Annotated in this window: 50 protein-coding genes and 1 pseudogene (1 of these 51 running past the window's edge); 22 read left to right on the forward strand and 29 right to left on the reverse strand. The window is 61.7% G+C overall.

Going from position 1 to position 57,671, the window contains the following annotated elements; genetic code table 11:
- Positions 1-198 precede the first annotated feature (198 nt).
- The 6 genes from CGZ66_RS00005 to CGZ66_RS00030 all read left to right on the forward strand — a co-directional run bounded on the left by CGZ66_RS00005 (position 199) and on the right by CGZ66_RS00030 (position 8,782).
- Positions 199-1,410 (forward strand): HlyD family secretion protein, encoded by a 1,212-nt coding sequence (locus CGZ66_RS00005; RefSeq protein ID WP_245330940.1) that lies wholly within the window; start codon positions 199-201, stop codon positions 1,408-1,410.
- Between the two features lie 69 nt (positions 1,411-1,479).
- Positions 1,480-3,093, forward strand: coding sequence for an MDR family MFS transporter (locus CGZ66_RS00010; RefSeq protein WP_095080271.1), 1,614 nt, complete (start codon positions 1,480-1,482; stop codon positions 3,091-3,093).
- 335 nt (positions 3,094-3,428) lie between these two features.
- Positions 3,429-7,043: a PAS domain-containing protein gene (locus CGZ66_RS00015; protein WP_095080277.1), complete on the forward strand. Its 3,615-nt coding sequence runs from the start codon at positions 3,429-3,431 to the stop codon at positions 7,041-7,043.
- Positions 7,044-7,060: 17 nt separating this feature from the next.
- Entirely contained in the window at positions 7,061-7,702 is a 642-nt protein-coding gene (locus CGZ66_RS00020; protein WP_095081014.1) for a response regulator transcription factor, read from the forward strand.
- A 2-nt stretch (positions 7,703-7,704) separates the two neighbouring features.
- A complete protein-coding gene (locus CGZ66_RS00025; protein WP_206073640.1) occupies positions 7,705-8,094 on the forward strand; it encodes a response regulator in 390 nt (129 codons plus the stop codon).
- Positions 8,084-8,782, forward strand: coding sequence for a response regulator transcription factor (locus tag CGZ66_RS00030; RefSeq protein WP_095080284.1), 699 nt, complete (start codon positions 8,084-8,086; stop codon positions 8,780-8,782). Before CGZ66_RS00025 ends, CGZ66_RS00030 begins: the two co-directional genes overlap by 11 nt.
- 120 nt (positions 8,783-8,902) lie before the next feature.
- Here the strand turns inward: CGZ66_RS00030 and CGZ66_RS00035 are convergent, their stop codons facing one another.
- From CGZ66_RS00035 to CGZ66_RS00060, 6 genes are all read right to left on the reverse strand, one after another.
- Positions 8,903-9,553, reverse strand: coding sequence for an HD domain-containing protein (locus tag CGZ66_RS00035; protein WP_095081016.1), 651 nt, complete (start codon positions 9,551-9,553; stop codon positions 8,903-8,905).
- 59 nt (positions 9,554-9,612) lie between these two features.
- Entirely contained in the window at positions 9,613-10,071 is a 459-nt protein-coding gene (locus CGZ66_RS00040; RefSeq protein ID WP_095080287.1) for a carboxymuconolactone decarboxylase family protein, read from the reverse strand.
- Between the two features lie 88 nt (positions 10,072-10,159).
- Complete coding sequence (locus CGZ66_RS00045) at positions 10,160-10,597, reverse strand: CBS domain-containing protein (RefSeq protein ID WP_095080300.1); 438 nt, start codon at positions 10,595-10,597, stop codon at positions 10,160-10,162.
- Between the two features lie 43 nt (positions 10,598-10,640).
- A complete protein-coding gene (locus CGZ66_RS00050; RefSeq protein WP_095080302.1) occupies positions 10,641-11,057 on the reverse strand; it encodes a cupin domain-containing protein in 417 nt (138 codons plus the stop codon).
- Positions 11,058-11,146: 89 nt separating this feature from the next.
- Positions 11,147-12,130, reverse strand: a complete 984-nt coding sequence (locus tag CGZ66_RS00055; protein ID WP_095080304.1) for an alpha/beta fold hydrolase — start codon at positions 12,128-12,130, stop codon at positions 11,147-11,149.
- Positions 12,131-12,202: 72 nt separating this feature from the next.
- On the reverse strand, positions 12,203-12,961 hold the full coding sequence (locus CGZ66_RS00060; protein ID WP_095080305.1) for an SDR family oxidoreductase: 759 nt from the start codon (positions 12,959-12,961) through the stop codon (positions 12,203-12,205).
- A gap of 417 nt (positions 12,962-13,378) precedes the next feature.
- On the opposite strand from CGZ66_RS00060, the gene CGZ66_RS00065 reads away from it, so the two are divergent.
- Positions 13,379-14,164: a sensor histidine kinase gene (locus CGZ66_RS00065; RefSeq protein ID WP_245330941.1), complete on the forward strand. Its 786-nt coding sequence runs from the start codon at positions 13,379-13,381 to the stop codon at positions 14,162-14,164.
- Between the two features lie 77 nt (positions 14,165-14,241).
- Here the strand turns inward: CGZ66_RS00065 and CGZ66_RS00070 are convergent, their stop codons facing one another.
- The 7 genes from CGZ66_RS00070 to CGZ66_RS00100 form a co-directional block, all read right to left on the reverse strand.
- Positions 14,242-15,318 carry a class I SAM-dependent methyltransferase gene (locus tag CGZ66_RS00070; RefSeq protein WP_095080309.1) on the reverse strand — a complete coding sequence of 359 codons (1,077 nt, stop codon included), beginning with the start codon at positions 15,316-15,318 and terminating at the stop codon, positions 14,242-14,244.
- A gap of 260 nt (positions 15,319-15,578) precedes the next feature.
- Positions 15,579-16,286 (reverse strand): NAD(P)H-dependent oxidoreductase, encoded by a 708-nt coding sequence (locus tag CGZ66_RS00075; protein WP_095080311.1) that lies wholly within the window; start codon positions 16,284-16,286, stop codon positions 15,579-15,581.
- Positions 16,287-16,312: 26 nt separating this feature from the next.
- A complete protein-coding gene (locus CGZ66_RS00080; RefSeq protein ID WP_095081017.1) occupies positions 16,313-16,789 on the reverse strand; it encodes a DoxX family protein in 477 nt (158 codons plus the stop codon).
- Between the two features lie 11 nt (positions 16,790-16,800).
- Positions 16,801-17,586, reverse strand: coding sequence for an HvfC/BufC N-terminal domain-containing protein (locus CGZ66_RS00085; protein ID WP_095080313.1), 786 nt, complete (start codon positions 17,584-17,586; stop codon positions 16,801-16,803).
- Entirely contained in the window at positions 17,573-18,598 is a 1,026-nt protein-coding gene (gene bufB, locus CGZ66_RS00090; protein ID WP_245330942.1) for an MNIO family bufferin maturase, read from the reverse strand. The genes CGZ66_RS00085 and bufB overlap by 14 nt, the downstream gene beginning before the upstream one ends.
- 42 nt (positions 18,599-18,640) lie before the next feature.
- Positions 18,641-18,910 (reverse strand): BufA1 family periplasmic bufferin-type metallophore, encoded by a 270-nt coding sequence (locus CGZ66_RS00095; RefSeq protein WP_095081018.1) that lies wholly within the window; start codon positions 18,908-18,910, stop codon positions 18,641-18,643.
- Between the two features lie 233 nt (positions 18,911-19,143).
- Positions 19,144-19,989: a patatin-like phospholipase family protein gene (locus CGZ66_RS00100; RefSeq protein ID WP_095080318.1), complete on the reverse strand. Its 846-nt coding sequence runs from the start codon at positions 19,987-19,989 to the stop codon at positions 19,144-19,146.
- A gap of 228 nt (positions 19,990-20,217) precedes the next feature.
- Between CGZ66_RS00100 and CGZ66_RS00105 the strand changes: the two genes are divergently transcribed.
- The 5 genes from CGZ66_RS00105 (at position 20,218) to CGZ66_RS00125 (ending at position 24,090) form a co-directional block, all read left to right on the forward strand.
- Positions 20,218-20,487 (forward strand): hypothetical protein, encoded by a 270-nt coding sequence (locus CGZ66_RS00105; RefSeq protein WP_095081019.1) that lies wholly within the window; start codon positions 20,218-20,220, stop codon positions 20,485-20,487.
- A 215-nt stretch (positions 20,488-20,702) separates the two neighbouring features.
- Positions 20,703-21,614, forward strand: coding sequence for a LysR family transcriptional regulator (locus CGZ66_RS00110; RefSeq protein WP_095080320.1), 912 nt, complete (start codon positions 20,703-20,705; stop codon positions 21,612-21,614).
- A gap of 191 nt (positions 21,615-21,805) precedes the next feature.
- Positions 21,806-22,288, forward strand: a complete 483-nt coding sequence (locus CGZ66_RS00115) for a cupin domain-containing protein (protein ID WP_095080322.1) — start codon at positions 21,806-21,808, stop codon at positions 22,286-22,288.
- Positions 22,289-22,380: 92 nt separating this feature from the next.
- Positions 22,381-23,583: an MFS transporter gene (locus CGZ66_RS00120; protein WP_095080324.1), complete on the forward strand. Its 1,203-nt coding sequence runs from the start codon at positions 22,381-22,383 to the stop codon at positions 23,581-23,583.
- Positions 23,584-23,628: 45 nt separating this feature from the next.
- A complete protein-coding gene (locus CGZ66_RS00125; RefSeq protein WP_095080326.1) occupies positions 23,629-24,090 on the forward strand; it encodes a DUF302 domain-containing protein in 462 nt (153 codons plus the stop codon).
- Between the two features lie 64 nt (positions 24,091-24,154).
- On the opposite strand, the gene CGZ66_RS00130 is transcribed toward CGZ66_RS00125, so the two are convergent.
- Positions 24,155-25,066: a LysR family transcriptional regulator gene (locus CGZ66_RS00130; RefSeq protein ID WP_095080328.1), complete on the reverse strand. Its 912-nt coding sequence runs from the start codon at positions 25,064-25,066 to the stop codon at positions 24,155-24,157.
- Positions 25,067-25,342: 276 nt separating this feature from the next.
- Here CGZ66_RS00130 and CGZ66_RS00135 point away from each other — a divergent pair, with 276 nt between their 5' ends.
- The 4 genes from CGZ66_RS00135 (at position 25,343) to CGZ66_RS00150 (ending at position 29,668) form a co-directional block, all read left to right on the forward strand.
- On the forward strand, positions 25,343-26,125 hold the full coding sequence (locus tag CGZ66_RS00135; protein WP_095081021.1) for a 3-hydroxybutyrate dehydrogenase: 783 nt from the start codon (positions 25,343-25,345) through the stop codon (positions 26,123-26,125).
- 26 nt (positions 26,126-26,151) lie between these two features.
- Positions 26,152-27,309: a patatin-like phospholipase family protein gene (locus CGZ66_RS00140; RefSeq protein WP_095080329.1), complete on the forward strand. Its 1,158-nt coding sequence runs from the start codon at positions 26,152-26,154 to the stop codon at positions 27,307-27,309.
- A gap of 34 nt (positions 27,310-27,343) precedes the next feature.
- Positions 27,344-28,738, forward strand: a complete 1,395-nt coding sequence (locus CGZ66_RS00145) for an NAD(P)/FAD-dependent oxidoreductase (RefSeq protein ID WP_245330943.1) — start codon at positions 27,344-27,346, stop codon at positions 28,736-28,738.
- Positions 28,739-28,963: 225 nt separating this feature from the next.
- The gene (locus tag CGZ66_RS00150) at positions 28,964-29,668 is read left to right on the forward strand and encodes a peroxiredoxin-like family protein (protein ID WP_095080331.1); all 705 of its coding nucleotides are present in this window, start codon (positions 28,964-28,966) and stop codon (positions 29,666-29,668) included.
- On the opposite strand, the gene CGZ66_RS00155 is transcribed toward CGZ66_RS00150, so the two are convergent.
- Positions 29,652-30,557 (reverse strand): LysR family transcriptional regulator, encoded by a 906-nt coding sequence (locus CGZ66_RS00155; protein ID WP_095080333.1) that lies wholly within the window; start codon positions 30,555-30,557, stop codon positions 29,652-29,654. The genes CGZ66_RS00150 and CGZ66_RS00155 overlap by 17 nt on opposite strands.
- A gap of 389 nt (positions 30,558-30,946) precedes the next feature.
- A complete protein-coding gene (locus CGZ66_RS40505; protein WP_425352247.1) occupies positions 30,947-31,237 on the reverse strand; it encodes a helix-turn-helix transcriptional regulator in 291 nt (96 codons plus the stop codon).
- A gap of 821 nt (positions 31,238-32,058) precedes the next feature.
- Here CGZ66_RS40505 and CGZ66_RS00165 point away from each other — a divergent pair.
- The 5 genes from CGZ66_RS00165 (at position 32,059) to CGZ66_RS00185 (ending at position 41,010) form a co-directional block, all read left to right on the forward strand.
- Positions 32,059-33,201: a hypothetical protein gene (locus tag CGZ66_RS00165; protein ID WP_095080335.1), complete on the forward strand. Its 1,143-nt coding sequence runs from the start codon at positions 32,059-32,061 to the stop codon at positions 33,199-33,201.
- 54 nt (positions 33,202-33,255) lie between these two features.
- Complete coding sequence (locus CGZ66_RS00170; protein ID WP_095080336.1) at positions 33,256-35,322, forward strand: caspase family protein; 2,067 nt, start codon at positions 33,256-33,258, stop codon at positions 35,320-35,322.
- A 26-nt stretch (positions 35,323-35,348) separates the two neighbouring features.
- Positions 35,349-36,098 (forward strand): lysozyme, encoded by a 750-nt coding sequence (locus CGZ66_RS00175; RefSeq protein WP_095080338.1) that lies wholly within the window; start codon positions 35,349-35,351, stop codon positions 36,096-36,098.
- Between the two features lie 201 nt (positions 36,099-36,299).
- Entirely contained in the window at positions 36,300-39,893 is a 3,594-nt protein-coding gene (locus CGZ66_RS00180; protein WP_095080339.1) for a caspase family protein, read from the forward strand.
- Between the two features lie 157 nt (positions 39,894-40,050).
- Entirely contained in the window at positions 40,051-41,010 is a 960-nt protein-coding gene (locus CGZ66_RS00185; protein WP_095080340.1) for a DMT family transporter, read from the forward strand.
- Positions 41,011-41,133: 123 nt separating this feature from the next.
- Here CGZ66_RS00185 and CGZ66_RS00190 read toward each other — a convergent pair whose 3' ends face one another.
- Positions 41,134-42,900: an adenylate/guanylate cyclase domain-containing protein gene (locus CGZ66_RS00190; protein WP_095080342.1), complete on the reverse strand. Its 1,767-nt coding sequence runs from the start codon at positions 42,898-42,900 to the stop codon at positions 41,134-41,136.
- A 423-nt stretch (positions 42,901-43,323) separates the two neighbouring features.
- Between CGZ66_RS00190 and CGZ66_RS00195 the strand changes: the two genes are divergently transcribed.
- Complete coding sequence (locus tag CGZ66_RS00195; protein WP_095080343.1) at positions 43,324-45,408, forward strand: adenylate/guanylate cyclase domain-containing protein; 2,085 nt, start codon at positions 43,324-43,326, stop codon at positions 45,406-45,408.
- A 336-nt stretch (positions 45,409-45,744) separates the two neighbouring features.
- On the opposite strand, the gene CGZ66_RS00200 is transcribed toward CGZ66_RS00195, so the two are convergent.
- The 12 genes and pseudogenes from CGZ66_RS00200 to CGZ66_RS00260 form a co-directional block, all read right to left on the reverse strand.
- Positions 45,745-46,308: a histidine phosphatase family protein gene (locus CGZ66_RS00200; RefSeq protein WP_167391927.1), complete on the reverse strand. Its 564-nt coding sequence runs from the start codon at positions 46,306-46,308 to the stop codon at positions 45,745-45,747.
- 64 nt (positions 46,309-46,372) lie between these two features.
- Positions 46,373-47,066: pseudogene (locus tag CGZ66_RS00205) on the reverse strand (acetamidase/formamidase family protein); the annotation flags it as partial.
- Positions 47,067-47,260: 194 nt separating this feature from the next.
- Positions 47,261-48,244 carry a beta-ketoacyl-ACP synthase III gene (locus tag CGZ66_RS00210; protein WP_095080346.1) on the reverse strand — a complete coding sequence of 328 codons (984 nt, stop codon included), beginning with the start codon at positions 48,242-48,244 and terminating at the stop codon, positions 47,261-47,263.
- Positions 48,241-49,506, reverse strand: coding sequence for an adenosylmethionine--8-amino-7-oxononanoate transaminase (locus tag CGZ66_RS00215; protein ID WP_095080347.1), 1,266 nt, complete (start codon positions 49,504-49,506; stop codon positions 48,241-48,243). Before CGZ66_RS00215 ends, CGZ66_RS00210 begins: the two co-directional genes overlap by 4 nt.
- Positions 49,506-50,141, reverse strand: coding sequence for a dethiobiotin synthase (gene bioD, locus CGZ66_RS00220; protein WP_095080348.1), 636 nt, complete (start codon positions 50,139-50,141; stop codon positions 49,506-49,508). The genes CGZ66_RS00215 and bioD overlap by 1 nt, the downstream gene beginning before the upstream one ends.
- The gene (locus tag CGZ66_RS00225) at positions 50,138-51,277 is read right to left on the reverse strand and encodes an 8-amino-7-oxononanoate synthase (RefSeq protein ID WP_095080350.1); all 1,140 of its coding nucleotides are present in this window, start codon (positions 51,275-51,277) and stop codon (positions 50,138-50,140) included. The genes bioD and CGZ66_RS00225 overlap by 4 nt, the downstream gene beginning before the upstream one ends.
- Positions 51,274-52,248: a biotin synthase BioB gene (gene bioB / locus CGZ66_RS00230; RefSeq protein WP_095081023.1), complete on the reverse strand. Its 975-nt coding sequence runs from the start codon at positions 52,246-52,248 to the stop codon at positions 51,274-51,276. Before bioB ends, CGZ66_RS00225 begins: the two co-directional genes overlap by 4 nt.
- 123 nt (positions 52,249-52,371) lie before the next feature.
- Positions 52,372-53,226, reverse strand: a complete 855-nt coding sequence (gene nadC, locus CGZ66_RS00235; RefSeq protein WP_095080352.1) for a carboxylating nicotinate-nucleotide diphosphorylase — start codon at positions 53,224-53,226, stop codon at positions 52,372-52,374.
- On the reverse strand, positions 53,226-54,767 hold the full coding sequence (locus CGZ66_RS00240) for an L-aspartate oxidase (RefSeq protein ID WP_095080354.1): 1,542 nt from the start codon (positions 54,765-54,767) through the stop codon (positions 53,226-53,228). The genes nadC and CGZ66_RS00240 overlap by 1 nt, the downstream gene beginning before the upstream one ends.
- Positions 54,764-55,726 (reverse strand): quinolinate synthase NadA, encoded by a 963-nt coding sequence (gene nadA / locus CGZ66_RS00245; RefSeq protein ID WP_095080356.1) that lies wholly within the window; start codon positions 55,724-55,726, stop codon positions 54,764-54,766. Before nadA ends, CGZ66_RS00240 begins: the two co-directional genes overlap by 4 nt.
- 68 nt (positions 55,727-55,794) lie before the next feature.
- The gene (locus tag CGZ66_RS00250; RefSeq protein ID WP_245330944.1) at positions 55,795-56,742 is read right to left on the reverse strand and encodes an NUDIX hydrolase; all 948 of its coding nucleotides are present in this window, start codon (positions 56,740-56,742) and stop codon (positions 55,795-55,797) included.
- A gap of 593 nt (positions 56,743-57,335) precedes the next feature.
- Positions 57,336-57,671, reverse strand: the final stretch of a protein-coding gene (locus CGZ66_RS00260; protein ID WP_143748628.1) for a hypothetical protein. The gene runs 717 nt beyond the window's last position; 336 of the gene's 1,053 nt are visible here — the last part of the coding sequence; its start codon lies off the right edge, out of view — the gene reads right to left on this strand; it ends in the stop codon at positions 57,336-57,338.

The raw sequence follows: 57,671 nt of genomic DNA on the forward strand, positions 1-57,671 counted from the left end.
TCCCCATGTTAGTTGGCGGGCCTGCGCGTTCGTGATTGCGGAAACCGAGTCACTGCTACCGAGGTGTCAGAAATCCTAGACGTTCGGACGAAGCAAGCTAGCCCGACACCTGATCGACCTGCAGCGCCTTTCCACAATAACTTGATCAGGGCCATCCGCGTTTGGAGGCCTACTGTACAAGATCGTCTGGAGGACGAGATGTCCGAGATGCCCGCCACCAAGAGCTTCGCCGACCCAACCGACGAGGCCGCACCAGCTGAGCAACCTGCTTCCCCTGTCGTGTGGCCCGCGCAGTCTCCGTCCGAGCAGCACCGCTTGCTGCCGGTTCCCGCCGCGGTCACCCCTGAGGAGGTCATCGCGCCGGAACCCAAGCGACGCTCCAAGCGCATCGTGGTTGCGCTCGCGCTCATGGCTGGCACGGCGGCAGCCGGCTACTGGGGCTACGATTACTGGACGAACGGTCAATATCTGGAATCGACCGACGACGCCTATGTAAAGGCCGACTCCACGACAGTCGCGCCGAAAATCTCAGGCTACATCGCCGAGGTGCTGGTCCGTGACAACCAAAACGTCACGGCGGGACAGGTTCTCGCGCGCATAGACGACCGCGACTTCCGCGCCGCACTTTCTCAAGCCGAGGCCGAGGTCAAGGCGGCCGAGGCGACCGTGCGCAATCTCGATGCGCAGATCGCGCTGCAGCAATCACTGATCGAGCAGGCAAAGGCGACGGTCGCCGCGACGCAGGCCTCGCTGAGGTTCGCCACGGCCGACGCCGACCGTTACGCCACGCTGGCCAAGAGTGGCACTGGGACAGCCCAGAAGGCCGAGGCCAGCCGCGCCGAGGCGGACCAGTTCACCGCCGGGCTGGCGCGCGACCGAGCTTCGGTCGTGGCGGCTGAGACCAGGATTGATGTTCTCGCCACCGAACGCGACAAGGCGCTTGCGCAGGTGGACCGTGCGGAGGCCGCCGGCGAGCAGGCCAGGCTCAATCTTTCCTATGCGACCATCACTGCGCCGGTCGACGGTACCGTCGGCGCGCGCACGCTTAGAGTTGGCCAGTATGTCGGGGCCGGCACGCAGCTGATGGCGGTGGTGCCGCTGAATGCCGTCTATGTCGTCGCCAACTTCAAGGAGACGCAGCTCACCTACGTACGCGATGGCCAGCCGGTGCGCGTCGCCATTGACGGCTTGCCCGGCGTCGAGCTGACGGGCTACGTCGACAGCCTGTCGCCGGCGAGCGGCCTGGAATTCGCACTGCTGCCGCCCGACAACGCCACAGGCAACTTCACCAAGATCGTGCAACGCATCCCGGTGAAGATTGTGGTCGATGATCACGATCTCACGGGGTTGTTGAGGCCGGGCATGTCGGTCGAGCCGACTATCGATACCAGAGGGACGGCGGGCGGATAATCCCCCGACGCTCTCGACCATCGGCATCGGTTTTTCGGCCATCCTCCCTGCACTTACGGAGTTGCAGCCATGACCGCAATCGTCTCGTCCATCCCCGCTCCGGCCGATACCGCCTGGAACCCGACCGGGGCTGCTGGTGCCGCCACCTCGCCTCGCGTCTGGGTGGCGGTGGTTGGCTCTACACTCGGCGCTTTCATGGCCGTGCTGAACATCCAAATCGTCAACGCCTCGCTTGCCGACATCCAGGGCGCCATCGGCGCCGGCATCGATGACGGTGGCTGGATCTCGACCGCATATCTCATCGCCGAGATTGTTGTGATTCCGCTGACGGGCTGGCTGTCGCAGGTCTTCTCGCTGCGCAACTACCTGATCGCCAACGCGGTGCTGTTCCTTGCCTTTTCGGTCGCCTGTGCATTCGCCGCCAACCTCGGGCAGATGATCGTGTTGCGGGCGATCCAGGGCTTCACCGGCGGCGTGCTGATTCCCATGGCCTTCACCATTATCATCTCGCTGCTGCCCAAGGCCAGGCAGCCGATTGGGTTGGCGCTGTTCGCACTGTCGGCCACCTTCGCGCCGGCGATCGGACCGACCATCGGCGGCTACCTCACCGAGAACTGGGGCTGGCAATACATCTTCTACGTCAATCTGGTGCCCGGCGCGCTGATGATCGGCATGCTGTGGTTCTCGCTCGACCGCACCCCGATGCAGCTTACTCTGCTTGGCAAGGGCGACTGGCGGGGTATCGTGACCATGGCCGTCGGGCTTGCCGCGCTGCAGACGGTGCTCGAGGAAGGCAACCAGGACGACTGGTTCGGCTCGCCTTTCATCCTGCGGCTGGCCATCGTCGCGGCCTTGTCGCTCTCGCTATTCGTCTGGATCGAACTCACTTCGAGCCATCCGCTGCTCAACCTGAGACTGCTCGTGCGTCGCAATTTCGGCTTCGGCATCCTGGCCAATTTCCTGCTGGGAACAGCGCTCTACGGCTCGGTCTTCATCCTGCCAGTCTATCTCTCGCGCATCCAAGGTTACAATGCCGAGCAGATCGGCATGGTGCTCGCATGGACCGGCCTGCCACAGCTCGTGCTAATCCCGCTGGTTCCGAGCCTGATGCAGCGCTTCGACGTGCGCCTTGTGATCGCGGCCGGCTTTGCACTCTTCGCCGCCTCGAACTTCATGAACGTGCACATGACCGCCGGCTACGCCAGCGACCAATTGTTCTGGCCGAACATCGTGCGCGCCATCGGCCAGGCGCTGGTTTTCGCGCCGCTCTCGGCGATCGCCACATCAGGCATCGAGAAGGAGCACGCCGGCTCAGCATCGGCTTTGTTCAACATGACCCGCAACCTAGGCGGCGCCGTCGGCATCGCGCTGCTGCAGACCTTCCTCACCAAGCGCGAGCAGTACCATTCGAACGTGCTGGTGCAGTCGGTCTCGCTGTTTGAAGAGGCAACGCGTTCCCGCGTCGAAAGGCTCACCGCCTACTTCCTGTCGCATGGCGTCAGCGACCACGCGCTCGCCGCGCACAAAGGGGTGATCGCGATTGCACTGAGAGTCCGACAGCAGGCCTACATCATGGCCTTCAGCGACACGTTCTTCCTGCTTGGGATCGCCCTGGTGATCGCGCTCGCGGCCACTCTGCTCCTGAAGAAGCCCAGCCATATCGAAAGCGGCGGCGTGCACTGAACCACGCTGGCCGAACCGACCAATAGGCCGGACACGACTGAGCGGACGCGTAAAGGCATGCACTCTCTTCCGTGAGATGAGCACGGGGCTTCGCGCCCTCGCCAACAGGGAGCGGAGTGCATCCAATCGGGCAGTTTAGGAGGCGTCAACTCAAGAGGTTAGGTGGGGTATGCCATTCAGCTCGTCTCGCCTAATGGATTTCCATAATGTGCGGCTGGGGCGTGGTGGGATTACGGTGGGGCATGAGTTCGCCTGCCCGGATCCAGACACCAAGCACAAGTGCTATACGCAGCACTGACAGTTCCGATGCTTTGCTTGTCCTGGAGGAGCAGCCAATGATGTACATCTGGTCGCATCGCCCTCAATTTTTGCACCTGGGGCTTTTTTTTGCGGCATATGTCCTGGGCTGCGGATTCGCTCAGTTGCTTGCAATCGTGCCTGGAACAGGTATTTCCATCTGGCCCCCGAGCGGGCTTTTCATCGCTACGCTTGTCCTCGCCTCCAGGCCCAGCTGGCCGTGGTGGGTAGCGGCGGGCTGTCTGGCCGAACTGTTCAGCAATTTCCTGTGGTTCCACAGTCCGCTGCCTGCGGCCTTCCTGATCTATGCCGGCAACGCACTTGAAGCGGTGGTCGGGGCATGGCTGGTGAACCTGACCTGCAGGCGGCCGGTCCGGCTGGAAAGCTTGCAGGAAGTTCTCGCGTTCGTGGTATTGGCCGCCGGCATCGCGCCTGTCGCAAGCGCGACGGTCGGAAGTGCCACCCTTGCGTGGTTTGGCATGCAATCGCAAACTTTCACGGCGGCTTGGCCGCTATTCTGGATCGGCGACGCCACAGGGGTCCTGATCGTCGCGCCCCTGGCGCTGGTCGTGTTCCAGAACTGGCGTGACGTGACTCAGCTCTCGAAAGCGCGTTGGTTGGAAGTCTGCATCCTGGGGCTGATCTTTCTTGGCGTTGCAACCCTTTCACTCAGCGGTTACCTGCCCTTCGCCTACATAATCATGCCGCCTCTGCTCTGGGCCGCAGTGCGCTTCGAGTTCAAAGGCGCCGCCGTCGCCTTGATCCTCCTCGCGCTGATCACGGCGGTATTCACGATATCCGGTGCCAGCCAATTTGCAGGCGATCCCGAATCTCTGAAGCAAAAGCAGATCATGCTGCAGTTGTTTCTGGCCATTTCGGCATTCTCGGCGCTCATCGTTGCCGCCATATCTCAGCAGCACCAGATGGCGCTGCGTACATTGCGCCAAAGCGAGCGCCAACTTCAGCGGATGATCGATGCACTCCCGGTCCGCGTGTGGAGCGCTACGTCAACGGGCCAGGCTTTGTACTTCAACAAGCGTTACCAGGACCATTTCCGCGCCGTTATCCCGACCTTTGATGCTTCCCAGTCCCCACGTATCGAGACATTGGTGCAGGAACTGACTCATCCGGAGGACGCTCCCGAGGTGCAGCGGACGCTGTGGAACTGCTTCGCAACCGGCAACGCCTCCACGATGCGGTTTCGTTGGCGTGAGAAGGATGGCGACTACCGGTGGGCGGAATGCCGGGTAGAACCTCGGTGTGACGAGGACGGAGCGGTTGCCGAATGGTACGGCGTTTCCCTCGACATCGACGACGAGGTGCGCGCGCAGGCGGCGTTGCGTGAGCGTGAGCGTGAGCTGTCACTGCTGGTCGACATGGTCCCGGTTAACATTGGTCGTATGGCGCCTGACGGCGAGCCGACCTTCTTCAGCAAGCGTACGCTGGAATCTATCGGCCTTGATGACGTTGCGGCTTTGGATAAGCCAGGAATGAGCCGCGTGGCGGCGATGATAGGGGCAACCGTCCATCCGGAGGATGGACCCCGTATGAGGGAGGTACTTGGCCGCGCCCTCGCAACCGGCGAACCCTACACCATGAAGTATCGCCGACGCCGCGCAGACGGCGTGTATCGCTGGATGGAGGGCCGCGCGGAGCCGCTGCGGAATCAAGCAGGAACGATCGTGCAATGGTACGTGGCTGCCATGGACATCGACGATGAGGTGCGCGCGCAGGAGGCATTGCGCGACCGGGAGCGGGAACTCGCGCAACTCGTGGATATGGTTCCGAGCCTGCTTTGGCGGCTGAGTTCGGAGGGCGAGCCGACCTTCTTCAACAAGCGGTTAAAGAATTTTCTAGGTCTGGACATAGGGGATGCAGGCAAGCCTGGCATGATCCGGCTGGCGGCTGTCATAGAGACGGCCGTTCATCCCGATGATGCTGCAGGCCTGACGGAAGCGCTCAACCATTGCTTCGTCACCGGCGAGCGATTCTTCAGGAAGTATCGCCTGCGGCGCGCGGATGGCGTCTACCGCTGGGTGGAGGGTAGCGCGGAGCCGCTACGAGATGAGGGCGGACGTATCCTGGAATGGTACGGGCTCACGCATGACGTCCACGATCAGCTGCTTGTCGAGGAGGCGCTTCGCCGGAGCGAGCGACAGCTGCAGCAGCTCATCGACACCGTGCCAGTGCAGATGTGGTGCGTCTCGCCGAGCGGGGAGCCAGCCTACATCAACAAAACCATGGTGGATTATATAGGTCTGAAGCTGGAAGATTTTGATGCTGAGGGCGGATTGCCAAGTGCAATTGAAACGATCGTCCATCCGGATGACAAGGCCGCGTTGCTGGGCGCCTTGACCCATTCCTTCAGCACGGGCGAACCGTTCGAGCTGAAGTTTCGCAACCGCCGATGGGATGGCTCATACCGATGGACGGAGGGGCACGCGGATCCACTCCGCGACGAGAACGGTCGCATTATCCGGTGGTACGGCGCCAACGTTGATATCCATGATCATGTGACATCTCAGGAGGCATTGCTCGAGAGAGAACGCTTCCTCTGGCAGCTCGTCGAAACGCTGCCGGCGATGATTGATTGCGCCGCGCCGGATGGCGAACCGGTTTATCGCAGCCAGCAACTCCGCGAGTTTCTCGGATACGATCTTGAAGAATTGGACGGGACAGGAATGACCCGGCTGGCCGGCACGCTCGACGCCGGCGTTCATCCCGACGATGTGGCGGGGGTCAAGGAGAGATACGCCCATTCGCTAGCCACTGGCGAGCCGTATGCGCGGAGGCATCGTCTGCGGCGTTTCGACGGCGAATATCGCTGGGTCGAGACGCGCGCCGCGCCGATGCGCAACGCCGAAGGCGCCATTGTGCAGTGGAACGTGATCTGCCTGGACATCGACAGCGAGGTGCGGGTGCAGGAACAACTGCGCCTCGCCCAGGAGAACCTTGCGCGTCAGACCCAAGCGGCCAGCCTGGCCGAGCTCTCCGCGTCGATCGCGCACGAGGTGAACCAGCCCTTGGCGGCCGTTATGGCAAACTCGCACGCATGCCAGCGTTGGCTCACGGCTGACCCCCCGAATATCGAGCGCGCGCAGAAAACGGTGGAGCGCGTCATCCGGGACGCGAACGCAGCGGCGGATGTCGTCAGCCACATCCGCGCCTTGTTCAAACAATCCGTAAAAACTCAGAGGACCGACACAGCGCTGTCTAGCGTCATTGCCGAGGCGCTGGATCTCATGGCGGAGGAGGCGGGGCGGCATCGTGTCCGCATCAATACCGACGTCGAACGCGATCTTCCGCTTCTGGTGCTCGATCGCGTCCAGATCCAGCAGGTCCTGGTCAATCTCATGCGCAACGGTATGGACGCGATGGACTCTGTTGCGGGCGACAGAGTCCTTGGCGTGCGCGTGCGCCGACTGGGCGGTCTGGTCCAGACCGAGATCAGTGATCGAGGGCACGGCGTCGAGTTTCCGGAGAGAATATTCGAGCCGTTCTTCACGACGAAAGGGCACGGGATGGGTATGGGGCTGGCGATCTGCCGTTCGATTGTCGAGTCCCACGCTGGCCGACTGTGGGTGGAGACGAACAAACCGCAGGGAACAACGTTCCTCTTCACGTTGCCGATTACAGCGGAAGCGGCGCGATGACGACCGAAGACCATGCCATGACGACCGAAGACCATATTGTCTACATCGTCGATGACGATGAACGCATTCGCGAGGCGCTCAGCGAACTCCTGGAGTCGCACGACATACACGCTATCGCGTTCGCATCGGCCGGTGATTATGTCGGCGTCGACAAGCCGGACGTGCCGGCCTGCCTCATCCTCGATGTCGAATTGCCGGATATTAACGGCCTCGAGCTGCAGAGGCAGATCGCCGAGGGGGATCATCCGCCGATCGTTTTCATAACAGGGCACGGCGACATCCCGTCATCCGTGCGCGCGATCAAGCGCGGCGCCGTGGACTTCCTGACCAAGCCTTTCAGTGATGCGGACCTCATGGCCGCAATCCATGCGGCGATTGCCCAGGATCAGGCAAATAGGTCAGAGCGCGCCGAGCTTGGCGTGCTGAGGCAACGCTATCTCGACCTGACGCCGCGCGAACGCGACGTGCTGCCGCTGGTGGTGAGTGGCTTGCTCAATAAGCAGGCCGCCGCCGAACTGGGGATCAGGGAGGTCACGCTGGAAATCCATAGAAGGAACGTCATGCAGAAAATGGTGGCGGCGTCGCTCGCCGATCTCGTGCGTATCGCGGAGCGATTGGAAATACCGATCACCCACTCGCGCCGGGCGGGAAGGAGCTGAGCGTGAGCAACGTCAGGCCCGTTGTGGCGGTTGTCGACGACGATCCACGGCTGATCGAGTCGCTGGAGGAGCTTCTGGAGTCCGCCGGCTATGTGCCCCGCAGCTTCTCATCGGCGCAACAGTTGCTTGTCAGCGGTCTGTCGGGCCTGGACGTGCTCATCACCGACATCGGGATGCCTGGCATGGACGGCTTTGAACTTCGTGACCTCGTGAAGAAGGCGCGTCCGGAGCTGCCGGTGTTCCTGATCACAGGCCGCCACGAGATAGCCGATCAGGACCGCGCGCAGGGCATCAGCGGATTTTTCCGCAAGCCCTTCGATGGCCAAGCCCTGCTTGCGGTGGTCGGCGAAGCCTTGCGCAATCAAGAAATGGAGGACGATCATGACAGGTGAGCAGCCGCTTGCGCGGAGATCGGCACCGCTATCACAGCAACGGGACACGGAGCAGCCGCTCGTCATCATTGTCGATGACGATGCCTCTGTTCGTGAGGGGCTGTCCGAGTTGATCCTGTCGGCGGGCTTGCAGTCGATCTGCTTTGCATCAACCCGCGAATTCCTCGACGCCGACGTATTGGACGGCCCCGGATGCTTGATCCTCGACGTGCGCATGCCAGGAGCGAGCGGGCTCGACCTGCAGCATCGTCTGGCCCAAAGCGGCAACCCCAAGCCAATCATCTTTCTGACCGGGCATGGCGATATTCCAATGACTGTCCAGGCGATGAAGGCCGGCGCCGTCGACTTTCTCACCAAGCCGGCACGCGACCAAACCCTGCTTGACGCGGTGATTGCGGGGATTGCGATGGACGCAGCTCGGCGGGCGGATGCAGTCGTCGTCAAGCGCAATGTCGAACGCCACGAGACGCTGACGCCACGCGAACGTCAGGTCTTGCGCGAAGTCGCGCATGGACGGGTCAACAAACAGATCGCATTCGACCTCGGAATCAGCGAGATCACCGTCAAGCTCCACCGCGGCAATGTGATGCGCAAGATGGAGGTCGCGTCCATCGGCGAACTGATCCGGGCATGGGAAACATTGCCGGCTACGATACGCGATACCAGCGCGGCCAGGCCTTCGGCTTGATCCCACGCTCATGCGTGTGATGACCAAGCGCGGAAGAGGGACCCGTCGCCGGCGCAGAGCCGGAAGCCGCATTCGTCGGGCAGGGCGAACCAAAAGCGGCCGCTCTGAGATACGAGGGCCTTATTCCTCAAAGGGCGCGTTCGCCACGGCATCGACGGAAGAGGGCGCCCGGTATCCCGGCACGAAGCGTTCGCCAAAGTCCCGGGCGAAGTTGTCGTAGGTGGTTTCCGGGTGCGTCTGGGCGATATGACAGATGCACCGCGTCATGCGCCGCTTCATCTCGAGCCGCGGGAACTCACCTACGATCCGGGAGATTTCCGCCGCAGGGATGGTCTCGTACTTGAGTCCAACAACATCCAGGCAGATGCCGGCAGTACAAAGGGCTACCTCCGCCTCCTTGTAAAGGCCGATCGACGGGGTCGAGTTGAGGGCCACGCTGTCCCAGATGAGCTGTGCCCGGCGCTCGTCGACACCGCCTTGTCGCGAGAAGGTCCTGGCCAGATCCGCACCTTCGACTTCGAAACGGCGCGGACCGTCAAAACGCTCGTTGAGCGTGATGTCATGCAACAAGGTTCCGACCGCGACGACTTCCGCGTCGTGGTCGATGTTGCTGAGTTGTCCAAGCCGTGCCGCAAACAACCAGGAGCGGACGACGTGATTGAAGAGATAGGGCTCGCATTCTCTGCGCGCATATTCGAGAGCCTGCTGCACGAGTGGGGTATCGGGTACCGAGACCCCTGCAAGTATCCGGCTGGTGGTGGTTCCGTTCATCTCGAATTGTCTCCTCAAGGTATTGCGACCGGTTTCGCCGGCCCGCGTCGGCATCGGTTTCAAGCTGCGGCCCGCATGCGATCCGCGGGATGCTGCAGGCGAAAGCCGATCGCCAGCCTGTTCCAGCCGTTGATCGTAGCGACGCCGATCGACAGCGCGACGAGTTCATCTTCCGAGAAGGCCTTCCGGGCTTCCTCGTAGACAGCGTCGGGCGCATGGGTTTCAGATATCCGGGTGAGGGCTTCCGCCCAGGCAAGAGCGGCCCGTTCGCGTTCCGTGTAGAGGGCAGACTCACGCCAAGCGTCGAGCAGCAGCAGCCGGTCGTCGGCCTCGCCCAGCTTGATGGCGTCTTGCCGATGCATGTGCAGGCAATGCGCGCAGCCGTTCATTTGCGACACCCGCAACTTCACGAGTTCGAGCAGCTTTGGGTCGAAGCTGTTGGCAAGCCAGCTCTCGACGGCGACGAGACCCTCGATGCCGCCGTTCTTGCGGGCCAGGAAATTCAGACGCTTGGTCATGTGAGACTCCATAATGTCGGTTGATGGGTTGAGTTTCTCGCGGGGGCGCCGACGCTGTTTCGTCGGCGCCGACTGCTGACGATCGCGGTTAGCGATAGCCGACACCGGCGACGTAGTTGGAGAGGATCTGATCCTGGATCTCTTCCTGTTCGAACAGAGCTTTCATCGCGTCGCGTATGTCGAGAACACCGATAGGCCGGGCGCCTGCGTCGACCACGGGCATGTTCTGCAGGTTGGTGGCAGCCATTGTCTGCCACACCTCATGCAGATCATCCTCCGGCGTGCACGAAACGATCTGTCTGCTCATCAGGGCTGAAACTGGCGGCACTGACGTCGCCGAACTGACGAGATGGCGGACGAGGTCAGATTTGCTCAGCACGCCTTCGGCGCCGCCGTTGCCATTGCAGACCACGACAAGACCGATGCCGGGCCTGGAAAGCGAAAGGGCGGCCGCTTGCACCGTGGCATTGACGTCGATCACGGCAAGGCGCGGCGACGTCAAGGCATGCAGTTTGTCGATAAGCATTGCAGCCGTCCTCCATGTTCAAACCGATCCGGGATGCTCGACCTCAGTCGTCGTTGTATGTGGTCAGCTCCGTTTCACTGGTGTCGACGACGAAAACAGCCAGAAGCTTGGCGGGTTCGGTCGCACTGGCATTTTCGCTGACGCCGTGACGGTCGCCCGGAAATTCGGAGAAGCTTTCGCCGGCGCGATATGTCGTGACCGGCCCGTCATTGACCTGGCTGCGGATTGCGCCTTCGAGAACCGTCGCAAAGATGAACGCGGATTTTGGATGCGTATGTCCAGCAGAAGTGCCGCCCGGTTCGTATTCGACGAGCACGGCGCGCATGCTCTTGCCCGGCACGTTCGGCAGCGTGTGGTCGTAGATCAGCGTGGCCTTGTCGCCATGGGAATCATGGGCGAGCGCCGGGACCGTGACGAGACTGGTTGTGATAGCGGCGGTGCAGAGGATTGTTCTGATCATTGTCGTGACTCCGGTTGGGTGTGTGATGGGGGATCGCCGGCCGGGGAGGGACGACCGGCGATCGGGCTCGCGCCAGGTACGGCGCTAGTCTATGAGCTAATGAATGCCATCAGCTCGGCGTTGACCTGGTCCTGATGCGTGGCGGTGATGCCGTGCGGCGCGCCCGGATAGTAGATGTCCCTGGCACCCTTGATCAGCTTTGCCGACTTCCGCGCCGAGTCCTTAACCGGCACGATCTGATCGTCTTCCCCGTGCAGGACCAGCGTCGGGACATCGAATTTCTTGAGGTCCTCGGTGAAGTCCGTCTCTGAGAATGCCTTGACGCTCTCATAGGCGTTCTTTGCGCCGGCCTGCATGCTCCACAACCAGAACTGGTCCAACGTGCCCTGCGAGACCTTGGCGCCTGGCCGGTTGGCGCCGTAGAAGGCGAGCGCCAGGTCCTTGTAGTATTGCGACCGATCGCCCGCGACGCCGGCACGGATGCCGTCAAAGACTTCCATCGGCAGGCCTTCAGGGTTGGCCTCGGTCTTCAGCATGATCGGCGGAACGGCAGCAATGAGAACCGCCTTGGCGACCCGGCCGGTTCCGTGCCGACCGATGTAGCGGGCGACCTCGCCGCCGCCAGTGGAGTGACCCACTAGCGTGGCGTCCTTGAGGTCTAGTGTTTCGATGACGGAAGCGAGATCATCGGCATAGCCGTTCATGTCGTTGCCGGAGGAAGCCTGGCTCGACCGGCCGTGCCCGCGCCGGTCGTGTGCGACAACGCGGAACCCGTTCTGCGCGAGGAAGAGCATCTGGCCATCCCAGGCGTCGGCATTCAGCGGCCAGCCGTGAGAGAAGGTGACGACCGGGCCTGTGCCCCAGTCCTTATAGTAGATTTCCGTGCCGTCCTTGGTGGTGATCGTGCTCATGGTCGTTGATCCTTTGGTTGAGGTGGAAGAGGGAAGGTTTCGCTTCCCTTCCGCCTGTGCGGTCGCGGCCCGTGACAGGCCGACCGCAACCGTTGCGGCAAGGGCGCCTAACAACACATCGCGGCGCGATGCTTGGGTGTGGGAAGGAAGGTGCTCTTTCATTGTTTGCTCCTTCGTGTTTCAAGCTCGAGGCCCGCGCGACATCCGGCGACGCGCGGCCACGGGTGGAGCCGCTCAATGCGGCTGAGGCGAGGCGTGGTTGAACCAGTCTTCGAAGCGCTTGGCGCCGATCCGCGGGTGATCGCCGGGGACGAGCGACCGGTCGTCCAGCTCCGTGCCGAAATAGAGGGCGTCAGGATCCGCATTCACCTTGCGCGGATCGTTCGTCGCCTTCAGAAACTGCGCGACTAGGTCGCTCATGCGAACCGGCGCGGGGCCGGCGATCTCGATCACGCCGTTGACAGGCGGCGAAAGCGCCACATCGGTCATGATGTCGGCGACGTCGTCAGAAGCGATCGGCTGAAAATAGGCAGACGGAACCGTTGCAATATTTCCCACCGTTCCCGACTGCGCGATGCCGCCCAGGAACTCGAAAAACTGCGTCGAGTGAACAATGGTGTAGGGGATGCCGGAGCCCCGGATCAGCTTTTCCTGAGCCATTTTGGCGCGCATATATCCGCTCTTGGGCAGACGCTCGGCCCCCACGATCGAAAGCGCGATGTGGTGTTTCACGCCAGCCCGCTTTTCCGCGGCGAGCAGGTTTCGGCCGGACGTCTCGAAGAACTCCAGGACAGCCTTGTCCTCGAAGGATGGGGAATTCGCCAGATCGATGACGACCTGCGCTCCCGTAAGCGCTTCGGTCAATCCTTCGCCTGTGATCGTATTGACACCCGAGTTTGGCGACGCAGCGAGCACTTCATGGCCCTTCTTGCGCAGCCTCTCGACCGTCTTCGAGCCGATGAGGCCGGTTCCGCCTATCACGACGATTTTCATGGTCGAACCTCCTTGTTCGCATTCTAGGGATTGGGTTGTCTGCTTGAGCGGCCTTCCAGCCGGCACATCACGCTGCCTTCGCGGCAAACAATGCGACGGAGACGCCGGCCAAACTATCGAACGGAAGCATCTGTCGTTTGATGCGAAGGTCTAGTACCGATGCTTTCAGAGACGGGGGGATTCTAGTCAGTATGGGACGAGGGGCAGTGCCAGTGCATTGGTCGAACGGACCATCGGCGTAGCTGGTCGATCCTCCCGCACACATCGAGCCGCCTCCCGGGGAGCTTGCGGTAGGCCATCCTATCCGGCTGCGCGCGTCGTCCTGATCCTCGACCCAATCGACCGTGGGTGCCTGCCCACATAATGTTTTCGGCACGACCACAGCAGTTTCGCGCCCGGGGATTGGAGGGACGTCAATTGTCACGCGCAGAAGCAAGACCAGGCACGATTGGCGACAATGGCTTTGATAGGAAGGCCGAAGTTGCGCTGCACGCCAGCCGTACGGAGCAGCCGACCGCCGGCATCGTTCATGACCTGGGCAATCTCATTCAGGTCGCATCATCAGCGCTGAACCGCGTCGCGCGGGACCCAAGCGTCTCAATGGCTCCAGCCCTTGAGCCCGTGATCGCCAGTGCCAGGACGGCGCTGCAACGCGCTGGCGCGCTCGTCCGAGATACAATGGGCAGAGCCTTGGAGGCTCCCAAAGAAATCGAACACACGGACTTGAGCAGCTGCCTGGCTGAGGTCGAAACTCTCATCCGAAGCGCATGGGAGCTGCAGATCCGGCTCGAGGTCCGTGTCGGATCCGATTTGCCTCCCGCGATATGCGATCGTTTGGGCCTGCAGAACGCGGTCCTGAATCTCGTGTTCAATGCGCGCGACGCGATGCCCGAGGGCGGCTCGATCTCGATAGACGCCGCATTGGCGGATAAAGGCCATGGCGCCCTTGTCGAGCTCCGCGTCGCAGACACCGGTATCGGCATGACCCAGGAAACCATGGCTCGCGCCTTTGATCCTTTCTTCACCACGAAGTGCCAAGGCCTGGGCGGTATCGGCTTGCCGATGGTGAAGCATTTCGCCGAGCAGTACGACGGCAGTGTCGAAATCGACAGCGCGCTCGGGTCAGGCACAACCGTAATCTTGCGGTTGCCCGCGGCGCCGGCGCGAGCGGACGGCCGGCCACAGCTGCAACCGAATAGCTGAGGATCCTCACATGAACCCAGCGGTCACCGAAAATGCCTCGCAACATCGCTCCGAGCTGCCGATTGCCGATGGCATGCTTAGCGGCGTGCCTCGAGGACCATATTGAACGGTGTCTCGGTGGCGCGGCGGAACCGCTTGAACCCGCCGCCAGATACGACCTTGCGCAGCCTTGCCTCGCCGGCCTGTGCGCCGAGCCCCAGCCCAACCTCCTGCGACAGCGAGGCAGGCGTGCAGATGAAGGTCGAGGCGGCGTAGTAGATGCGGCCGACCGGATTGAGGTTCGCCGAAAGCTGGTCGTTGGCGAAGGGCTCGACGATCATCCAGGTGCCGTCCGGCTTCAGTGCCTTGTGCACATGTTTGGCCGCGCCTTCCGGATCGCCCATGTCGTGCAGGCAGTCGAAGAAGGCGACAAGATCATAGGTGCCGGGGAAATCCTTGGCCGGCGCCACCTCGAAGCTGGTGTTGCCGGCAACACCGGCCTCCTTCGCCGCGGCCCGGGCGCGCTCGATCGACGGGGCGTGATAGTCGAAGCCGGTGAAGCGCGAGTTCGGGAAGGCCTTGGCCATCAGCACGGTCGAGGCGCCGTGGCCGCATCCGACATCGGCGACGTCTATGCCGCGCTCCAGCTTCTCGACGACACCGTCGAGCGCCGGCAGCCAGGAGCCGATCAGATTGGCGTTGTAGCCCGGCCGGAAGAAACGTTCGGTGCCGCGGAACAGGCAAGCGCTGTGATCGTGCCAGCCGAGCCCCTTGCCGGAGCGGAAGGCCTGCCTGACCTTCTCCTCATCCAGCCACAGCGTCGAGACCACCTCGAACGCGCCGGCCATGAAGGCCGGGCTGTCCTCGTTGACGAAGACCTGCTCCTGCTCGGGGCTGAGGTAGAAGCTGTCGCCGGCCTCGTCATATTCGACATAGCCGGCTGCCGCCTGCGCCGAGAGCCATTCGCGGACCAGCCGTTCCTGCGTGCCGGTCCTTTTGGCGAGCTGGCCGGAGGTCATCTTGCCGCCCTCGCTCATGGCCGAGAACAGGCCAAGCCTGTCTCCCAGCAGTACCGCCGCTCCGGTGGTGATGGCGCCGAGATCGCCGACCATCTTTCCCAGCAGAGCTTCCAGTTTTTCCTGATTGGGCTGATTGTCCTTGTTGCGCTCCAGCATCGGCTTTCTCCTCCAACTCGATCCCAAACGCTTGCCACGGGCGACAAGCCTGCTCCCGTCACCAGGATGGCCTCGCCGTAACAGTCCATTGTTCGCCCCGTGGCGACCAACTGTTACAACTTCACAGCAACGTGATCGCTGCCTGAAAATTCTCAGCGAGAGCAGGACCTCAAATCGTCGGTGCATCAGAGCAAACCTGCTAGCCCAGGAACCGCGGTCGGCGTGTGGCGTCCGGACCAGTAAGCTGAACAGTGCTTCTCTCACGCCGATTTCAAGACATGGGCGTCGTCGAAGTCCGCGAGCTTCGGATAAGCGATAGTGGGGGCATGCGCGAGGCTGAGGACGCGTTCACGGTAACGATCGAGGCAGGCCCGGCGTTCGCCGTCGCTGACGCGCGCTGGTGTGTGCACAAGGCACGGCTCGATCACCGTGAAGCCGACAAAGTAGAGCATGCCGTGGTTGATCGGGAACAGGATTGCGTCGATCGGGCCGTTCAGTCCTCGGCTCGAATAGATCGGCGGCGGTCCGCCGATTGTGACGGAACACATCGCGCGCTTTCCCGCGAAGACGCCGCGATCATACCATTTGCCGCCACCATAGATCTTGCCACCCGACGCGAACACTCGGTCAACCCAGCCCTTGAGGATCGCCGGCAGCCCGAACCACCAGAGCGGAAACTGCAGGATCAAGACGTCGCACCAGAAAAGCTTGTCCATCTCCGCCTGGATGTCTGGAGCAAATCCGTCGTGGGCGGCCGCATTCGCCTCCTCAGCCTGCTGGCGGTAGTAGGTCGCGTCGCGCACGGTCGTGAAGTTGCGGCGATCTGATACTGGATTGAAGCCCATGGCGTAGAGATCGGAAACAACGACCTCGTGTCCCGCCGCAGACAACGCCCCCTGCGCCGCGCTGGTCAGGGCGCCATTGAAGCTGTTGGGCTCGGGGTGGGCGTGAACGATGAAGACGCGCACCGTGCTGTTCCCACTCGATCGAAATGTTAATTTTTCGATGCCGAAAAGGTCCGCTCGGCGATATGGTCAAGCGAGAAGACGCCAGCCCCGCGCGTCAGCACAAGCAGCAGCAGCGACGCCCACAGCAGGTGCTCTGCCCAGTTTTCCGGATAAACGAAGATCTGGATGACAGACACGACGCCGAGCAGCATCAGCGCTGCAAGGCGCGAAAACAGCCCGAGGAAAATCAACACCGAGCCCGTGAGTTCTGCGGCCGTCGCGAGCGGCGCCGCGATCGACGGATCGATGAACGGCAGATTGTATTCATTGGCAAACAGCTGCAGCGTGACCGGCCAGGATGCCAGTTTCGACTGCGCAGATTGCCAGAAGACATGTCCGACCGCGACGCGGGCCGCGAGCTGGATCAGCGAAAATGGAATGCGTTCGGGCAGCTTGATGATGCGCCGGCAGACGCCGACCAAGCCGCTCGGGCCGGTCGAGGGATGATCTGAAATTGCGGTCATGACTGTCTCCATCAGTTTGAGAGGGAATGCATGGTGATGCGCACGTTTGTGACGAGCCCGTCAGCGAACAGGCGCACGAGCGCGCGCACGGGTTCGAAGTTCGGTTCGAGCGCAAGCGCGCGGCTTGCACCATGCTCGAGGCCGAGGCCGTGCTTGAGAGAATGCCGGAAGGCGAAGTCTGCTCGGTCGAGGAGAATTAGGCGGACGCTGTTCCCGGTCCGCCACAACGCCACGCGTTCCGGACGTCTCGCCCAGGTGCAATGCCGATCGACTGTTGTGCCCCGCTGGTGCGCCGTCCACACCGACAGAATCGACCAGTGTGAAACGATCAGCCTGAGCGATGGCTGCAGCAGGATATCGGGTGAAGGTCCCAGGTCGATTTTGTCATAGTCGGCAAGGCTGCGGGCTGGCAGCGAAGCCGTATCGAGTGCCTCGGCGATGGCCCATTCGAGCCGCGCCGTTTCAGCGACGATCGGCATGTCGGACAGCGTGTCGATCGTCTTCAGGAAGCGCGGGAAGCCGGCGCCGTAGCGCGACAGCCGCGTCTCCACCGGCGGATGGCGTCGGATGAATTCGCTCGCCACGAAACGGAAGAAGCGTTCGTCGACCATGCGCACGGTGACGGGAAAGACCGCCATCAACACCGCAGTGAGCGAACTGCGCGTGTTGTTCTGGTAGATGCGCAGGCGGGCCAATGGATCGGCCTTGCCGGCGGTCAGCATTTTCGCGGAGACCATTGGTTCGATGGCAAGCACCGAGCGCGCCATGGTGGTCTGCAGGTTTTCAAGCGGCAACATCGTATCCTCCTTCCATTGGCGTCAACGCTACCGGTATGGTTGCTCCGGCTTTTGCGGCAGCGAATGCTGCCAGCACTGGCATGCTGGTCCCCCCGCTTTCGAAGCGCGTGAGGGACATCGGTCGGGGTTTGGCTGTTTCAGCGTGTCTCGCAGCCTGCTTGCGGTTGAACATGATCGAAGCGGTGAGCATGTCGGCCCACATGGCTTCGCCAAGCAACACGTCGAGAACCGGAACGTCGGTATCCCATTCGATCAGGGTGGGGCGGGGTCCGAGCCAGCTAATGGCGTGCTGATAGAGAGACCAGACGACCGGCGGGACCCGCGAGCCGTGATCGTCGATGAGCACTGTGTCGGCTCCGACCTGATTGGTCGCATGGCCGGCAAGATGGATTTCGCCGATCGCTTCAGCCGGCAGCGCATCGATGAAGGCTTTGGCGTCATATTGCAAATTGTGTGCCGAGACCTGGACGTTGTTGACGTCCAGCAGCAGACCGCAACCGGTCCGCGCCACGAGTTCGGCCAGGAATTCAGCCTCGTTCATAGAGGAGTCGGCAAAGGCGACATAGGCGGACAGATTTTCGATCAGCACCTGACGCTTCAGCGTATCCTGGACGGTCGCGACATTGCGCGCCACGATCGCCAGCGCCTCTTCATCATAGCGTAGCGGCAGCAGATCGTTGAGATAGGCGCCGTCGGCGACGCTCCAGGCGAGGTGCTCGGAAACAAGATCGGGCTGGAAGCGCTCGCAGACCTTGCGCAACCGCTCGAGATGATGGCGATCCAATCCTCGCGCGCTGCCCAGCGACAGGCCGACACCATGCACCGACAACGGATAGGTCTGGCGCAACTGTTCCAGCGCCTCGACGCCGGCGCCGTCTCCCATGTAGTTCTCGGCATGAACCTCGAGCCAGCCTGCGGAAGGCCTTCGGGTCAGCATCTCGCCGATATGAGGGGAACGAAGACCGATGCCCGCGGTTGCGGGGATCGCGAGAGCTTGAAACACACGGGACATCGGTCTGCTCCTTTCAAGAGGTTGGCTTGGAGTCTGGATGGTTCAGGCTTTCGGCTTGTCGCTGCCGCCGGCAATCTTGGCGCAGCTGCCGGCGGGCACGTAGAGCCATGAATCCGGCTGGTTGTCGGCGGTGGCCGTGCCGGCGCAGGAATGCGTCGCGGTCTGACAGTCGTTCTGGCCGGCCTTGACGACGCCGTAGCATTTCTCAAAGGCGAAGCCGGGCTTGGCAGCGGGGCCGCTATAGGCCGCCGTCGCGGCGAGCGAAGTGGCGGCAGCGAGGGCCGATCCGATGAGGGTCTTGGTGTTGATCACAGTCGTGTCTCCTGGTTGCGTTTCGAGGGAAAGACTGGCCTTGCGGCCTGTCTGCAAGCAGTGTCCCCGATCAGGCCGCTGAGCTGAAATGCTGTCTCGGCATGGATTTGATACGCGGCCACTATGTTGAGAGGCCGCACGCAAAAAGCCCTCCGGCGGGGGCACCGGAGGGCTTGGCACCTGCATTCGGGAGCCGAAACAGGCGCGGCCAGGCGGGAGGGAGGCGCCTAGATCTATTGAGTTCCGCGGTCGAAGGCCGGGGGGTCCTCCGCCACGGAATGCTCTGCCAAAAGCCAGTCCCCGGCACGTTCGCGTCCTCGGTCACGCATGTCGGTCAGTTCACCCCAGTCGGTCCAGGGCCTTGTGAACAGTGCTGCGCCGGCGCGGTATTGGCTGTCGAAGATGACGTGGGTTGCGGCGGGCTTCATCGCACAATGGCTGGCGGCGAGGCGGCGACCCGCGCATGGCGTCATGAACAGTGCCGGCTTGCCGGTGACCACCAGCTGATGTCCGGTATCTAACGGCAGGGCCGGCGAAGCCGAAAGGCCACCGTCGCCCCAATAGGTGTCGCCGTCGATCTCGACGGCCGGGAAGAGGAACGGGATCGTGGCGGCCGCCAGGATCGCGTCGATCGACAACTGATCGCCGGCGAAAATCTTCACCGTATCGGTGCGGGCATTGGAGGCCAGGATGCTCAACTGCAGCGGGCGGTCCTTGTTGCGGATTACCGCAATATCGATCGATTGTTCCAGGATCGATCTCAGGGGGCTTGCGGCATCGGCGGCAAAAATCGATGCGTGGCTGACGCGTCGCCAGAAGTTGGTGAGCGCCGTCCGCGCGCCGCGCCGGCCGCCCAATGCCAGACCATAGGCCAGGACCGCGGCCTCCATTGCACCGAAGCCGGACGCGGTGATGTTGCCGATGGAAAGGCTGGGGTCGTCAAGCAAGCGGTCGAGGACGCCCCAAACGAAGGCGCCGTGCGCGTCGCTTGCCAGGACAATGTCCACGACCCCCCGGTCATCGACTGCAGGTCTTGCAATGACAGCTTGGTCGGTTTCGGTTCCGGTCTGGATATGCATGTTTCAGTCTCCATCCCAAAACGCCAGACTGGGCGTTTGATGGAAAGACTGCCGCAACTCCTTCCGCTTGCGAAATGCCAAGGTGGCATGAACTCCATAGGCAGATTGCATTGGTTGCCATCACGCGCGCGTCGCAACATTTAGTCGGCAAGCGAAGATTCCGGGATTTTGCCCTGGACCAGCATCGAGACGGCCGCCGGAGAGCGTTCAGCGCACAAGGAGCAAGTCATGAGAATACGCATCGCGTACCTAGGGGCGATTGCCCTCGCTCCTATTGCCGGAGCGACTTCGGCTGACGCCTTCAGCGACCTGTCGGCCACCTTTCACACAGACGCCGCGATGAAGACGATGAAATCGGATGCCGACTTCAAAGCAGCCTGGGACGCTATGTCGACGGACAGGCAGGATGCCATGAAGAAGGAATGCAACGACGCAGCGCCGAGCAAGCCTCATGCAGAATTCTGCGTGAAGATGCATCTGCTCGGCGGCAACAGTTGAACATCACGCCGCTTCCAGATCAGACCCGAGCGCGATGGCGTTCAAGTTGTTCGCCATCGTCTCCTATGTCCCAGCAAAGCTACAAAGGCGCCAACCTGCGTCAGCCCATGACGATATGCTATGAACTTCATAGCGGCGGTGCATTGGAACGAGGATGTCGTTTGCGGCAAGGTTTGGTTTAGCAAAAAAGACCATACGCAACGGGGACAATCGGCATGGACATTCATCACATCCGCTATTTCCTTGCCGTGTGCGAGACACGAAACTTCACGCGGGGCGGTGAAAAGTGCAACGTTACCCAGCCGGCGTTGTCACGCGCCATCCAGCAGCTGGAAGACGAGGTCGGCGGCCTGCTGTTTCGCCGCGAGCGAAACCTGACTCACCTGACCGACCTGGGCGCGCTGCTGCGCCCCCGGTTTCAACAGATCCTCGACGAACTGACCGGAGTGCGACAGGAGGCGTCGAGATTCTTGTGCCTGGAAAATGCCAACCTCAAGGTCGGCGTCATGTGCACCATCGGTCCGCGCCGCTTCACCGGCCTGTTGGCCGATTTCAACAGGCGCCAGCAGGGCATTCAGCTGCAGCTGGTGGAAGGTGTGCCGACCTCACTTTCGCAACTGCTCGAGTCCGGAGAAATCGACGTCGCCATCATGGCGTCCAGCAACAGTTTTCCGGAACGGTTCGATGTCACGCCGCTCTATCGCGAGCGCTTCGTCCTGGCCTTTCCAAACGGCCATCGGTTGGCCCGCAACGACAATGTCGCCATCTCCGAACTCGACGGCGAGAATTATCTGCGGCGACTGAACTGCGAGTATCGCGATCACCTCGCCGGCCTGTGCAATGACCGTGGCGTGAAGCTCAGGATCTCCTATGCGAGCGAACGCGAGGACTGGATCCAGAACATGGTTTCAGGCGGCCTCGGGATCTGCTTCATCCCGGAGTTCAGCGCGGTGATCCCTGGCTTGCAGGTCAGGCCGGTCATCGACCCCGAGGTCTGGCGGGAAGTGTCTCTGGTGGTCGTGGCGGGGCGCAGGTTTTCACCGGCGGCATCGGCCTTCGTCAACAGCGTCAAGGCGCATGGCTGGCCTGAGAGCGCCCTCGCTCAAACGATCCGCACCGCTGCCTGAAGCAAATCAAATAATTCCAGCGCCGCACGACAGGACCTGTCGTGCGCCTTTCGTTCGCCGTGATGTCCGACCATAGTTTTCGGGTATCGAATTGAGAGCCAGTCAGCATTTCTCTTTGTTCGCCGCACCCATCACTCTCCATTCCATGCCCCGCCTCCCGCGTTTGGGCACCGACAAAGGAGAAATACTAGATGGCTACCAAGAAACTCAACTTTGCGTTGGCAATCGGCTTGCTGTCCGCAGCCGCTGCATTTTCCGCTGCGCCGGCCTTCGCCGGGGACTGCCCTGCCGGCCAGGCCGCCACGACCGACATCCAGGAACACCCCAGCAAGCCGGTCGGCGTGACCGACACGGTTCTCTCGGCGATCGATCTCAGCAGCAAGGGCGAAGCGTGGAAAGGCAATATGCTGCGCCTGCGCAAGCTCGTCGTTCAGCCGGGCGGTGTCGTGCCGTGGCATGAGCACAATGTCCGCCCCGCCAACATTCTGATCGTCGAAGGCTCGATCACCGAATATCGCAGCACCTGCAAGGTCGGCATCGAACATCCGGCTGGCGACGTGACAGCCGAATTCGGCCAGCTCGCCCATTGGTGGAAGAACAACGGCAAGGTTCCCGCCGTGCTCTATTCCGCCGACGTCCTGCCTCCTGCGATGCACGACGACCACATGATGTGAGCCGCCCATCGCGGTGAACAGATCCCGGAATTAGCAACCAAAGCGCGTCCTCAGGCGGTCCGCCCGGGGACGTGCGGCCACGGAGTCCTGTCATGACTACCACTGAACAAACCGAACCGACGCGGCTCCGCAGGGTTGCCGCAGACAGCTGGCGCTTCGGCCTGATTGCCCTGATCGCGTTTCTCACGCTTGTCGATCTGTTCGCCACTCAGGCCATCCTGCCTTCGCTGGTGATAAAATTCGGCGTCAGCCGCGCGACAATGGGTTTTGCCGTCAACGCCAGCACGTTCGGCATGGCTGTGGCCGGGATCGCCGTGGCGCTTTTCGGCAGAAACCTCGATCGGCGCAACGGCATCTGGATCAGCCTTGCGGTGCTGGCAATCCCGACGACATTGCTTTCGCAGACCGACAGTATCGTGGTCTTCGCCATGCTGCGTGTCGTCCAGGGCTTGTGCATGTCGACGGCGTTCACGCTGACGATGGCCTACCTCGCGGAACACTTTTCATCGAGGCAGACGACCAGTGCACTTGCTGCCTATGTGACCGGCAATGTCGCCAGCAATTTTTTCGGACGGCTGATGTCGGCCGCCGTGGCCGGCACGTTTGGCATCTCCACCAACTTCCTGACTTTCGCCGCGCTCAATCTGATTGGCGCGGCCCTTGTCTGGCTCACCCTGCAAAAGACATCGGCAATGATGCGCGCTGACGCCAAGAACGAGCCTGCCCGCACCGCATGGAAGGGCCCGTTGATGAACGTCGAGTTGCGTGCCTGCTTCACCATCGGCTTCCTGATCCTCTTTGTCTTCATAGGCACCTTCACCTATGTGAACTTCCAGCTCGTCGCCGCGCCGCTGTCGCTGTCGCCCATGGCGTTGGGGCTGGTTTATTTCGTCTTCCTGCCCTCGATGCTGACGACACCACTCGCAGGGCGGGTTGCTGCCGGGCTCGGGCCAAGGATCGGGATCGGCGCAACGCTTGCATTGGCCATCCTGGGTTTGCTTCTGCTTCTGGCAAGCAGCCTGCCGGTGGTCCTTTCAGGAATGGCGCTGGTCGCCATCGGCACCTTCCTGGCGCAGGCAATCGCCACCGGGCATGTCAGCCGGACCGCGTCGCGCGACCGCGCCGCCGCGAGCGGCATCTACCTCGCCTCCTACTATGCGGGCGGGCTCATCGGCAGCTTCGTCATCGGACAGGTCTACGACCGGATTGGCTGGACCGCATGCGTGGCTGTGCTGGCCGCAGTCATCGCTTGCGCCATCGCGGTGGCGCGCGTGCTGCAAACGCCAAAGACCTGAGACTTCAAAGACCAAAACCAGGCAATCCAACCAAAGGAGACTGACATGAAAAGCTATGTGAAGACCATGATAGGCGCCGCCATGATGATGGCCGTCGTCGCCCCTGCTGCCGCTTCGGACGGTGTCGTCACCGTGAAGAGCGACTATTCCGTCGCCGAAACCGTCGCCCGCATCAAGAAGGATGTTCTCAAAAAGGGCATCAAGTTCTTCGGCGTCATCGACCAGGCAAGGCTTGGCAAGAATGCCGGCAACGACGTCAAGCCGTCGCGGCTGGTGATGTTCGGCAATCCGGCTCTCGGCACGACCTTCATCACCTCCAATCCCGAGGCCGGTCTCGACTGGCCCGTTCGCGTCCTGGTCTACCAGACCGCGGACGGAACGGTTTACGCCGCCTACAGCGATTTCGACTGGATCGCCAAGCGGCATGGCATCACCGACCGCGAGGCGCAGTTCAAGATGGCGACCGAAGTCATCCAGTCCGTGACCTCGACGATCAAGAAGAACTGAGTACGGATGATGTGAAGGAGATCCGTCGCCGGGCATGCGAGGCAGCCTGCTGCTCGCGACGAGGTTATTCAGCGGCGGACAACGCCTTTGCCCGCTCGCCGAACCACCGCTTCTGCGTGGCCTCACGCACCAGCGCGCCAACTGCCGGCGAATGCCTGCGGCCACGCACGGTGACGAGATTGACCTCGCGCCAGAATTCCGGCTCGGTGATCGGCAAGGGCACCACGCCCGGGTGCTTGGCGGTGTGTTCGGGCATGAAACCGAAGCCAAGCCCGGCAGCGATCATTGCCAGTGTCCAATCGTCACGATCGCTCCAGTAGACAGGGCTGACGGTGACGCCCTGTTCGGAGAGAATGGCATCGGCATAGCCGGCAAACTCGCAATTGTTGCGGTGGATATAGCTTTCATTGCTCATATCCTTCACCCGCACGCTGCGCTGGTTGGCGAGGCGATGGTTCAGATGGACGGCCATCACCATCTGCTCCTGAAAGAGTGGTAGCGAGTGCACGTCCTCGTCGGGCACGTTCGAAGGCAAGGCGTAGATGGCGGCCTCGAGATCGCCTTCGAGCAGCCGTCGCCGCAAGCTCTTGGCGTCTGAATCGCAAAGGTGAAGCTCCACGCCGGGGTGATGCGACCGGACGGCAGCGATGAGCTCAATGATTTCGTCTGGCGCAATCGTGCTCATGATGCCGACCTTGAGCGGCGTCTTCTTCAGATGCACATATTGCTCGGCAATCTGCTTTGCCTGGCGGGAGTTCTCGAAGACACCCTCGAGATAGGTCTCCACCATGCGACCGAGCTCGGTGAGATGGGTGAAGCGGCGCTCGCGGTGGAAAAGCGCCCCGCCGAATTCATCCTCGAGCAGCTTGATTGCGCGCGACAGCGCCGGCTGCGTGACGTTGCACTGCTCGGCAGCCCTGGTGAAATTCAGCTCCTTGGCAACGGCCAAGAAATATCTGACCTGGCTGATCTCCACGGCAACTCCCCTCGGCGGGCGGGCATATGCCGCACGACCCGTGTTGCGGCGCGATCTTACTAGCTGCCCCTACGTCAAACAACCCGGCCTGGAGATCTACATCGTCGCGGCAGCGATCAGACCGTCGGCTATCGAATCCATGTCTCAACGGCATTTCCGTCGCCTGCCGCTGCTGGCCATACTTGATCCAGAATTTCAAACCGGGGCGCGTGCAGGCCCGTTGCCCGCAGCCATTGCTCGATGGTTTTGCTGCGGCTCCAACAGAAGGAAACGACGATGCTCAGAGGAAAGACGGCGCTGATTACAGGCTCGACCAGCGGCATCGGCCAAGGCATTGCCGAAGCCTTCGCTGCCAAGGGGTGCAACATCGTTCTCAATGGCTTCGGCGATGCGGATGAGATCGAACGCTTGCGGGCGAAGCTGGTCGCCGACCACAAGGTCACCGTTCGTTACGACAATGCGGACATGAGCAAGGGGGGCGCAATCACCGCCATGATGGACAAGGCCATCGCGGAGTTCGGGGCGATCGACATCCTGGTCAACAATGCCGGCATCCAGCATGTGGCGCCGATCGACGACTTCCCGATCGAGAAATGGGAGGCGGTCGTGGCGATCGATCTGATGTCGTCATTCTACACGATCCGGCGCGCCCTGCAGGCGATGAAGGAGCGCAAATGGGGTCGCATCATCAACGTTGCGTCCGCCCACGCGCTTGTCGCTTCGCCATACAAATCCGCCTATGTCGCCGCCAAACACGGCGTCGCCGGCCTGACCAAGACGGTAGCGCTGGAAGTGGCCGAGCAGGGCATCACGGTCAATGCGGTTTGCCCCGGCTACGTGCTCACGCCACTGGTCGAAAAGCAGATACCGGACACGGCCAAGGCGCGCGGGATCACCGAACAGCAAGTCATCAAGGATGTGCTTTTGGCCGCACAGCCGACCAAGCAGTTCGTAACGGTCGAGCAGGTTGCGTCGCTCTGTCTTTTCTTGGCCTCCGACGATGCGGCCTCGATCACCGGCGCGATCTTGCCGATCGAAGGCGGCTGGACCGCCCACTGAAACCGGCAACGAGGAGCGCAAAGGCCATGAACAAGATCACCCGGAACCCCTCAACGTCGGAACCCGTGCCGGAGGCCGTTCGTATGGCTGACGGTTCGGTCAAGCGACAGACCGTATTGGTGCTGCAGGGCGGCGGCGCTCTCGGCGCCTATCAGGCCGGCGTCTACCAGGCGCTCGTCGAGGGCGGGGTCGAACCCGATTGGGTCATAGGCACCTCGATCGGCGCCATCAACGCGGCGCTGATCGCCGGAAACGAACCGCAAGACCGCCTGCCGAGGCTGCGCGAGTTCTGGGACGGCGTCAGCCGCAGCAGCCCGCTCGACGAGTTTTTCCGGATGATGGCTCCAAGCAACATCTTTGCCAACATGGGCACGGTGATGCGCGGCATACCGGGCTTCTTCGAACCGAACCCAAGCGCCATGTTCGGGGTCAATCGCGAAGTGGGTGTGGAGAATGCCTCCTACTACACCACCGATCCTCTCAAGCGGACGCTGGACAATCTGATCGACTTCGATTGTCTCAACCGCCGCCATACGCGGCTGACGGTCGGCGCGGTCAACGTCAACACCAGCGAGCTCAAGTATTTTGACAGCAGCCAGATGCCGTTGTCGGTGGCGCACATCATGGCGTCGGGCGCCCTGCCGCCGGCCTTTCCGGCAGTCTGCATCGATGGCGAGCCCTATTGGGATGGCGGCATCTATTCGAACACGCCCATCGAAGTCGTGCTGGACGAGCGTCCGCGACGCGACGCGCTGATCTTCGCCGTCAACATGTGGCAGCCGCGCGCGACGGAGCCTAAATCGATCTGGCAGGTGATGGGACGGCAGAAGGATCTCCAATACGCCAGCCGCGGCAGAAGCCACGTTGCCCGCCAGGAGCAACTGCATCGCCTGCGCCACGTCGTGCGCGAAATGGGAAAGCTGGTCCCCGAGGAGCGGCGCGACGATCCGATGTTCAAGGAACTGGCCTCCTATGGCTGCCCTTCGGTGATGCATCTCGTTCGGCTGCTTTCGCCACGCCTGGACGGCGAGGACCACACCAAGGACATCGACTTCACGCGCTCAGGCATCTGCACGCGCTGGCAGGCCGGATACGAACATGGCCAGCGCGTCCTCTCGGAAAAGCCGTGGCAGTGCGAGGTCGACATGCTGCAGGGCATCGTGATCCACGAATCGCAGGAATGACGGACCAACGCCTCGGAAACGATGGAGAATACCGATGCAGATCATCACCCCCGGCATGCGGCTGATCCCCGAGGCGGTGCTTGCCAACAATGCCGCCCATTTCCGTACCATTCCGGAGACGCCTTCCCATGCGGATACGTCGCTGCATCGCGTGGTTATCGTCGGCGGCGGTGCGGGCGGACTGGAGCTGGCGACGCGTCTTGGTCGCAAGTTCGGCAAGCGGCGGCTTTCCGTCACGCTGGTCGACCGCAACCGCACCCATATCTGGAAGCCCCTGCTGCATGAAGTGGCATCCGGCGCGCTGAATGCGTCGCACGATGCTGTCGAATACATCGCCCATGCCAGCCGGCACGGCTACCGATATCGCATCGGCGAGGTCGTTGGCATCGACCGTGCCAAACGCCAGGTCTTTGTCGCTCCCAGCTTTGATGACGATGGCAGGCAGATCATCCCGCCGCGTCTGCTGGGCTATGACACGCTGGTGCTGGCCGTCGGCAGCGTCAGCAACGATTTCGGCACGCCGGGCGCCGCGCGTCACGCCATTTCGCTGGATACCGCGGAGCAGGCTGTCCGTTTCAACAAGCGCATGATAGACGCGTGCCTGCGCGCCAACGCGCAATATGAGCAGCTTTCGCCCAGTCAGCTTCATTGTGTCATCGTCGGCGCCGGGGCCACCGGCGTGGAACTTGCCGCGGAACTGCACAAGTCGATGCGGGAGATTGCATCGCACAATCTCGACAACATCGATTTCGAGAGATTGATCCGCATCACCATCGTCGAAGCCGGGCCGCGGATCCTTCCGGCCCTGCCGGAGCACATCGCACGAGCTTCGGCACGTCTGCTGGTCAAGCTCGGCGTGCAGATACGGTGCGGCATCAGGGTCAGCGAGGTGACGGAGGACGGCGTCAGGCTCGGTGAAAAACTTTTCGTGCCGGCCGAACTCGTGGTCTGGGCAGCCGGGATCAAGGCGCCGGACTTCCTGAAAGGGCTAGACGGTCTCGACACCGATCGCATCAACCGGCTGATGGTGCACGAGACCTTGCGCGCTTTCGGAGACGAGAACGTGTTCGCGATTGGAGACTGCGCGAGCTGCGTCCTGCCGGGTCATGAAGACACCCTGCCGCCGCGGGCCCAGACAGCCCACCAGCAGGCCGATCATATGGTGAAAGTCATTTCAGCGCGTCTCGCTGGACAGGCTGCGCCGGCATTCCGTTACCGCGACTACGGTTCGCTCGTCTCGCTGGCCGACTACGGTGCGTTCGGCAGCCTGATCGGCGGACTCAGAATCGAAGGTCTGCTCGCCCGGCTGATGTATCGCTCTCTCCACAAGCTGCATCTCAAGGCGGTGCATGGCCTTGTGAAGACCGCCCTAGACTCGATTGGCGAGATGTTTGCGAGGCGCACCCGGCCTCGCATCAAGCTCCATTGAACACGTGCAGGTGGCGACTTGGAAAAGTATGGTGTCGTGATCCCGGCCTTCTCGTCGGATACCAGGAAACGATGTCACACTGTAACGAATTGAGGACGAGCCACGAACAGAATGCGAACTCAACATGCCTCGATGCATCTTGGGCATCGAAACGATGCAAGGCAAGCATGACCCCGCCCGAGGAGCTCCAATGATAGGGTGCACGCAATCCACGAAAGTGCAGAAATGGCCGCCAACGACCAGGCAATGACATTTGAACAGTCCGTCCAGGCTGCCATTGAACTTGATGCGTCCCTGAACGAACGGCTGGCGGTGATTGCTGCGGCGGTGCGCCGCTTGGACGCGAATTTCGCCGATGCAGTGGACCGCTTGGTGGGACGCTTGGAGAAACAAGGGGCGGGCGCGATGGCGCCGGTGCCGGGTGATGTCATGCCGGCGTTCCTGCTGCCTGACGATGAGGGCAAGCTGGTCAGTCTGGCCGACGTGCTGCAAAGGGGGCCAGCGGTGATCACCTTTCAGCGCGGGCATTGGTGCCCCTATTGCCGTTTGAACGCGATTGGCATCGTCGAAGCCCAGCCCGAGATTGCCACCCTGGGCGGCCAGATCGTGGTGATCGTGCCCGAGCGGCGCAAATTCGCGAAGGCGATGAAGACTGCCGTCGGCGCGACGTTTCCCTTCCTGACCGACATGGACAATGGCTACGCCCTGTCTCTCAATCTTGCGATCTGGGTCGGGGCGGAGATGGAGCGGCTGATGGGGCTAGGCCTCGATCTCCCCAACTATCAGGGCAACAGCAGCTGGTTCCTGCCAATCCCTGCAACCTTCATCATTGGAACCGACGGGATCATCACCGATCGCTTCGTCGATCCCGACTACCGTCGGCGGATGGACATCGACGATCTGATCGCGGCGCTCAGGCGGGCTCGCTGACGCCAAAAGATGACCAGTCGGTCGACCGCAACAGGTTGAGCAGCGTCGTGGCCACGGGTGAGCGATGTCGGCCGGCAACCGCGTAAACGGCGACGACCCGGGAGATATCGACGTCTCGCAGCTTGAGCCTGCGGATATTTGGCGTCCGTGGTGCCGTCACGGAGACGAAGCCCACCCCGGCGTTGGCCTCCAGCAATGCCAGCAGGTCGTGGTCGGTCTCGACTTCATGCGCGGTGCGAGGCGTCAGGCCTTTCGCGGAAAGGCAGCGGGACAGTTCCTCGCTGGTTTCCCAATCGATCCGGCTGAGCACAGGTTCCGCCGCCAGTTGGCTCAGCGCGACATCGGCCTCGTTGCGGCGGGCAAGTGGGTGATCGGAGTTCACGACGAGCTCTATGCCCTCCTGGAAGAGCGGCCAGGTGTCGAGCCGATCCCAGGCCTGCCCCAACGGACCGGCAACGGCTAGCTCAACCTCACCGTTCTTGAGAGCCTCAACGACAGCGCTCGGCGAGCCCCGGTTGATCTTGAGATGGACTCCGGGATAGGCGCGAAAAAGCTCCGTAAACGGCGATACCAGCAGCGCAATGTTGACGCTGTTGGAAATGGTGACGTTAAGAGGCGCCACGTCGCTGCTTTGCACAGCCTTGGCGAGTGATTTTGCGGAAGTGGCAGCGTCGTAGCACTGTTGCAACAGAGGCAGCATACGCCTGCCGAGTTCGGTCAGGTGAGATTGCTGGCGCTCGCGCCGGAGAAGCTCGCCCCCCAACTCCTCTTCGAGCGTCTTGATCGCTCGAGTCAGCGCGGGTTGGGTAACGTTGCACTCTTCGGCTGCTCTGGTGAAATTAAGCGTGCTGGACAGGGCTAGGAAATAGCGGACTTGCTGCATCTCCATGAATCTTCGCCCCCTCAGCGAAATGATCTATCAGCGACTGCGCATGTTTGCAGGCTAGCGCATTGCAGCCGTTCCGGCAAAGTGTGGCAACGTCGCTAGGCGGGACGCTATGCAGCATGGCTAGTCAATGTTTGCTGTGGGCCGGATCAAGTCGATCATCGCGATGGGTTGAAAGTAGCGCTCCCGGCTCGATGTCATGCGTCAGCGCAGGAACGATTTCGTTTTCGACATCATGCGTCGTCAGCGCCTTCGTGAACTCCGCGAGCATCGGATCGGTGCGACATGAGAATCCTCCTGTTGGGGTTGTTAGCGAGGAACGTCGGGTTGCCTCTCGATCCTTCCCTCAGGTGAAATGCGCGATCACTTTGAGGGAACAGAGGCGGTTCGAGCTAGGTGGCTTGTCGTCGTGATGAGTGGACCATCGCGCCCGTGCCGACGCGATGGTCCTCCGTTTCAGATCGACCTGTCGTCGGTTCGCTTAACCGGGCGACTCTTGCGCCGATGGACGTCAGCCCCGGCGCGATCTTCGCGCGACCCTCGATATAAGCTTGGCGGCGCTGCTCCAGCCATGCTTCGACCTCTTCAAGGTCCCAGGCGACGCATCGCGGCGTGAGATTGAAGCGGCGAGGGAATTCACCGCGCTTCTCCATCGCGTAAATGGTGCTTTCGGCGAGCCGCAACTCGTGCCGCCTTATCGTTCGCGGCAGGCCTGTCAGGACGGTTGCGGGACCCGAATATCCAACTGGATCTTTGTCACCGTCATCGTGATAGGGCATCATCAGGACGCGTATGCGGCTTCCGGCCGCACCATCAGCCGGGCCTTCTGACCGCGATCGAAGGCCTGCATGGTCTTGACGCCCTTGACGATCGAGCCATCTGCCAGGCGGACTGTTGCCGCGTCGCCTGACGTCTCAAAGTGCTCGACGGCCAGGTCTGCTTTGCGCCTGATCTCGGCCGCTAGATCGGCTTTGGCGTTTCATGAAAGCCGACGTCGCAGTTAACCTTCCGCCTGCGCAATCAATGGACCGACGTTTTGGTCGTCATTCCGGGTTCTCGTCCGGGTGACCGAGCTCGCAGAACCAGGAGAGCGCCTGTCGGCGGCGGACCGCGAGCGCATCGTCGGATGTCCTTGCCCGACGTCATCGTCCTCGTCTTCCACATCCAGCCTTTGGCCTAACAGATCCGATTGGGCAAAAGCGCAGTTCCCTGAAAAAGGATCACTTCAAGCGGCGCCTCAGATTTTTTCGGCACCAATGCCTTGACCTCGCAGGCATGGATGCCTGCACGTCCGTCAGTGCGTTTCGTGGTAGGGGCTCAATTTCACATAGCGATACATGGACGGCGCGGCTTCGCCATTCATCTTTTGGAACGCAGATTTCGACGGCAACCCGCCTATCCTTAGTGCGGATAGGCAAACAGAAATCGCTTCATCTAGTATGCGTTCCCCTTCCTAATTATAGAAAGGGAGAGTACGCTTTAAGAAGCCATCCGGGGGGGTGAAATGCGCTTCAGGCAACTGATTGCAGCTCTTGTTCTAGTACTTTCCCAACCTTTTGGCGCACTGGCCGATGAGTTTACCGCCGTAACGCACCCGAGCTTCTCAGCCGTAGAGCCGCGGCTGGTTTATGGGCTGATCACCTACGATTTTGCGTTTACTGGAAAGGACGGCGCTGCAAGAAGCCAATCGGCGTCGGCGTTCCTGCAATCGTTGATAAAATCGAGGTTCAAGAACAAGTCGGGAAACTACATCGTAAGTCTCGATGTGGCGATTGGCGACAAGATCATTGCCACCGAGCCGATCATGTCGGCAACATGGGAAGAGAGCAAATTCCTCTTCGTCACGACATCCGAGAAGTCGAACATCGTCATCAACAGGAACGGTATCCTCATCGACGACATCGTCGTGGATTCTGAGACAAATACAATCTCGTTCTCGATGAAGGTCAGATATAGCTCCAATACGTCGGTGGACATGTCGTTGCTGACCGAGTTGTCGCAACTGTCAAGAACCGCCTCTCTGGCCGGTTTGTCGCCGGGTGTTCAGGCGGTTTCGGACGCCTATGCTCCGTTCGCGACCATCCTCAGCAAGCTCCTGAGCAAATACACCGACGTGTCGATCGTCGACAACACAACGGGCGCGTTCACGTTGCTGGATGACGGATTTCCCAATCAGCTGCGGTACAACGGGACCAACTTCAAGGTTAACATCTACCTGAAGACGCTGAACTCGCAACTGCCGACGAACTTTTCGCCTGAAGGGTTCAAGATTTCCAATTTCGGCCTGCCGCTGACCGAGGTGAAGAGCGGTGTTGGGGCAGCACGGGCACCGGTGATCGATCTGATATCGGCAGGAGCCGACAAGGTTGCCGGATTTGTCAAGGCGATCACGGACGGCGCGCCGCTTGGATCCCCCAAGCCCGTATCCGAAACGGAAATCCACGACAGTTGCGTCGCCCTCAAGAACAAACTCAACAAATTCGTCACCTCAAGGGATGCGGCATTGGTGTACTGGTCCTTCCTTCGAAGCTTCCATGCGGCGCTGGTGCAATACAAGGATGGCGTCAGCTGCGGCAGGGGCGATTTGGTTGAAGACCTGAGCGCACTGAATTTGCCGCTCAGCGCAAGTGACTGGCCGGCACAATAGGCTTCGAATAACGGGCTGCCTTGCCCAGGTCTTTGTGGTCTCTGGAGCGAAACGATGTTCACAGTAGGCAAGCGGCATTGCCGGGCGCTTTTGGTGGCTTTGCTTCTCTTGGTGTGTCCTCGCGTCGTATTCGCCGAGGAACCGGGTGTGTTCGCGCTCCTTGTTGGCATAAACAGCTACGCAAAGACGCCCGGCTCCGCCTACAACGCATCGGACCTTCATGGAACCGCAAACGACGTTGCCCTGGTGAAGGACCTGCTGACCGGCACCTACGGCGTTCCCGACGACGGCGATCATTACCGGGTTTTGCTGGACGCCCAGGCGACCCACGCCGGCATTCGAGAGGCATTTGCGGATCAACTGATCGAGAAAGCAAAAGCGCATCCGGATGCGACGTTCCTGTTTTATTTCAGCGGTCACGGCTCCCTGGCCATCGATGACAATGGCGACGAGGGCGATGGCTATGATGAGACCATCGTTGCACAGGACAGCCGTGGTCCGGGCGGCACCGACATACGCGACGATGAAATCGAGGCCTGGCTGACCCAGCTCAAGCAATACTCCCATAACATCGTGCTGATCTTTGACAGCTGCCACTCAGGCACGATTTCAAAAGAGCCCACGCTTGCTGCCCGAATGGCGCCGCTGGACGGTAGGCTGCTGAAGGATGCGCCTGTTGAGCGTCACGGCAAGGATGCGTCGATCGCGGATTCAGGCCGCTCATACTCGATCGTCGAAGGGTCCCGGGCCGATGAAGTGTCCAACGAGGATCTTGTCGCTACCGCATCGGGTTCGCAGTATCATGGGCTGCTGACCTACTATCTGGTCCAGACGCTCAAGCGATCTCCACAGCTGACCTATCGCGAGGCAGTGATGCAAGCCGAGAGGTATGTCCAAAAACGTGCGCCATCCCAGCATCCACAGGCGGAAGGAGACTTCGACAGGGTGGTTTTGGGCGGAATAGGAACCCGCCAGCCCCCCTTCATTTCGGTCACGAGTGTGACGCAGGACCAGATTTCGGTCGCAGTTGGCCAGGCACAGGGGATTCAACCAGGAGCAATCATGGCCGTGTATTCCAGCAAGGCAACCAAGCTGGTCGGTGAGGACAGCAAGATCGCGAACGCGGTCGTGATTTCGTCCGACATCGCGACTTCGGTTGCCAAACTGGTCAAAGCCCCGAACGAGCCTGTGACCACTGCGTCGAAAGTTCGAATCGTCTCGCCCTATTCCGTTGAGCAAAAGATTGCGGTGGCTATTGCCGATCCACCTCCAGAGCTGGGCATCGCTGCGGCGGTCCTGCCGATAAAGGCAGCGCTCGCTGATCGACTTCGCGACAATGCGCTGGTGCGGCCAGTGCAGGATCTAGGCCAGGCGACGATGGTGATCGCCATGGGGTGCCTGAACGGTGGCAAGCTTATTCCGATGGAGGAACGCAAAACGCTCAGCCCCGACTGCGACAAGGTCTACTACATCACACCGCGAGACCAGGTTGGGGCCATGCATGGCTACACGGTTTCGGCAAAGGACGACGGTGCCGCCGTCGATGGCATTACGGGTGCTCTCGAGAAGATAGCCCGACAGGAAAACCTGCGCGGGCTGACGAACAGCGTTTCCCCGCTGGCAGGTGCGGTCAGGGTTTCTCTTGTCCGTGTGACAGTTAAGACCGAGAACGGCAAGACAAGCGTGGAGGGCGAGGCTCCGGTGGTGTCATCGGGCATAGAGCCGATGAAGCAGGGAGAATATTTTCGCTTCAGCCTCACAAATACAGGATCACAAGATCTCTACTATTCAATTATCGGATTGGGGAGCAGCGGATCTGTGTATGTCTTGGGAGATGGTGGATCAGGGGACAAATTGCAGGCTGGCGTCACGATCAGCACAAAACCGCCACTGAAGGTCGGGCCGCCCGCCGGCCTTGAATCCTATCTGGTGCTTGCGACGACTTCGCCGGTCAACGTCCATTTCCTCGAGCAGCAGGGCATAGAACCCAGAGATGCCGGCCCGCTTGGCTGGCTTCTCGCTGGGCTCTCTAATCCTGGTTTCAGGGACTCCGCCCAGGTTCCGGATATTGATCTGAATTCCTGGGCAACCATGCGGATGGATATTGAAATTCAACCTTAACGCGGCAAGTCGGAGAAGGACAGACAATGACAGTTTTCAAGAAAGCACGATCGGACGGGCAAGGGTTCAAGCGTAAGCCTTGGTCGCAGGCTGTTCTTCTGGCGTTATGCGTGGCAACAGTCTCGATCGCGCACGTCCAAGCCGGTCAGGCGGTGAAAACCCTCAAGGACAAGCATGCGCCGGGCATCCTCCTGGAAGACACTAAGGATGTACTGCCGCAGGGTGTGGAATTGCGCAAGGTATACCGGCTCGGCATTGAATTGACCAAGAAATGGGAAGGGTGGGTCCCCAAGCGCTATAATGATGCCGTTGGTTACTGCACCGTCGGCTACGGCCATCTCCTGAAGAAGAAGAACTGCGACGGTACGGGCAACGAAGTGGAGTTCCTGAAAGGCATCTCGAAAAAGCGCGGTGAAGAGCTGCTTATCGAGGACATGTCGAAGGCCCAGATCACTGTGCAGCTGGCCGTGCCAAAAGATATCGACGACGGCGCCTATGCCGCGCTTGTCGATTTTACCTTCAATGTTGGCGGCAACAACTTCAAGACCTCGACCCTTCTCGCGGTCGTCAAGAAAAAGCAGTTTGATCGGGTCCCCGAACAGCTCCTCAGATGGACACGTGCGGCAGGCGTCGAACTGGTAGGATTGAAGAACCGCCGCAAAGACGAGATTAAGGTGTTCTTTGATGGAAAGCCGGTTCCGAAGCCGGCGCCCATACCGGGTGAGGATCTGTCGCCTCTCAATATCGATGTTGTTGCCGAAAAGACGGCAAACTAGGATGCATCATTCCACATCCGTGCCGACTCTGGAGGCAGTAGCGCGCAACGGGTTATAGCGAGAGCATCGTCGGCGCCCCTACGCTGCGACGCGTCGCGCGGCGTAGGGCGTGTCGATCTTCGAAGGCAAGCGACGACTGCCCCGACCCAGTTGCAAAGAGAGTTCGCGGCAAGCCGCGACAGCTTTCTATGAGGGCTGCGCATGAGACCACACCGGGTATTTTTCGAGGTCCTGTACTTTTTCCTGATTTGTTCGGTGTTGTGCGGCGCCGCCTTTGCACAGGACATTGGTAGTCGCGGCCCAGACAATTTCGCTGCCCTGGTGCCCAACCTGCGGCCGCAGGAGGCTTCGTTCGTGACGTTCTCACCCAATGGCAAGCTGCTGGCCACAGGTGGCGGGTATGGTGAGCCGGCAGCAAGGCTCTGGGACGCGGACACCGGACGTTTTTTGCGCGTTATTGACGGCAGCAACAGCAGCGCTTCGATCAGAGTGCACGTGAGTGCTTTTGGCTTCTCCGACGACGGGCTGACCGCTGTGACAGGAGACGATGAGGGGCGGCTTCTGTTGTGGGACCTGAAGGGCGGTCGAGTGCTGCAGGAATACGCGACGCAACACCAGGCGATCTATTCGATTGCGATCTCGACTGATGGAAAAGAGGTGGCCCTCGTCGAGGAGGGCGGCATTGAGATATTTGACATTGCGGTCGCAAAGCCGATCTTTTACCGCAAGACGCCCGACATAAGTTACGGCAAGATCGAACGCCATGGAACTGGATGGGCGGCCATATCATGGAGCCCCGGCAGGGTCCTGTTCCTTGACCCCAGGCGCGGCAACGACACAGAGGTTGATCTGGGGGATGACACCACCAGCGTGTCGTTCTCGGACAGTGTCGGCAAGATACTGGTAACCACGTCCCAGGACGTGTCGATCAGGGACCAGAGCAACCACGTCCTGGCCAGAGTTCCGGTTCGAAAGAACGTGCCGACGGAATCCGCAATGTCTTCCGATGGGCACTACGTAGCCCTCGGATACCGCATGGGCCTTGTTGAATTCCTGGACGCGAGCACGCTTAGGCTTCTGCGCACCGTTCCCGTCGACGGCGACCTCGATTCACTCAATTTCTCGCCTGCGCAACCATCGCTTCTGGCGGTCGGGCTGCGATCGAACGGCTCTCCGATTTTTTTGCTGAGCGCCGGTTCCGACAAGGGCGACGAGATCGTCGGCGCATCGATCGATCCAATTGGGTCTGCGGCGTTCCGGCCCTCCAGAAACCACCTGATACTCGCTCCCGTGGCAGGCCCGGTTGCGCTATGGCGCGACGACGATGGCCGAGGCGTGTTCGAGAACCTGGGCAATGGGCCGATATATTCGGGATCCATCGCCTTGTCCTCGGACGGTCAACTCCTGGTTGTCGATTCAAAAAGCGATACGCGTCTCTGGAGCGTCGACTCAAAAATTGGTTCACGCCTTCAAAAAGGTAATCTGGACCATCACGGTGGATGCAACGGGGCTCAAGTGTTCCTTCCCAAGACCCATCAACTGGTGACGACCGACAGCGCGGGGCGCGTGTTGATATGGGATCTGGACTCTCGTGCTCGGCTTATGCTGGACGAGAGTGCCGCCGACAGACGCCGTTGTATCGCCGTCTCCACCGACGGAGCCATGATCGCAGTCTCGGACGAAACCAAGGCAACGATCTCGCTCTGGGATGCAGGAAACCGAAAGCGGATCAGAAATCTCGCTGGCTTGTCGACCAACATCGGAGGCGTGGCGTTTTCACCGGATGGTTCGAAGATTGCGGTGGTCAGTCCTGCAGAAGGTTTCAGCCTGTTGGACATACGCACGGGGGAGAAGCTCAAGAGCGTGGATATCCCGTTGCTGGGATTGACGTTTCTGCCGGACGGCAGGCGACTTGCATTCGGCAAGGATGACGGCGAGATCGCAATTTTCGACTATGTCGCCGGCAAGGTCGAGCGATCCTTCTTTGGCCACGTCGCGAGGATTTCTTCACTGAACGTGTCCGGCGACGGAACGCTGCTGGTTTCGGCAAGTGACGATGGCTCCGCGAAAATATGGGACATTCCAAGCGGCAAGCTGATGCAGACGATCGTCTTTGGCCGTGAGGGTACCTGCCGGAGCGACGTGGAGGGCAGCCACGCTGGCAATGGGCAGGCGGATCGTTCGGTCCCGACATCTTGTTGGATGAGCTTTGACGCTGACGGGCGATTTGATTCATCGGCCCTGGAGTCCATGCCGCTGGTCAGCTGGGTGGTCAGCGATGATCCCTTCAAGGCCCTTCTGCCCGAGATATTCATGCGGGATTATTACGAGCCGAACCTGCTTGGCCGGCTGCTGGCGTGCCATGGGGCTGAGGCGAGCGGAAAGAATGCGAACGCGTGCGCCGACGCGTTCAAGCCGGTACGGCCGCTGGCCTCGCTGAATCGGATCCAGCCGGATGTACGGATTGTGAGTGTGAAGGCGGGGCCGACACCTGATGTTGCCCTGGTGGAGGTTGAGGCATCGGGCAAGGAAGATGCCTCACAGCCGAATGGCAAGACGAGCACCGGGATTTACGACCTACGGCTGTTCCGTGAAGGGCAACTGGTGGGCCAGTGGCCCGAGCCGAAGGACGATGCGGCGGTGGTCGGCGACGATCTTGATGCGTGGCGCAGCGCTTCGCGCGTGGCGATGACGCCGGGAAAGATCCTGGCGAGGCACGTCTTCCCGGTCCGGCTTGCAGGCGGTGACAAGGGCAAGAAGGTGACGTTCACGGCCTATGGGTTCAACGAGGACCGGGTGAAGAGCGCGACAGCTACCGACGACAGCTACACGGTGCCGCAGGACATAGCCGTTCCGGCGAAGCCGCGGGCCTATGTGGTGACGGTCGGAGTGAACGAGTACGAGAACGAAGCACTGCGGCTGAACTTCGCCGTGGCCGACGCCAGGGCGATCGAGACGGCGCTGCGGGGAATCAAGGGCTACGACGTGGTGCCGGTGCTGCTGACCACCGACTACGCGCGCACGGAAGGGGATAAACAGATCCCCGCGGTCGACCACGCCAGCAAGGCCGACATCCAGGCGGTGCTGTATCTTCTGGCGGGCAAGGGGGAGGTGGAACGGTCGCGGCTGCGGCAGGAGATCGGCCCGGTCATCGACCATCTGGCGAAGGCGACGCCGGACGATGTTGTGATCCTTGCCTTCTCCGGTCATGGCCACAACGAGCAGGGCCGCTTCTACATCCTGCCGTCGGATTCGGGCAACGACCTGACGAAGCTGGACAGAATGATCTCGAGCGAGGAACTGACGGCGTGGCTGCGCGATGTCGATGCCGGCGAGATGGTGATGATCGTCGACGCCTGTCACTCCGCGGCGGGGGTGCCGGAAGGCTTCAAGCCTGGTCCGATGGGCGATCACGGGCTTGGTCAACTGGCCTATGACAAGGGCATGCGCATCCTTGCGGCCACCCAGGCCGACGACGTTGCCCTGGAGAGCGGCTCTCTCGGCCAGGGGCTGCTGACCTACGCGCTCAAGGAGGGGCTGACGGCCGGCACCGGCGCGCACACGCTTGCCGACACAGACGGTGACGGCGCCGTCACCATGAAGGAATGGCTGACCTATGCCGAGACCCGGGTCCCCGGCCTGTATCAGGATGTGCTCGCCGGCAAGATCGAGAAGACCAAGGACTCCAGCCCCGATGCCAATCTTCTCGAAGACACCACCCGACACGCCCAGACGCCGGCACTGTTTGATTTTGTGAGAGCGACCGCGCAAGACCCTGTGATTGCAGCCCGCTGAGGATGGTGCGGGAAAGAGCCTCTACGCTCCCTCGAAAGACATATGGCGGCCGAGCGCAGATTCCCTTTCGACCCCATCATTTCAAAACGAATGCACGACCCAACGACGCAGGCTATATTGCCCCACGGGCCGACGTCATCGAAGGGGAGAGCATGACATGCAGGCAATGCCGATAGCGCATCAAGCCGCGCAACCCGTGGTCGGGCCCGTATCCTCCTTGACCGGCTATCCGACCGCCGTCCTGTGCTGGCTGCTTTCGGCTGGGGTCTATATCGCGGCCAAATGGGTGGCGCCTGAAATGCCGCCCTGGGGCCTCTGCTTCTGGCGGCTGACGCTCGCTTGCGCAATCCTGCTGCCGATTGTGCACCATCATCACGACGCGATGATCGGGCTTTTGCGAACTCGCGCCGTGGAGGTCGTCGCCGTGGGCGCGATCGGCCTCACGCTGTGCCAGGGTATGATCTACCATGGCCTCAACGACACCGACGCCACCACGGCCGGCATTATCATGGCGCTGTCGCCTGTCATGACCATGGTGCTCGCCCGTTTCGTGCTTGGCGAGCCGCTCGGCCTGTGGAAGTCGCTTGGCGCGCTGGTTGCGCTCTCCGGGATGATTTTCATCGTTGCCCACGGGAACCTGACGGCGCTGCTGCAACTCAAGTTCAACGCCGGCGAACTGTGGATCGTCGGCAGCGCGTTCTGCTGGGGCCTGTACACCGTGCTTTTGCGCCGTGCCAAATTCGGCATCGAACTCCTGCCGATGGTCGTGCTGCTGCTCGGCGCCGGTGCGCTGGTCGCATTGCCTTTCCATTTTTGGGAATTGTTCAACGACGAACGCTCCGCCTTGGACGTCCACAGCATTCTCGCGCTCGCCTATCTGGCAGGTCCGGGCGGCGCCTTGATGTACTATCTCTACAACAAAAGCGTGGAAACGCTCGGCGCAAGCCGGGCGAGCATGTTGCTCTATCTGCAGACGGTGTTCGTCGCCATACTCGCCTATCTGCTGCTCGGCGAGGACTTGCACGATTACGATCTGGTCGGTGCGGCCCTCATCGTCGCCGGCATCGTACTCGCCACCGTGGTCAAACCCAGGCCGGCTCAACCACGCGTGGCGTAGAAATCTTGCGCGTGACGGCGAGGAACTGGCCTGGAGCTTGTAGAAAGAAGCGTCGCAACTGTTTGGTTCTTTCGACATAGATTAATTGCCAGGTCCTTGGAAAACAGCCCCTTGCTATGCCGCCTAATCTGGCAGGCCCGCCAGACGCCAGCCATCAACAAACGGCTGCGCAGTGCTCATGCTCCTAAAGGGCAAGTTCGCTGCCAACTCGCCGATCGCCCAATCTGGATTGCCAGCTAGAAAAAGACCGGCTTCCTCCTGTGCCTCAGGCAGGCGGCCGGCAAGGGCAAGCGCGGCAATCAGGTGCTCCCTCGAACCGGTCCCGTAGGTTTCTTCCCGGCTCAAGGACACAACCGCTTCTTCGTAGTGACCGATGGAAATCTGCGCCATTCCCACGATCCAGAAATACCAACCGGGTGGATGAGGATTTAAACGGAGCGCCTCTGCACAAGCTATCAGCGCCGCTTGCGGCTTGCCCAGGTAGATTTGAAGCTCACCAATCCATGCAACCGCATCTGCATTGTTGGGATTTATCCGAATGGCAGCATCGAACTGAGATTTTGCTTCATCCCAATTGCGCTCAAAAAGCTGAACGCAGCCCAGGATCCTGCGAGCGTTGGAATCGCCGGGATCGATTTCCACGGCTCGTTGCGCATGCATCAAAGCATTTCCGCGGTTGGGTATCTGTGGTTCTCCCCAATCAACCCAGCCAAATAGCAGTGCAAGCGCAAGATTGCTGTGCGCTTCGCAATAGTTTGGATCGAGTGCAACGGCACGTTCCAAAGCTGAACGCGCCTCGCTGTTGTCTGATCTGGAAATACTCCATTTGCCTCGCGACCTGACACAAAGATCATAGGCTTCTAGATTTGACGGTCGGGAATGGGCAACAATATTCTTGTCACCAAGCTTGCCAGAAATCGCTTCAACGACGCGTCGCGTGACCTCGTCCTGAACGTCGAAGATGTCGGCGATATCGCGGTCGAAGCGCTCGGCCCACACGTGATTGCCGCCTTCGGCCGCATTGATTAGCTGCACATTGACACGCAACCGCTTGTTGGATCGCCGTGCGCTGCCCTCAAGAATATATTTGACGCCCAGATCGCGAGCGATCTGACGGACGTCGGTGGGCTTGCCCTTGTAGGCGAAGGTGGAGTTGCGGGCGATGACGAAGAAGCCGGACACGTTCGACAAATCGGTGATGATGTCCTCCGTCAGCCCGTCGGTGAAGAATTCCTGTTCGGCGTCGCCACTCATGTTGACGAAGGGCAGCACGGCAATCGAAGGCTTGTCGGGCAGCGCGAGCGGGTGCGAAGACTTCTCCGGCACGAGGGCGTCCGCCGGTGCCGCGGGCTTGGCCTTGGCGGGAACGCCGACCTGCAGCGAATAGACCCGGATCGGCTCGGCGATGTTCTTGAGTTGCACCGCGCCGCGATCGTAGATCGCGATATCGAGCCTTGACTTCACTTGCCAATAGGCTTGCTCGGAAAGACAGATATTGCCGGGTTCGCAGATGCCTTCAAGGCGCGCGGCGATATTGACGCCATCGCCCATCAGGTCGCCATCGCGTTCTTGCACGACGTCGCCCAAGTGAATGCCGATCCGGAACTCGATGCGGCGATCATCCGGAACCCCGGCATTGCGCTCAAGCATGGCGTTCTGCACTTCGATCGCGCAGCGCACTGCTTCCACCACGCTGCTGAACTCGACGAGGCTCCCGTCGCCTGTGCGCTTGACGACGCGACCACGATGAACAGCGATGGTGGGATCGGTGAGATCGCTGCGCAGCGCCCGCAACCGTGCCAAGATGCGATCTTCATCTGCGCCGGCTAACCGGCTGTAGCCGACCACATCCGAGACCAGGATCGCTGCAATTTTGCGGGCCTCACTCATGTCGTGCTCCCTCCATCCAGTCTGGCACTACTGCCGAGCCAAAGGAAGATAGCCCGCGGCATTGGTCGGATGGTCCGCGTGACCGTTTGCTCGCCGGGGTGGCACGGCGCACGGTGCGGCGCTATGCAGTTGGTGAGTATAATTGCTAAACCCAGCGATAGAACGAGGGGACGGTGTCGGTGCGACCGCGACGCTTCTGCGCCGTGCGGTGCCACGGGCAAATCGACAACGCATTCCCGCACACGTCTCGCAGTAAAGTTGGTATGCATACGCGAGGGAGAGGGTAACAGATGAAACACAATCTTGGCTTGCCGTCCGACTCGACGCCGACGCTCCTATTCCCGAAGACGTGATGCAAAAGCAATGTCAGATCTCATGTCTTCTCAAGATGTGACCCGCTCATCCCGCCCCGCGGGCTGGGGCTTGGCCGCAAAGCTGTTTACAACCCTCGTCCTTCTTGGCGCGACCGCGGTCCTGGTGACCGGGGTGCTCGGTTACATCCGCGCCCGCGACGCCCTCGAAAAAGCAGTCTTCGACCAACTCACGGCCGCCCGTCAGACCAAGGCGCGCCAGGTTGAAACCTACTTCCGCACAATCCAGGCGGAGCTGCGCCTGCTTGCCACTTCCAAGATGGTGGTCGATGCGACACGCGAGTTCCGGATCGCGGTCGACCAACTCGACCGGGCAGGCGCGCCGCCTGACCTGCGGCAGAAGGTCGGCGTTTGGTACGCTGAGAACTTCATCCCCGGAATGACGCGCACCCTAGGCAGGGAACCAGCCCTGTCGGACTACCTGCCGGTCGGTGGTGCCCCCTACTATCTGCAGTATCACTACATTGTGGAGAATCCCAACCCGCCGGAGCGGCGCAAGCTTCTCGACGACGCCGGCGACGGAAGCGAATACACCAGGCTGCATGCCATATATCATCCGTTGATGCGCGCTGCGGCGACCACGGTCGGCTTTTTCGATCTCATGATTGCCGATCCCAAATCAGGTCGCCTGATCTATACGGTCGAGAAGGAGGTGGATTTCACCACGTCCCTTCAATTGGGTCCGTACCGTCGCACCAACGTCGCGGCCGCCGTCGCCCGCTGCTCGCAGATCGCAGATCCGTCAGCCATCTGCCTCGAAGATTTCTCCTTTTATGCGCCATCTGGCGGCGCACCGATCGCCTTCATGGTAGCACCGGTGATTGCCCAGGGCGTCGTCATCGGCGCGCTGGTCGCGCAACTGTCGAATGATGAGATCGACAACGTTGTCACTGGTAACCGCCGCTGGCGGCAGGAAGGGTTCGGCGACACGGGTGAGGCCTATCTCGTCGGACCCGATTATCTGGCGCGCTCAGGCTCGCGGGCGTTCTACGAGAACCGGGAAAACTACTTCGCCGACCTCAAATTCGCCGGCGCTTCGGACGAGGAGATCGCCGCCATTCAGCGCTACGGGACACCAGTGCTGCATCAGCGCGCCGACACCAAGGCCACCCGTGCCGCGCTCGCCGGTGTCGAGGGCACGGGCGAGATCATCGGATACCGTGGCGTCCCGACGCTCGCTTCATGGGGACCGCTCGCGATTTCCGGTGTCAAGTGGGCTCTCGTCGCAAAGATCGACAGCGCCGAGGCCTTCGCACCGATCGCGGAACTCCGCCGGGATCTGCTGCTTGTCGGGGGACTGGCGCTGCTCGTGGTGGCCGCCATCGCCGCCTGGCTTTCGCGCGCGCTGCTCGGACCGCTCCGCGATCTCACTGCCGGGGTGAAACGCTTCTCTGCTGGCGACTATGCGACCAGCGTGCCGGTCCGCACGCGCGACGAGATTGGCGAACTCTGCTCGGCCTTCAATGGCATGGTTGAGGATCTGCACCAGAAGAATCTCGTGATAGAGAACAAGAACCGCGAGAACGAGCAGCTGCTGCTCAACGTCCTGCCGGCACCGATCGCCAATCGGCTGCGCGCTGGCGAGGAGAGGATCGCCGACGGCTTCGCCGAGGTCACGGTCGCCTTCGCAGACCTGGTCGGGTTCACGGCACTGACATCGGAAATGCCGCCGCACGATGTCGTGATGTTTCTCAACGGACTCTTCACGCGCTTCGACGTTGCCGCCAATGATCTCGGCATCGAAAAGATCAAGACGGTGGGCGACTCCTATATGGCGGTGTGCGGCCTACCCGCACCGGTAGCCAACCACGCCGAGCGCATGGTCCGCATGGCCATCCGCATGGTCCACATTACCCGCGAGCACGCGATGGAACACAACGTCTCGATGAAGCTCAGGGTTGGCGTCAACAGCGGGCCAGTGGTCGCCGGCGTCATTGGGAAGAGTAAGTACATCTATGATTTATGGGGTGACACAGTGAACTTGGCGAGCCGCATGGAGTCTGCCGGAGTTCCCGACTCTGTTCAGGTGACGCGCCCCGTCTACGAACGGCTCAAGGACCAATTCGTCTTCGAGCCGCGCGGCGCTATCGAAGTCAAAGGCAAGGGAAAAGTGGAAGCCTGGGTATTGAGATTTTAGGCGCTGGGGGCACCTCCGATGCCGGCTTGCCCTCCACCTATACGCCGTCAATGGATTTCGCCGCGGGCGCGACTGGCCGCCTTCATGCGGTTCGAAGGTCTCGACGAAGCGCATCGGGCCGAAAAGATCGACGCCCTCTATGTGCTCTTCTGATGCCCCGCATGCGGATATCGCACCGCCTTCGCGGATCGTTCAGAACAGATACGACGCCGGGACAGACCAGGTCCCGTCTCCGCGGGCCTTGTATTGCTCGACGAGACAAACGGAGCGCTGGCCACGAAACACGACATATGAAGCGATGAGTCCAAATTATCGGGTTCCGGTTCAAATGAGGGGTCAACCGCACGTGCGAAGGACCCAGCGCGTACCGTCCGAATAGAGACCAATCAAGGAAATTGGCGGGGTATCGATTCGCCAGTATGAAGTTAGCGGTGCCCCCAATATGTGGATCATGGCTGTCCGCACCACCGCCGGGTGAGTAACCGCTATCAGTTGTCCGCCTGCCGACAGCATTGAATCGAGGAACCCTGCAGTTCGGGTGGCCACTTCCGTCAGCGCTTCACCGCCTCCGGGACTATAGGCGGGATCGGCTCGCCATGCGGCAAGCGAACCGGGCTGCGCGGCTTCAATCTCATCTGGCGTCTTGCCCTCCCAGACGCCGTAGTTCTGGTCTCGCAAGCCATCGTGAACCGTTGCGCGGAGACCCATGAGATGGGCTGTTTGCTGGGCGCGTCGCGATGAAGCCACCAACGCGCGGTTCGTGTTCGAAAGCTGCCGACCAAAAGCGCGAGCGAGCTCAACCGAGCGCTTTTCCAGTGTCTCGTCAAACAGCGGGAACCCCGCTTTGCGCATTCTCTGCGTGATGCCGCTGCAAACCAGCGTCAGGCGTGTCGCTCTCATACCGCGCGTCCGCATTTCGGTTCGATGATAGCTGTCTTCGCGGCCAAAGCCTGCAGCAACCAACCTAACAGGTAATAATCGTTTTCCTTACAGCCGCCGCGACGGAATATTTCGGGTCGACAAAATTGCCCAGCCGCACGATGCCGCATTGGCTCAGCAGCATGTAGGCGTCCCATTTGTCGAAGCCGAACTCAGCGACCATCCAGCGGATCAGTTCGCGGTAAGCGATGCGTGTTGCATCCTCAAGGGGTCTGGCGCTGCCGATCGCCATAATGAGATCGGCGGTCTCGAGCCGAGGCCAATCGATTGTCCAGCCCTTGATCAGGTCGACACGGATGGTGACGGTCGCCGAATACTCGACCGCCACGCCGCAACCTCGCCGTCGCCTTGGCAGGCATGCGCATCACCTATGAACACGCGAGCGCCGGGCGAGCGAACGGGCAGGTACGTCACGCTGCCAGGCCCCATGTCCGGCAGGTCCATGTTGCCGCCGTGGTTGTCGGGCGTCAGCGAGTTGATGGAATCGATCTCTGGTGAGCAGCTCAGCGTCCCGATATGAGGCTTGTAAGGGAGCGTGCCCGATCGCTCCAGTAAACATGCTCCTCGTCGAGGTTGATCTTGCGGACCACCTCGGGCAGCGGCTCGTTGAGCATGGCCGTGTACGTCGTACCGGTCAGGGCACCGAACTCCTCGATCATGCAGCACGTGCCGCGTGGGTTCTGGCCACGTGGCACCGTCGACTCTATATAGACCGCAACGGCTACGGGTTGGGAAAACCGAGCGGCACCCCATTCCCGAGGACGTCTGAACACCGAAACCTGAACGCGGCAGCCAGTCGAGCGCTCGCTGCCGGCCAACGCGAGGTATTGTCCGCTTCGCACTCGCCATGACCCAAATGCCTTTGTCCTATCCACCAATCATGATCAGTCGGTTCGCGCTGTCGGTGGCTCAGCTAGATTCCGACGACCAGTGCACCGCCGCTGAGACCCGCACCCGCTGCCGCAAGGAGAATTTTCTCGCCCGCCCGGAATGGCTCGGTCAGATGGGCGAGCGACAGTGAGAGCGGGATCGTCGCGGCGGAAGAGTTGCCGTAGTCGGCGATTGTCTTGACGATTGCTTCATCTGCAATGCCGAGGCTCCTCCCGACCGCATCGAAGATGCGGGCATTGGCCTGGTGCGGCACGAACCGATCGATGTCCTGCGGCTGCGTTCGGGCTGAGGCGAGCGCGTCCTTTGAACATGCAGTCATCAGGTCCACGGCCCTGGCGAACACTTCGCGGCCGTCGGTCATCGTCATTCGGGTTTGCCCGAGATCCAGGCCACTTTGGAACGGGACGTTGCTTCCGCCCGCCGGGATCTGGATCAGCCCGTAGCGTGAGCCGTCGGAATCCACCGAGGCACCGAGAATGCCCCGATCAGGGTCCTCCCACGGACCGATCACCAGGGCGCCGGCGGCATCGGCGAAAAGGACCGAGCTTGCGCGCTCGGCCGGATTGATGCGACGGCTGAGGATGTTGGCGGCAATAACAAGGGTCGCCTTGCCATGCAGGCGGGTGAAGCCGTCCGCGAACATCAGGGCATAGATAAAGCCGGCGCAGGCGCCGGTCAGATCGATCGCACCCGCGCGTGTCAGTCCCAGCCGATGGGCGACCAGGGGTGCGCTCGGCGGCAGGAGGTGATCAGGCGTCGAGGTGGCGAGCAACAGCAGGCCGATGTCGCTTCGGTCAATAGCGGCGTTCGCCAGCGCCATCTCGCCAGCCTGCGTGGCAAGGCCGGACAGCGTATCTTCATCTGTCGCCCAGAAGCGCGAACGAATTCCGGTGCGCTGCTCGATCCAGCCTGGCTCGAGCCCGAGACGATCTTCGATCTCCGGATTCTCGACCTTGCGCGCCGGCGCATGATGGCCGAACCCGAGAATGCGCGACGACCTGCTCATGGCCCCGAACCGAAGCGTTCGCTGGCCTCCTCGATGGCGTCATAGAGACCGTCCAGTTCCTCGCTGGTGATGCAATAGGGCGGCAGAAGATAGAGGACATTGCCAAGCGGACGCACGAGCAGGCCGCGCTCGAGGAAAAAAGCCCGCAGTTTTGGCCCGATTTCGGCCAGATAGCCAGCGGAGCCGGTGCGCAGATCGAGAGCCGTGATCGTCCCGGTCGCCCGGCTGTCGGTGAAGCGAGGGTTATCGCGAAAGCGTTGAAGCCCGGCGGCCTGCTTTGCACTCAGGGCCGTGACCCGCTCGGCTACCGGCTCGTCGCGCCAGATCTCGACATTGGCAAGTGCGGCCGCGCAGGCAATCGGATTGGCGGTGTAGGAACTCGAGTGGAAAAAGGTCTTCTTGCGGTCGTCGGAAAAATGAGCCCGGAAGATGGCCTCGGTGGCAAGCGTCGCCGCCAGCGGGATGGCGCCTCCGGTCAAGCCCTTCGAGGTGCACAGGATGTCCGGAGAGATGGATGCCTGCTCGCAGGCGAACATGGTTCCGGTGCGGCCCCAGCCGGTCATCACCTCGTCGGCGATCAGCAGCGTGCCCGAAGCTTCGGCGATCTTCTTCAGTTCGGTCAGAACCGAGGCCGGATACATCAGCATACCGCCGGCGCCAAGCACCAACGGCTCGACGATCAGCGCGGCGGCGTGCCGGTCGCGGCTGACGGCCTCGAACCGATCAAGCGTCTCCTGCTCTCGCCCGACGGCCGGGAAGGGGATGGTGTCGACCTCGAACAGCAACGGCTCGTAGGCAGCGTTGAACACACCGCGGGCGCCGACGCTCATCGTGCCGATGGTGTCGCCATGATAGCTGTGCTCCATGACCACGATGCGCGAGCGCGGCGCGCCGATGTTGCGGAAATAGCCGAGCGCCATCTTCAGCGCGACCTCGACAGAGGTCGAGCCGCTGTCGGAGTAGAACACCCAGTCAAGGCCGGCCGGAGCGAGGCCGACAAGCGCCCTGGCCAGGCGTTCGGCCGGCTCGTGGGTGAAGCCGGCGAAGATGATCTGGTCGAGGCTCGCCGCGGTCGTCTCGATGGCCTTCATGATGTGGGGATGGCGGTGGCCGTGGGTGACGACCCACCAGGAGGAAATGGCATCCAGGATGCGCGTGCCGTCGGCCTTGTGGAGGTAGGCGCCGTCCGTCCGGACGATTTCAGGGATCGTCGGTTCGAGCGCGTGCTGTGTGAACGGATGCCAGACTTGAGATTGCGACATCACTCGCCTCCGGCGATCAAAGCAAGGTCGAAGCCGGCAACCATGGCATCTCTCAGTGTTTCACTCGTCAGAGGATCGATGTGCGGCAGTCTGCCAAGCTGGCGCACACCGCTGAACTCCACGATTGTTCTTTGCGTATCGGCCACCTCATCACCGATGAAGGCAATGCCGATGAGCGGGATGGAACGGGCCCTGAGCGCCTCGATCGACAGCAGGGTGTGGTTGATCGTGCCGAGCGTGGTACGGGCGCACAGGATGACCGGCATCCGCCATTGCGCGAATATGTCAATGAACCTTGTCTGTCGGTTGAGTGGCACCATCAGCCCGCCAGCGCCTTCGATGACAAGCGGACCCGGCAACGCTGGAAGCGAGAGCTTTGCCGCCTCGATCGCAACGCCGTCGATTTCCGCTGAACGATGCGGCGACAGCGGCGTTCTCAGACGGTAAACTTCCGGCAGGACGCGCCCGGCCGGCAAACCGGAAAGCCGGGCAACGACCTCACTGTCAGTCTCGTCGTCGAGTCCCGATTGCACCGGCTTCCAGTAGAAGCCGTCGAGCTGGCCGGCGAGCCCGGCCGAAAACACCGTCTTGCCGATGCCGGTATCCGTTCCGGTGATGACGATGCGCTTGGTCATGCCGAGGCCAACACCTCGACGAGCGCCTCGACCATGGCCGAAATGTCGGCTTCGTCGACGTTGAGCGTCAGCGAAATGCGCAGACGCGACGTGCCCTCGGGTACGGTCGGCGGACGAATGCCGCGTATGTCAAAGCCGCGTGCCTGGAGCGCTGTCGCCACCGCCATGGTGCGCCTGACGTCGCCGATGACAAAGGGCTGGATCTGCGAGCCGCTGGGTGCGACGCCGCAGCGCCCGGCCAATTGGCCACCCGCGAAGGCAACGCGCTCCTGCAACTGGACACGGCGCATCGGCTCATCGGACAGCATGGCAATCGCTTCGCGCGCCGCGACCGCCATCAGCGGCGACGGTGCGGTGGCGTAGATGAATGGCCGGCACCGGTTGACGAGATAGTCGCACAGCGTTCGTGGAGCGGTGACAAGCGCGCCCGACGCTCCGAGCGCCTTGCCGCAAGTGTGGAGTGCGATGATGTTGTCGCGGCCCTCGAAACCGGCGGCAAGGCCGCGGCCCTCCGGTCCCCAAACGCCGGTGGCATGCGCCTCGTCGACGACGATGAAGGCCTCGTGCCGATCGGCAAGCGCGACCAGGCTTTCCAGCGGCGCGCGGTCGCCATCCATGCTGTAGAGGCTTTCGACCACGATCCAGACGCGCCCGGTGCCGCCTTCGGCGCGCCAGCGCGTGATCGCATCCTCGATAGCATCGACGTCGTTGTGTGCGGCGAGCTTGAACTCAGCGCGGCCAGCGCGAGCCCCCTCATGCATGCTGGCATGGGCGAGTTCGTCGAGGACCAAAAGGTCGCCCTTCTGCGGCAGCGCGGTCAGGAGAGCGAAATTGGCGATGTAGCCGCTACCGAAGAACAGCGCGCGTTCAGCTCCGAAGAACACCGCCGCGGCCGCCTCCAGAGCCTCATGCTCCGGCGCGTTGCCGCGCAACAGCCGCGACCCGGTGGCGCCGACCGGCGTGCCCTGCGCGATCGCAGCCGCAACCGCGTCGCCTAGTCTTCTCGAAGCGGCAAGCCCGAGATAGTCGTTCGACGAGAAGTCGAGGCCGGCGCGCGGCGACAGCGTCCGCAGCCGGTCCTTGCGCGCCAGCCCCTGCAAGGTCGCGTCGTAGCGGGCAAGCGGTACCCCGCTCATTGCGTCTCGAGGTCCATCGGCTCGATGCCGAGACGCCGGAATAGAAGGCTGTCCTTGTCCTCACCGGGATTGTCCGCCGTCAGCAGCGTGTCGCCGACGAAGATCGAGTTGGCGCCGGCAAAGAAGCACAGCGCCTGCATCTCGTCGGTCATGGCGGTGCGGCCGGCCGAAAGCCGGACATGCGATTTCGGCATCATGATGCGCGCCAGTGCGATCACGCGCACGAATTCGATCGGCTCGATCGGCCTGGCGTCGGCAAGCGGGGTGCCGGCGATCGGGATCAGCATGTTGATCGGAACGCTTTGCGGATGTTCCGGCAGATTGGCCAGCGTCACCAGCATGTCGATCCGGTCCACCGGCTCTTCACCCATGCCGACAATACCGCCGCAGCAGACCTTGATGCCGGATTGGCGAACCTGTTCGAGCGTATCGAGCCGGTCGGCAAAGCTGCGCGTGCTGATGATCTCGCTGTAGTAGCGTTCCGACGTATCTATGTTGTGGTTGTAGTAGTCGAGACCAGCCTGTTTCAGACGAGTTGTCTGCTCGAGATCGAGCATGCCGAGTGTCATGCAGGTTTCCATGCCGAGCGCCTTGACCCCTTCGATCATAGCCACCACCGCATCCATGTCGCGCGCCTTGGGGTTTCGCCACGCGGCACCCATGCAATAGCGGGTGGCGCCGGCGTGGCGCGCCTTGGTTGCCTCGGCGATGACGCGCCTGACCTCCATCAGCTTCGACGCCTTCAGGCCGGTTTCGTGATGCGCCGACTGACTGCAATAGCCGCAATCCTCCGGGCATCCGCCTGTCTTGATGCTGAGAAGCCGGCTGAGCTGCACCTTGTTCGGATCGAAATTCTGACGGTGAACGGTCTGCGCTTGAAACAGCAGATCATTGAAAGGGGCATCATGCAGCGCCCGAGCCTCTTCAAGGGTCCACGTCCGGTCGCCGTCGAAGGATCGAGCCTCAGGCATGGTCTTTTCCGAAATCGCTGTATGCATTTCCATGCTGTTCCTTGCGTTGTGCGACACAGGCGCCTTTGAAATGGCGGACACGGTCGAAAGAAGCTGGGTAGGCTGGATGGTCAGCCCCGACGGTTAAGGCTCACGATAGTCGAGACCGATATCGAGGATCGGCGCGCTGTGAGTCAACCAGCCGATGGAAATCAAATCGATACCGGTTGCGGCAACGGCTGGCGCAATCGCGGCGGTGATCCTGCCCGACGCCTCGGTTGTGGCCCGGCCGGCAACCATGGCTACCGCCTGGCGAAGCTCGTCGACCGACATATTGTCGAGCAGCACGGCGTCGGGGGCCAGAGCAAGCACCTCTTCCAGCTGGGCCAGCGTATCGACCTCGACTTCGATCTTGACGAGATGGCCGGCGCTGCTTCGCGCCCGCTGGAGTGCCGTACGAATTCCACCGGCCATGGCAATGTGATTGTCCTTGATCAGGATCGCGTCGTCGAGGCCGAAGCGGTGATTGGAGCCGCCACCGGCGCGCACGGCATATTTTTCGACAGCCCGCAAGCCGGGGGTCGTCTTGCGCGTGCAGACGATCTTTGCGCCGTGGCCGCGAACCGCGGCGACGACCGACGCCGTCGCCGTGGCGATGCCACTCAAATGGCACAGGAAATTGAGCGCCGTCCGCTCCGCCGTGAGTATGGCCCGGGCCGGACCGCTCACCGATGCAATGGTCTCTCCCGGCGATACTTTACTACCGTCAGCCTGATGCACGGTCATTTCGACATTCTGGTCGATAAGCCGGAAGGCGAGCATCGCCAGATCGAGCCCAGCGACAGTTCCAGCCTGGCGTGCCGAAAGGACGGTCGTTGCCCAAAGGTCCTTCGGCACGATGGCATCGGTGGTCACGTCGCCGGCCCTGCCGAGGTCTTCGAGCAGAGCTGCACGCACAAGGGGTTCGAGCATGATTGCGGGAAGTGGTGAGAGGTTCATCACGCGACGCTTTCCAGCATTGGGGAGGATTCGAATTCCAGCGCTGCGGCAATGGCTGCGTCGAGCGTCATCTGGGAGCGGCGGGCCATGGCAACATCGTGGGGGAAGTCCGTCCGGAAATGAGCGCCGCGGCTTTCCCGGCGCAGCAAGGCGGCAACTGTGATCATCAGCCCGACGGCGGCGGGATCCGACGCCGTTTCGTGTCGCTGCGACAGCGCCAGCAGGGTCCGGGCAGCCTGCTTCAACCCCTTGCCGTCCCGCGTGACGCCGAGGGCATGTGACAGGAGGGGGCGCACAGGCCCTGGATCTGGCGCGGGCAGGTCAGAGGCCATCGCTGGCTTTCCGCGGTGCTCAGGCGAAGCGGCTACACTCTCGGCAACCCAGCGCGCGCAAACGATGGCTTCGGTCAGCGAGTTGCTGGCAAGCCGGTTGGCCCCGTGCAGGCCGGTCGAGGCAACCTCTCCGCAAGCCCAAAGTCCCGGAATTGATGTGCGCCCGGCCAGATCCACGGCGACACCACCCATGTGATAGTGTTGGGCCGGCCGGATAGGGATGAGATCCCGCGCCGCATCGATACCGGCCTTGCCGCAGGCCGAAGCGATCGTTGGAAATTGCCGTGCGAACATCGCGCCTGGCTTTTCGCGCGCATCGAGGAAGACGCGATGGCCGTCGGCAAGATGCCGCCAGACGGCGCGCGCAACGATGTCGCGCGGTGCGAGTTCCGCCCCGGGCACGCCATCGAGGAAACGCCGGCCTGTCTCGTCAACGATTGTCGCGCCTTCGCCGCGAACCGCCTCGCTGATCAGCGGCATCGGACGGCAGGGCCCGTCAAGCGCGGTCGGGTGGAACTGGATGAACTCGAGGTCGGCAAAAATTGCACCGGCGCGTGCGGCGAGTGCCAGGCCTTGTCCGCAACTGCCGAGCGGGTTTGTCGTGTCGTGGAACAGGCCGCCGATTCCGCCTGTGGCGAGAACGACCCGTCCTGTGGCGACGAACACCGGGCCTGTCGAACAACTTGCCAGCACGCCGGCGATCCTGCCATCCTCCACGACCAGCCGGCGCGCTTCGATGCCCTCGACGACCACAATCGACGGCGTGGAGCGCACGGCGGCGACAAGGGCGCGCATAATCTCGCGACCGCTGCCGTCACCCCCGGCATGAACGATGCGCCGCCGGCCATGCGCGGCCTCCAGCCCGAGACGTAGCGCGCCTTCGGGTGTCCGATCGAAGCGAACTCCAAGGCGCGACAGATCCTCGATCGCGGCGGGCGCCGCGTACACGATGCGCCTTGCTGCTTCCGCATCGCAAAGGCCGTCGCCTGCGGCGAGCGTATCGGCAAGATGGAGCGCCGGTTTATCATCGTCGCCCAGGCTGGCGGCAAGTCCACCCTGTGCCCACGCACTCGACGCATCCGCGCCAAGCGGCGATCTCGACAGCAGAAGCACCTGCTCCGGCGCCATGTGCAACGCGGTCATCAATCCGGCTATGCCGCCGCCGATGATGACCGGCCGGTTGGCGAGATTGCGGACGTCCATGCTCATACCGCCAGCATCCGCTCGACGGCCAGACGCGCGCGCCAGGCGATCTCGGGCTCGATGGTTACCACATGGCGGTTCTGCTCGAGCGCCGTACGGATGTTGGCGAGCGTTATCCGCTTCATGTGCGGGCACAGATTGCAGGGCCGGATGAACTCGACCTCGGGATGGTCGACCGCGACATTGTCGCTCATCGAACATTCCGTCATCAGCACGACGCGGGGCGGTTTTTGCAGCCCGACATAGTCGGACATGGCAGCGGTCGAGCCGGAGAAATCTGCCTCTGCCACCACGTCGGGCGGACATTCGGGATGGGCAAGTACCGTCACACCGGGATGGTCCTCGCGCAGCTGCCGGATATCGGCTGGCGTGAAGCGCTCATGCACCTCGCAATGCCCTTTCCAGGCGATGATCTGCACGTCGGTCTGGGTGGCGATGTTCTGGGCCAGATACTCGTCCGGCAGCATGATCACCCGGGGAACCCCCAGGGACTCGACGATGGCTTTGGCGTTGCCGGAGGTGCAGCAGATGTCGGACTCTGCTTTTACCTCGACCGAGGTGTTGACATAGGTGACGACCGGCACACCGGGATAGCGCTGCCGAAGCAGGCGGACATCCTCGGCGGTAATCGAGTCGGCCAGAGAACAGCCCGCCCGCAGGTCGGGAATGAGCACGGTCTTTTGCGGATTGAGCAGCTTCGCCGTCTCGGCCATGAAATGCACCCCGGCGAGCACGATGACATCGGCTTCGGCCGTCATCGCCTTGCGCGCAAGCGCCAGGCTATCGCCGACGATGTCGGCCACACAGTGGAAGATCTCCGGCGTCTGGTAGTTATGCGCCAGGATGACGGCATTTCGCTGCCGCTTCAGATCGAGAATGGCGTCGATATCAACCGCAAATGCCGGCCATTCGATGGGCGGAATGACTCGCCGTACCCGGTCGTAGAGTGCGGAGCTCAGCGTCATTCTTGTCCCTCACATATGCTCGTTTTGAGTATATATAGGGCATATGCTTATATGGAGCATAAGCAAAGTCAAGCACGCGAAAGTGGCAATTTCGTCCCTGCGACCGCCCGCTCGGCCAGAACGCCGTGCCGGAAGCGAAACAGCTTAGCCGGTCGGCCGCCAGTGTCGGTTGTTGATGATCCGGTCTCTTCGACAAGTTCCTGCTGCTCTACCAGCCGCCTGAAATTCTGCTTGTGGACGAGCCGACCGGCGAGCGCCTCGACGCTGCGCTGGAGTTGCAGGAGCGTGAAGACCGACGGCATGAGTTCGAAGACGACGGGACGATATTTGATCTTGGCGCGCAACCTGGCGATGCCGGTGGCCAGGATACGGCGGTGATCGGCCGCCATTGCAAGGCCGAAGGCCGATAGAGTGCGGTTTTCGCCTTGGCGGCGATGCGCTTCCCCGACAAGGGCCGCTTCGTAGAGCAACTCGTAGCGTTGCAGCACCAGTTCCTCATTCCAGCCATTACCATCAAGACCGAAGGCGATCGCCGCTCGCTGCCAGCGGTCATCGTGCGTAGGGCGATCGTCGGCGCCATCCGCCCAGGCCTTCAGGTGCGGAACGATCACGTCCGGCAATGCAGGGGGAACACCTGCACGGTGATCTTCCCAGGGGAAATAGTCGTACCAGTTGCGCCAGGCGGCTTTGTCGGCGGGTGCCGCCTGCTCCTCCCGGGTCAGCGCCAGGTAGCTGATGGAAACCACGCGTTGCGCGCTCCCGTTTGCTGTCCTGTCGCGATCGGCGAAAGTGTAGAGCTGCTCGATATAGCCCAAGGGGTGGCGTGTCTGGTGTTCGACCCAATCTCTTAGCCCCGACTGCAGCGAACGATGTCCAAGTTCGAATGGGCCGGAAGGCAGGGATTGACCTCGCTCTATGGTCATGACGCGCGGCTGGCCAATCGTCACCGCAACCAGCACCGCAATCAGTTCCGCCGCAATAGAATGCCGTTGGCCGCTTTCTGCGGACTGCCTCACAATATCTCCCGCCTCATTTTTGCGTAGTCCTCGATCATGGTGCGCTGGCAATTGTCTGCCCTACGGCCAAGGGTTTGATTCTGACCGTGAACCGGGCCGTGGCGGCAGTCAACGTTTCAACCCAGGCACCAGGCGGGGTTGGATAGGCATCGGTCCAGGCACCCAGCGAAGGACGGTACACTGCCGCCGACTGGATATGGTTCACGAGCTACTGGCCAAGCATGCCAAACGCGAAATCCACACGTGACCCAGCCGCTCATCGAGCTACTTAGCGAGTCAGCCAGATTCGCACGAGAAACATCGGGATGGGTTTCGGCAAGCATCCACAAAAGTCTCGATGGAACGCGAGTCGTCAACTATGCGCAAAGCGCAAGCGATGGTGCCGCTGCCGCCAAGCGTTGCCCCGCTAGTCACCGACGTCAGGCCTGCCGCGCCGGTCTGGTCGCCATTGACGAGCAACGTGCCGCTGCCGACATTGGTCGCCCCGCCATGCCCAGCTAGGCGGCTCAATTTCACAACGCCACCGTCTTTATTCACGTTGCCGCCAACCTACCAACAGCGCGACCGCTAGCGCAAAGAAGCTCGACCGAATTTCAGGTCGATGTCTCGATATGCCCAAAGCCGGCGCCCTCCCGTTCTGCCAGTCTGATGATTTCGGCGAATCTGGCGTCGTCGATCTGTCCGGCCATGCACACGCCGTCCGTATGCCATCCGGGCCGTGACATTTCCTCAAATTCAGGATCCCGCAGCCGGTCGGCCAGCCTGCGATTGGAAACGAGATAAGCGTCTTCAAATTGTCTTACGACATACGCCGGCAACCCAAACGGCGGCCCTGGCAGGTGTCGTTGAAGAGCCAAAAGCGCTTCTGACATCGGTGGCAGACCCCGCTCGTTGAGCATTCGCGCAACCTCGGTCATTTCGGCGTTAAG

The organism is Mesorhizobium sophorae (assembly GCF_002270415.1).
Classification (GTDB): Bacteria; Pseudomonadota; Alphaproteobacteria; order Rhizobiales; family Rhizobiaceae; genus Mesorhizobium; species Mesorhizobium sophorae.

Bases quoted from the DNA above. Each gene is read 5' to 3' on its own strand.
- bioB (WP_095081023.1), bottom strand. From the start codon at position 52,248: ATGCCTGAGGCTCGATCCTTCGACGGCGACCGGACGTGGACCCTTGAA.
- nadC (WP_095080352.1), bottom strand. From the start codon at position 53,226: ATGAACCTCTCACCACTTCCCGCAATCATGCTCGAACCCCTTGTGCGT.
- CGZ66_RS00225 (WP_095080350.1), bottom strand. From the start codon at position 51,277: ATGAGCGGGGTACCGCTTGCCCGCTACGACGCGACCTTGCAGGGGCTG.
- CGZ66_RS00015 (WP_095080277.1), top strand. From the start codon at position 3,429: ATGATGTACATCTGGTCGCATCGCCCTCAATTTTTGCACCTGGGGCTT.
- CGZ66_RS00010 (WP_095080271.1), top strand. From the start codon at position 1,480: ATGACCGCAATCGTCTCGTCCATCCCCGCTCCGGCCGATACCGCCTGG.
- CGZ66_RS00050 (WP_095080302.1), bottom strand. From the start codon at position 11,057: ATGATCAGAACAATCCTCTGCACCGCCGCTATCACAACCAGTCTCGTC.
- CGZ66_RS00035 (WP_095081016.1), bottom strand. From the start codon at position 9,553: ATGAACGGAACCACCACCAGCCGGATACTTGCAGGGGTCTCGGTACCC.
- CGZ66_RS00210 (WP_095080346.1), bottom strand. From the start codon at position 48,244: ATGAGCAGGTCGTCGCGCATTCTCGGGTTCGGCCATCATGCGCCGGCG.
- CGZ66_RS00045 (WP_095080300.1), bottom strand. From the start codon at position 10,597: ATGCTTATCGACAAACTGCATGCCTTGACGTCGCCGCGCCTTGCCGTG.
- CGZ66_RS00100 (WP_095080318.1), bottom strand. From the start codon at position 19,989: ATGCATATCCAGACCGGAACCGAAACCGACCAAGCTGTCATTGCAAGA.
- CGZ66_RS00175 (WP_095080338.1), top strand. From the start codon at position 35,349: ATGACAGTTTTCAAGAAAGCACGATCGGACGGGCAAGGGTTCAAGCGT.
- CGZ66_RS00215 (WP_095080347.1), bottom strand. From the start codon at position 49,506: ATGTCGCAATCTCAAGTCTGGCATCCGTTCACACAGCACGCGCTCGAA.
- CGZ66_RS00240 (WP_095080354.1), bottom strand. From the start codon at position 54,767: ATGAGCATGGACGTCCGCAATCTCGCCAACCGGCCGGTCATCATCGGC.
- CGZ66_RS00145 (WP_245330943.1), top strand. From the start codon at position 27,344: ATGCAGATCATCACCCCCGGCATGCGGCTGATCCCCGAGGCGGTGCTT.
- bufB (WP_245330942.1), bottom strand. From the start codon at position 18,598: ATGTCCCGTGTGTTTCAAGCTCTCGCGATCCCCGCAACCGCGGGCATC.
- CGZ66_RS00190 (WP_095080342.1), bottom strand. From the start codon at position 42,900: ATGAGTGAGGCCCGCAAAATTGCAGCGATCCTGGTCTCGGATGTGGTC.
- CGZ66_RS00080 (WP_095081017.1), bottom strand. From the start codon at position 16,789: ATGACCGCAATTTCAGATCATCCCTCGACCGGCCCGAGCGGCTTGGTC.
- CGZ66_RS00185 (WP_095080340.1), top strand. From the start codon at position 40,051: ATGCAGGCAATGCCGATAGCGCATCAAGCCGCGCAACCCGTGGTCGGG.
- CGZ66_RS00180 (WP_095080339.1), top strand. From the start codon at position 36,300: ATGAGACCACACCGGGTATTTTTCGAGGTCCTGTACTTTTTCCTGATT.
- CGZ66_RS00105 (WP_095081019.1), top strand. From the start codon at position 20,218: ATGAGAATACGCATCGCGTACCTAGGGGCGATTGCCCTCGCTCCTATT.
- CGZ66_RS00155 (WP_095080333.1), bottom strand. From the start codon at position 30,557: ATGGAGATGCAGCAAGTCCGCTATTTCCTAGCCCTGTCCAGCACGCTT.
- CGZ66_RS00200 (WP_167391927.1), bottom strand. From the start codon at position 46,308: ATGAGAGCGACACGCCTGACGCTGGTTTGCAGCGGCATCACGCAGAGA.
- CGZ66_RS00170 (WP_095080336.1), top strand. From the start codon at position 33,256: ATGTTCACAGTAGGCAAGCGGCATTGCCGGGCGCTTTTGGTGGCTTTG.
- CGZ66_RS00020 (WP_095081014.1), top strand. From the start codon at position 7,061: ATGACGACCGAAGACCATATTGTCTACATCGTCGATGACGATGAACGC.
- CGZ66_RS00125 (WP_095080326.1), top strand. From the start codon at position 23,629: ATGAAAAGCTATGTGAAGACCATGATAGGCGCCGCCATGATGATGGCC.
- CGZ66_RS00005 (WP_245330940.1), top strand. From the start codon at position 199: ATGTCCGAGATGCCCGCCACCAAGAGCTTCGCCGACCCAACCGACGAG.
- CGZ66_RS00070 (WP_095080309.1), bottom strand. From the start codon at position 15,318: ATGCTGGAGCGCAACAAGGACAATCAGCCCAATCAGGAAAAACTGGAA.
- nadA (WP_095080356.1), bottom strand. From the start codon at position 55,726: ATGACGCTGAGCTCCGCACTCTACGACCGGGTACGGCGAGTCATTCCG.
- CGZ66_RS00150 (WP_095080331.1), top strand. From the start codon at position 28,964: ATGGCCGCCAACGACCAGGCAATGACATTTGAACAGTCCGTCCAGGCT.
- CGZ66_RS00055 (WP_095080304.1), bottom strand. From the start codon at position 12,130: ATGAAAGAGCACCTTCCTTCCCACACCCAAGCATCGCGCCGCGATGTG.
- CGZ66_RS00030 (WP_095080284.1), top strand. From the start codon at position 8,084: ATGACAGGTGAGCAGCCGCTTGCGCGGAGATCGGCACCGCTATCACAG.
- bioD (WP_095080348.1), bottom strand. From the start codon at position 50,141: ATGACCAAGCGCATCGTCATCACCGGAACGGATACCGGCATCGGCAAG.
- CGZ66_RS00085 (WP_095080313.1), bottom strand. From the start codon at position 17,586: ATGTTGCCGCTTGAAAACCTGCAGACCACCATGGCGCGCTCGGTGCTT.
- CGZ66_RS00060 (WP_095080305.1), bottom strand. From the start codon at position 12,961: ATGAAAATCGTCGTGATAGGCGGAACCGGCCTCATCGGCTCGAAGACG.
- CGZ66_RS00040 (WP_095080287.1), bottom strand. From the start codon at position 10,071: ATGACCAAGCGTCTGAATTTCCTGGCCCGCAAGAACGGCGGCATCGAG.
- CGZ66_RS00120 (WP_095080324.1), top strand. From the start codon at position 22,381: ATGACTACCACTGAACAAACCGAACCGACGCGGCTCCGCAGGGTTGCC.
- CGZ66_RS00115 (WP_095080322.1), top strand. From the start codon at position 21,806: ATGGCTACCAAGAAACTCAACTTTGCGTTGGCAATCGGCTTGCTGTCC.
- CGZ66_RS00165 (WP_095080335.1), top strand. From the start codon at position 32,059: ATGCGCTTCAGGCAACTGATTGCAGCTCTTGTTCTAGTACTTTCCCAA.
- CGZ66_RS00110 (WP_095080320.1), top strand. From the start codon at position 20,703: ATGGACATTCATCACATCCGCTATTTCCTTGCCGTGTGCGAGACACGA.
- CGZ66_RS00140 (WP_095080329.1), top strand. From the start codon at position 26,152: ATGAACAAGATCACCCGGAACCCCTCAACGTCGGAACCCGTGCCGGAG.
- CGZ66_RS00135 (WP_095081021.1), top strand. From the start codon at position 25,343: ATGCTCAGAGGAAAGACGGCGCTGATTACAGGCTCGACCAGCGGCATC.